Source organism: Arthrobacter sp. TS-15, assembly GCF_006964045.1.
Classification (GTDB): domain Bacteria; phylum Actinomycetota; class Actinomycetes; order Actinomycetales; family Micrococcaceae; genus Arthrobacter.
Window position 1 is genome coordinate 173,015 of the sequence record NZ_SDXQ01000036.1, and the last position, 56,753, is coordinate 229,767.

The 56,753-nt window shown below is 61.0% G+C and carries 52 protein-coding genes (1 of these 52 cut by a window edge); 31 read left to right on the forward strand and 21 right to left on the reverse strand.

The window, feature by feature from the left end; all coding sequences use genetic code 11:
* The 3 genes in view from EU811_RS14745 to EU811_RS14755 are tightly spaced (at most 34 nt apart) and all read right to left on the reverse strand, a layout consistent with a single transcriptional unit that may run on beyond the window.
* Positions 1 to 177, reverse strand: partial view of an alpha/beta fold hydrolase gene (locus EU811_RS14745; RefSeq protein WP_142939093.1) — the beginning only. 768 nt of this gene lie to the left of the window's left edge; the window shows 177 of its 945 coding nt (coding positions 1-177); it begins with the start codon at positions 175 to 177; its stop codon lies beyond the left edge, outside the window.
* Positions 178 to 187: 10 nt separating this feature from the next.
* A complete protein-coding gene (locus EU811_RS14750) occupies positions 188 to 1,084 on the reverse strand; it encodes an aldo/keto reductase (RefSeq protein ID WP_165450193.1) in 897 nt (298 codons plus the stop codon).
* Positions 1,085 to 1,118: 34 nt separating this feature from the next.
* Positions 1,119 to 2,081: a sugar-binding transcriptional regulator gene (locus EU811_RS14755; protein WP_142939095.1), complete on the reverse strand. Its 963-nt coding sequence runs from the start codon at positions 2,079 to 2,081 to the stop codon at positions 1,119 to 1,121.
* 122 nt (positions 2,082 to 2,203) lie between these two features.
* Here EU811_RS14755 and EU811_RS14760 point away from each other — a divergent pair, with 122 nt between their 5' ends.
* From EU811_RS14760 to holA, 8 genes are all read left to right on the forward strand, one after another.
* Positions 2,204 to 3,985 (forward strand): glycerol-3-phosphate dehydrogenase/oxidase, encoded by a 1,782-nt coding sequence (locus EU811_RS14760; protein ID WP_142939096.1) that lies wholly within the window; start codon positions 2,204 to 2,206, stop codon positions 3,983 to 3,985.
* 171 nt (positions 3,986 to 4,156) lie between these two features.
* Positions 4,157 to 4,909, forward strand: coding sequence for an MIP/aquaporin family protein (locus EU811_RS14765; RefSeq protein ID WP_142939097.1), 753 nt, complete (start codon positions 4,157 to 4,159; stop codon positions 4,907 to 4,909).
* An 80-nt stretch (positions 4,910 to 4,989) separates the two neighbouring features.
* A complete protein-coding gene (gene glpK, locus EU811_RS14770; protein ID WP_142939098.1) occupies positions 4,990 to 6,504 on the forward strand; it encodes a glycerol kinase GlpK in 1,515 nt (504 codons plus the stop codon).
* Between the two features lie 301 nt (positions 6,505 to 6,805).
* On the forward strand, positions 6,806 to 9,331 hold the full coding sequence (gene leuS, locus EU811_RS14775; protein ID WP_142939099.1) for a leucine--tRNA ligase: 2,526 nt from the start codon (positions 6,806 to 6,808) through the stop codon (positions 9,329 to 9,331).
* Positions 9,332 to 9,390: 59 nt separating this feature from the next.
* Positions 9,391 to 10,374: a DegV family protein gene (locus EU811_RS14780; protein ID WP_446698053.1), complete on the forward strand. Its 984-nt coding sequence runs from the start codon at positions 9,391 to 9,393 to the stop codon at positions 10,372 to 10,374.
* Positions 10,375 to 10,447: 73 nt separating this feature from the next.
* Complete coding sequence (locus EU811_RS14785; RefSeq protein WP_142939101.1) at positions 10,448 to 11,266, forward strand: helix-hairpin-helix domain-containing protein; 819 nt, start codon at positions 10,448 to 10,450, stop codon at positions 11,264 to 11,266.
* 64 nt (positions 11,267 to 11,330) lie between these two features.
* Positions 11,331 to 13,004 carry a ComEC/Rec2 family competence protein gene (locus tag EU811_RS14790; RefSeq protein WP_223940376.1) on the forward strand — a complete coding sequence of 558 codons (1,674 nt, stop codon included), beginning with the start codon at positions 11,331 to 11,333 and terminating at the stop codon, positions 13,002 to 13,004.
* Entirely contained in the window at positions 12,923 to 13,939 is a 1,017-nt protein-coding gene (gene holA, locus EU811_RS14795) for a DNA polymerase III subunit delta (protein ID WP_142939102.1), read from the forward strand. Before EU811_RS14790 ends, holA begins: the two co-directional genes overlap by 82 nt.
* Before the next feature lie 141 nt (positions 13,940 to 14,080).
* Here holA and rpsT read toward each other — a convergent pair whose 3' ends face one another.
* Both rpsT and EU811_RS14805 read right to left on the reverse strand, forming a co-directional pair.
* Positions 14,081 to 14,341: a 30S ribosomal protein S20 gene (rpsT, locus tag EU811_RS14800; RefSeq protein WP_011774926.1), complete on the reverse strand. Its 261-nt coding sequence runs from the start codon at positions 14,339 to 14,341 to the stop codon at positions 14,081 to 14,083.
* Between the two features lie 178 nt (positions 14,342 to 14,519).
* Entirely contained in the window at positions 14,520 to 15,062 is a 543-nt protein-coding gene (locus EU811_RS14805) for a type II toxin-antitoxin system PemK/MazF family toxin (protein WP_142939103.1), read from the reverse strand.
* Between the two features lie 159 nt (positions 15,063 to 15,221).
* On the opposite strand from EU811_RS14805, the gene lepA reads away from it, so the two are divergent.
* On the forward strand, positions 15,222 to 17,075 hold the full coding sequence (gene lepA / locus EU811_RS14810) for a translation elongation factor 4 (RefSeq protein WP_187697191.1): 1,854 nt from the start codon (positions 15,222 to 15,224) through the stop codon (positions 17,073 to 17,075).
* A complete protein-coding gene (hemW, locus tag EU811_RS14815; protein WP_142939104.1) occupies positions 17,076 to 18,305 on the forward strand; it encodes a radical SAM family heme chaperone HemW in 1,230 nt (409 codons plus the stop codon).
* Positions 18,306 to 18,357: 52 nt separating this feature from the next.
* Here the strand turns inward: hemW and EU811_RS14820 are convergent, their stop codons facing one another.
* Positions 18,358 to 18,771 (reverse strand): DUF4870 domain-containing protein, encoded by a 414-nt coding sequence (locus tag EU811_RS14820; protein ID WP_026005318.1) that lies wholly within the window; start codon positions 18,769 to 18,771, stop codon positions 18,358 to 18,360.
* 122 nt (positions 18,772 to 18,893) lie between these two features.
* The gene (locus EU811_RS14825) at positions 18,894 to 19,745 is read right to left on the reverse strand and encodes a DUF3097 domain-containing protein (RefSeq protein ID WP_142939105.1); all 852 of its coding nucleotides are present in this window, start codon (positions 19,743 to 19,745) and stop codon (positions 18,894 to 18,896) included.
* 191 nt (positions 19,746 to 19,936) lie between these two features.
* Between EU811_RS14825 and hrcA the strand changes: the two genes are divergently transcribed.
* The 3 genes from hrcA to EU811_RS14840 are packed head-to-tail and all read left to right on the forward strand — an operon-like array spanning position 19,937 to position 22,895.
* A complete protein-coding gene (hrcA, locus tag EU811_RS14830) occupies positions 19,937 to 20,944 on the forward strand; it encodes a heat-inducible transcriptional repressor HrcA (protein ID WP_142939106.1) in 1,008 nt (335 codons plus the stop codon).
* A gap of 50 nt (positions 20,945 to 20,994) precedes the next feature.
* Positions 20,995 to 22,119, forward strand: a complete 1,125-nt coding sequence (gene dnaJ, locus EU811_RS14835) for a molecular chaperone DnaJ (protein ID WP_142939107.1) — start codon at positions 20,995 to 20,997, stop codon at positions 22,117 to 22,119.
* Between the two features lie 2 nt (positions 22,120 to 22,121).
* A complete protein-coding gene (locus EU811_RS14840) occupies positions 22,122 to 22,895 on the forward strand; it encodes a 16S rRNA (uracil(1498)-N(3))-methyltransferase (RefSeq protein ID WP_142939108.1) in 774 nt (257 codons plus the stop codon).
* A gap of 27 nt (positions 22,896 to 22,922) precedes the next feature.
* On the opposite strand, the gene EU811_RS14845 is transcribed toward EU811_RS14840, so the two are convergent.
* A complete protein-coding gene (locus tag EU811_RS14845; protein WP_142939142.1) occupies positions 22,923 to 23,795 on the reverse strand; it encodes a GerMN domain-containing protein in 873 nt (290 codons plus the stop codon).
* Positions 23,796 to 24,238: 443 nt separating this feature from the next.
* On the opposite strand from EU811_RS14845, the gene EU811_RS14850 reads away from it, so the two are divergent.
* The 5 genes from EU811_RS14850 to EU811_RS14870 all read left to right on the forward strand — a co-directional run bounded on the left by EU811_RS14850 (position 24,239) and on the right by EU811_RS14870 (position 29,752).
* Complete coding sequence (locus EU811_RS14850) at positions 24,239 to 25,339, forward strand: PhoH family protein (RefSeq protein ID WP_142939109.1); 1,101 nt, start codon at positions 24,239 to 24,241, stop codon at positions 25,337 to 25,339.
* On the forward strand, positions 25,336 to 25,809 hold the full coding sequence (ybeY, locus tag EU811_RS14855; RefSeq protein ID WP_142939110.1) for an rRNA maturation RNase YbeY: 474 nt from the start codon (positions 25,336 to 25,338) through the stop codon (positions 25,807 to 25,809). The genes EU811_RS14850 and ybeY overlap by 4 nt, the downstream gene beginning before the upstream one ends.
* Positions 25,806 to 27,137 carry a hemolysin family protein gene (locus EU811_RS14860; protein ID WP_142939111.1) on the forward strand — a complete coding sequence of 444 codons (1,332 nt, stop codon included), beginning with the start codon at positions 25,806 to 25,808 and terminating at the stop codon, positions 27,135 to 27,137. Before ybeY ends, EU811_RS14860 begins: the two co-directional genes overlap by 4 nt.
* Positions 27,121 to 28,083 (forward strand): GTPase Era, encoded by a 963-nt coding sequence (gene era / locus EU811_RS14865; RefSeq protein WP_374206996.1) that lies wholly within the window; start codon positions 27,121 to 27,123, stop codon positions 28,081 to 28,083. Before EU811_RS14860 ends, era begins: the two co-directional genes overlap by 17 nt.
* A 106-nt stretch (positions 28,084 to 28,189) precedes the next feature.
* Positions 28,190 to 29,752 carry an LCP family protein gene (locus tag EU811_RS14870; protein WP_142939113.1) on the forward strand — a complete coding sequence of 521 codons (1,563 nt, stop codon included), beginning with the start codon at positions 28,190 to 28,192 and terminating at the stop codon, positions 29,750 to 29,752.
* 73 nt (positions 29,753 to 29,825) lie between these two features.
* Here EU811_RS14870 and EU811_RS14875 read toward each other — a convergent pair whose 3' ends face one another.
* Positions 29,826 to 31,778 carry a M13 family metallopeptidase gene (locus EU811_RS14875; RefSeq protein WP_142939114.1) on the reverse strand — a complete coding sequence of 651 codons (1,953 nt, stop codon included), beginning with the start codon at positions 31,776 to 31,778 and terminating at the stop codon, positions 29,826 to 29,828.
* 249 nt (positions 31,779 to 32,027) lie between these two features.
* On the opposite strand from EU811_RS14875, the gene leuA reads away from it, so the two are divergent.
* The 3 genes from leuA (at position 32,028) to EU811_RS14890 (ending at position 35,432) form a co-directional block, all read left to right on the forward strand.
* Positions 32,028 to 33,767: a 2-isopropylmalate synthase gene (gene leuA, locus EU811_RS14880; protein WP_091467727.1), complete on the forward strand. Its 1,740-nt coding sequence runs from the start codon at positions 32,028 to 32,030 to the stop codon at positions 33,765 to 33,767.
* Positions 33,768 to 33,852: 85 nt separating this feature from the next.
* Positions 33,853 to 34,605, forward strand: a complete 753-nt coding sequence (recO, locus tag EU811_RS14885) for a DNA repair protein RecO (RefSeq protein ID WP_142939115.1) — start codon at positions 33,853 to 33,855, stop codon at positions 34,603 to 34,605.
* 2 nt (positions 34,606 to 34,607) lie between these two features.
* Positions 34,608 to 35,432, forward strand: coding sequence for an isoprenyl transferase (locus EU811_RS14890; protein WP_142939143.1), 825 nt, complete (start codon positions 34,608 to 34,610; stop codon positions 35,430 to 35,432).
* A 31-nt stretch (positions 35,433 to 35,463) separates the two neighbouring features.
* On the opposite strand, the gene EU811_RS14895 is transcribed toward EU811_RS14890, so the two are convergent.
* The 3 genes from EU811_RS14895 to EU811_RS14905 are packed head-to-tail and all read right to left on the reverse strand — an operon-like array spanning position 35,464 to position 39,251.
* The gene (locus EU811_RS14895) at positions 35,464 to 36,537 is read right to left on the reverse strand and encodes an alpha/beta hydrolase (protein ID WP_142939116.1); all 1,074 of its coding nucleotides are present in this window, start codon (positions 36,535 to 36,537) and stop codon (positions 35,464 to 35,466) included.
* Positions 36,534 to 37,559, reverse strand: coding sequence for an alpha/beta hydrolase (locus EU811_RS14900; RefSeq protein WP_142939117.1), 1,026 nt, complete (start codon positions 37,557 to 37,559; stop codon positions 36,534 to 36,536). Before EU811_RS14900 ends, EU811_RS14895 begins: the two co-directional genes overlap by 4 nt.
* A gap of 9 nt (positions 37,560 to 37,568) precedes the next feature.
* Positions 37,569 to 39,251, reverse strand: coding sequence for an FAD-binding dehydrogenase (locus EU811_RS14905; RefSeq protein ID WP_142939118.1), 1,683 nt, complete (start codon positions 39,249 to 39,251; stop codon positions 37,569 to 37,571).
* Between the two features lie 68 nt (positions 39,252 to 39,319).
* Here EU811_RS14905 and EU811_RS14910 point away from each other — a divergent pair, with 68 nt between their 5' ends.
* On the forward strand, positions 39,320 to 40,399 hold the full coding sequence (locus tag EU811_RS14910; RefSeq protein WP_142939119.1) for a quinone-dependent dihydroorotate dehydrogenase: 1,080 nt from the start codon (positions 39,320 to 39,322) through the stop codon (positions 40,397 to 40,399).
* 84 nt (positions 40,400 to 40,483) lie between these two features.
* On the opposite strand, the gene EU811_RS14915 is transcribed toward EU811_RS14910, so the two are convergent.
* Positions 40,484 to 41,077 (reverse strand): DUF3043 domain-containing protein, encoded by a 594-nt coding sequence (locus EU811_RS14915; protein ID WP_142939120.1) that lies wholly within the window; start codon positions 41,075 to 41,077, stop codon positions 40,484 to 40,486.
* A gap of 133 nt (positions 41,078 to 41,210) precedes the next feature.
* On the opposite strand from EU811_RS14915, the gene EU811_RS14920 reads away from it, so the two are divergent.
* The 5 genes from EU811_RS14920 to EU811_RS14940 all read left to right on the forward strand — a co-directional run bounded on the left by EU811_RS14920 (position 41,211) and on the right by EU811_RS14940 (position 46,390).
* Positions 41,211 to 42,644, forward strand: a complete 1,434-nt coding sequence (locus EU811_RS14920; RefSeq protein ID WP_142939121.1) for a dipeptidase — start codon at positions 41,211 to 41,213, stop codon at positions 42,642 to 42,644.
* A 164-nt stretch (positions 42,645 to 42,808) separates the two neighbouring features.
* Positions 42,809 to 43,201: a HesB/IscA family protein gene (locus EU811_RS14925; RefSeq protein ID WP_011774901.1), complete on the forward strand. Its 393-nt coding sequence runs from the start codon at positions 42,809 to 42,811 to the stop codon at positions 43,199 to 43,201.
* 183 nt (positions 43,202 to 43,384) lie between these two features.
* Positions 43,385 to 44,257 (forward strand): aa3-type cytochrome oxidase subunit II, encoded by an 873-nt coding sequence (gene ctaC / locus EU811_RS14930; protein ID WP_062069602.1) that lies wholly within the window; start codon positions 43,385 to 43,387, stop codon positions 44,255 to 44,257.
* A gap of 10 nt (positions 44,258 to 44,267) precedes the next feature.
* Positions 44,268 to 45,992, forward strand: coding sequence for an aa3-type cytochrome oxidase subunit I (ctaD, locus tag EU811_RS14935; RefSeq protein WP_011774899.1), 1,725 nt, complete (start codon positions 44,268 to 44,270; stop codon positions 45,990 to 45,992).
* Positions 45,989 to 46,390: a cytochrome c oxidase subunit 4 gene (locus EU811_RS14940; protein WP_142939122.1), complete on the forward strand. Its 402-nt coding sequence runs from the start codon at positions 45,989 to 45,991 to the stop codon at positions 46,388 to 46,390. The genes ctaD and EU811_RS14940 overlap by 4 nt, the downstream gene beginning before the upstream one ends.
* 141 nt (positions 46,391 to 46,531) lie before the next feature.
* Here the strand turns inward: EU811_RS14940 and EU811_RS14945 are convergent, their stop codons facing one another.
* Positions 46,532 to 46,825 (reverse strand): HPr family phosphocarrier protein, encoded by a 294-nt coding sequence (locus EU811_RS14945; RefSeq protein ID WP_165450194.1) that lies wholly within the window; start codon positions 46,823 to 46,825, stop codon positions 46,532 to 46,534.
* A 156-nt stretch (positions 46,826 to 46,981) separates the two neighbouring features.
* Here EU811_RS14945 and EU811_RS14950 point away from each other — a divergent pair, with 156 nt between their 5' ends.
* On the forward strand, positions 46,982 to 47,770 hold the full coding sequence (locus tag EU811_RS14950) for a GntR family transcriptional regulator (RefSeq protein WP_142939124.1): 789 nt from the start codon (positions 46,982 to 46,984) through the stop codon (positions 47,768 to 47,770).
* Between the two features lie 82 nt (positions 47,771 to 47,852).
* On the opposite strand, the gene qcrB is transcribed toward EU811_RS14950, so the two are convergent.
* The 4 genes from qcrB to ctaE form a co-directional block, all read right to left on the reverse strand.
* Complete coding sequence (qcrB, locus tag EU811_RS14955) at positions 47,853 to 49,526, reverse strand: cytochrome bc1 complex cytochrome b subunit (RefSeq protein ID WP_142939125.1); 1,674 nt, start codon at positions 49,524 to 49,526, stop codon at positions 47,853 to 47,855.
* Positions 49,504 to 50,574 carry a cytochrome bc1 complex Rieske iron-sulfur subunit gene (gene qcrA, locus EU811_RS14960; protein WP_142939126.1) on the reverse strand — a complete coding sequence of 357 codons (1,071 nt, stop codon included), beginning with the start codon at positions 50,572 to 50,574 and terminating at the stop codon, positions 49,504 to 49,506. Before qcrA ends, qcrB begins: the two co-directional genes overlap by 23 nt.
* Positions 50,575 to 50,667: 93 nt before the next feature.
* Positions 50,668 to 51,456, reverse strand: a complete 789-nt coding sequence (gene qcrC, locus EU811_RS14965) for a cytochrome bc1 complex diheme cytochrome c subunit (protein ID WP_142939127.1) — start codon at positions 51,454 to 51,456, stop codon at positions 50,668 to 50,670.
* 88 nt (positions 51,457 to 51,544) lie between these two features.
* Complete coding sequence (gene ctaE, locus EU811_RS14970; RefSeq protein ID WP_142939128.1) at positions 51,545 to 52,183, reverse strand: aa3-type cytochrome oxidase subunit III; 639 nt, start codon at positions 52,181 to 52,183, stop codon at positions 51,545 to 51,547.
* A gap of 148 nt (positions 52,184 to 52,331) precedes the next feature.
* Between ctaE and trpD the strand changes: the two genes are divergently transcribed.
* Positions 52,332 to 53,390 carry an anthranilate phosphoribosyltransferase gene (trpD, locus tag EU811_RS14975; RefSeq protein WP_142939129.1) on the forward strand — a complete coding sequence of 353 codons (1,059 nt, stop codon included), beginning with the start codon at positions 52,332 to 52,334 and terminating at the stop codon, positions 53,388 to 53,390.
* An 18-nt stretch (positions 53,391 to 53,408) separates the two neighbouring features.
* Here the strand turns inward: trpD and EU811_RS14980 are convergent, their stop codons facing one another.
* A complete protein-coding gene (locus EU811_RS14980) occupies positions 53,409 to 53,687 on the reverse strand; it encodes an Lrp/AsnC family transcriptional regulator (protein ID WP_017197606.1) in 279 nt (92 codons plus the stop codon).
* A gap of 73 nt (positions 53,688 to 53,760) precedes the next feature.
* The gene (locus EU811_RS14985) at positions 53,761 to 54,150 is read right to left on the reverse strand and encodes a DUF3054 domain-containing protein (protein WP_142939130.1); all 390 of its coding nucleotides are present in this window, start codon (positions 54,148 to 54,150) and stop codon (positions 53,761 to 53,763) included.
* A gap of 159 nt (positions 54,151 to 54,309) precedes the next feature.
* On the opposite strand from EU811_RS14985, the gene EU811_RS14990 reads away from it, so the two are divergent.
* Complete coding sequence (locus EU811_RS14990) at positions 54,310 to 54,732, forward strand: VOC family protein (protein WP_142939131.1); 423 nt, start codon at positions 54,310 to 54,312, stop codon at positions 54,730 to 54,732.
* 21 nt (positions 54,733 to 54,753) lie between these two features.
* Here the strand turns inward: EU811_RS14990 and EU811_RS14995 are convergent, their stop codons facing one another.
* Positions 54,754 to 55,737, reverse strand: a complete 984-nt coding sequence (locus EU811_RS14995) for an Lrp/AsnC family transcriptional regulator (protein ID WP_142939132.1) — start codon at positions 55,735 to 55,737, stop codon at positions 54,754 to 54,756.
* A 102-nt stretch (positions 55,738 to 55,839) separates the two neighbouring features.
* Here EU811_RS14995 and EU811_RS24745 point away from each other — a divergent pair, with 102 nt between their 5' ends.
* The gene (locus EU811_RS24745; protein WP_142939133.1) at positions 55,840 to 56,721 is read left to right on the forward strand and encodes a sigma-70 family RNA polymerase sigma factor; all 882 of its coding nucleotides are present in this window, start codon (positions 55,840 to 55,842) and stop codon (positions 56,719 to 56,721) included.
* Positions 56,722 to 56,753: the final 32 nt, after the last annotated feature.

The window sequence follows — 56,753 nt, forward strand, 5'->3', positions numbered from 1 at the left end:
GACCAGAATGGTGCGTGTCATCGGAGAGACAGTGACCGGCTCGTACGTCCAGTACGCTACTTTACTGCCGTCCACCTCAACGTCCGCGGCACGCGTCCGCCCCGCCAGGGATTTGCTGAAGAATTCACTGGGGGCCTGTGCACTCTGGGGGGAGTGCGCGGTGTCCACATTGTCCATTGCTTGGTTCCTAGTTCACGTTGTCCGGGTGGGACCCGGTCCGATGGTGCCGTTCGAGCGCGGCTATGCCGTCCATGTCCGCGGCGTCCAGTTCAAAATCAAAGACAGCATAGTTTTCCTTGATCCGTCCTGCCGAGCTTGCCTTGGGGATGACCAGGTTCCCCAGTTGCAGATGCCAACGCAAAATGACCTGTGCCGGAGTTCTTCCGTACTTATCGGCGAGCGACACAATGGCAGGGTCAGCCAGGACCTGCCCGCGGCCGAGGGGGCTCCAAGCCTCGGTGGCGATTCCCAACTGATCATGCAAGGTCCGCAGTCTGGTTTGCTGCAGCCAAGGGTGCAGCTCGATCTGGTTGACCGCGGGGACAACTTCTGCCTTCTGCATGAGTTCTTCAAGGTGTCCGGGCTGGAAATTGGAAACACCGATCGCCCGCACTTTGCCCTCCCGGTACAGGGTCTCCAAGGCTTTGTAGGTCTCTGCAAACAGTCCCCGCCCAGCACAGGGCCAGTGGATGAGATAGAGGTCCACAAAGTCCAGCCCGAGGTTGGAGATGGAGGTATCGAATGCGCGGAGCGTGGCATCGTAGCCGTGGTCATCGTTCCATACCTTGGTGGTGACGAAGACGTCTTCGCGCGCAAGTGCGTGCACGGATTCGCCGGAGCCTCCGGTACCTCTGTTCGCTTCAGCGGCGTCTCCGATCGCACCGCCAAGCGCCCGGCCCACCCCCACTTCGTTGCCGTACATCGCTGCTGTATCGAATCTCCGGTAGCCCTCGCCCAAGGCTGTGGCAACCAATGCCTCGGCGTCTGTGGCGGGAACTTTGTAGAGTCCGTATCCCATGCGGTCCATCTGTACGCCGTTGTTGAGTGCCAACTTGTTCGATGTCAGCTTGGTGGGGGATCTCATAGCAACGACTCTACCCATTCCTTGCACGATTGCTTCAGGAATGGCTGTTGAAACTCACCAGGCGTCGGGCTGAGGCTTCGTCCAGAATAAGGTCAGTTGCCAGTCCTGCTGCCAGGGCTCCCTGGAGTCCGTTGATCTTGGAGGCCCCGGAGACCACGCAAATCCGGCGCCTGACTTGGCGCAACTGTTCATGGCTTGGACCGGTTGACCTCGCATTCAAGGTGATGCCGTCCGATGACCCATCGCTCCGGAAGAAGACGGTCGCCACGTCGCCAACGACGTCGTCTGCGGCCAGCATGGTGAGATCGTATTCATCGAGGTAACCACCGGCGTACACGTGGCTGGGGTAGTCCGAATCAACGGATCCGACGCCGAAAATGGCGATGCTCATGCGGGCCTGCAAGTCCAGGATGCGTTGAACGCTGCGCTCATTCCACATGGCGGTCTTGGTGGAGGCATGATCAAAAAAGGCCGGAACAGGGAACTGCTCCACGCGCGCACCGTACGCGCTGCCGAAGCGTCTCATGATGTCGCTGGCATAGGTAATGCCGGTGGTTTGCATGTTTCCGGCGCCGTTGAGTTGAACCACGATGCTGTCATGGGTGACCTTGCGGGTTAGGTGCCGGCTGACCGCGCTCAGTGTTGCGCCCCAGGCCACGCCGATGATGGCATTTGAGTCCACAAGGGGTCCGATTGTTCGTGCAGCCTGCATGGCTACGCGGTCCAGGGTCTCTGCTTCATTGAGAGTGTCCAGCACCGGAACCACGTGGACGTCCACTCCGTATTGGTTCCGGATCTGGCTTTCCAGCTCCGGGCCGGTATCAAAAGGGCTTCGAATCTGGACCTGAACCAAGCCGGTTTCCCGCGCCGAGGACAACAGTCTGGACACTGTGGATCGGGACGTCCGGAGCTCGCGGGCAATCGCATCCATGGTCAGGTCCTGCAGGTAATACATCTGTGCAGCCCGGAGTGCATCCGAGTGACGTGATCGTGCCATCTCATTTCCTTCCTGCACGTTTGTGCAAATAGCTTGACTCCATTTTCCACCTTCGCCAGATTAGTGGTGAACGGTGCAGCAGCGAGTGGCGCGGCGCACGAACCAAGCCCAAGGGAGCAGTTTTGGGACACAACAAGATTTCCGGTACCTCACAGCACACACAGCGCGACTCCGTCGTTGCACTGCAGGAGCGGCCCTCGGCCAAGGTACTCATCATCGGCGGTGGCATCAATGGTGTCGGAACGTTCCGCGATCTTGCCCTTCAAGGCGTCGACGTGGCGCTTGTTGAACGCGGGGATTACTGCCAAGGTGCCAGCGGCGCTTCTTCGCACATGATCCACGGCGGCATCCGCTACCTGGAAAACGGCGAGTTCCGCCTGGTCCAGGAATCAGTGGTTGAGCGCAACCGCCTCCTGCGGATTGCGCCGCACTATGTGAAGCCACTGCAGACCACCATCCCCATCTTCAGCACGTTCTCAGGCATCTTGTCCGCACCCATGCGCTTCCTCACCCACAAACAGGGCAAGCCCAAGGAGCGCGGCGCGTTCCTCATCAAGGTTGGCCTGAGCATGTACGACTTCTTCTCCCGCGACGGCGGAAGCGTACCCCGCCACCAGTTCCGCGGCCGCACCAGGGCCTTGGCCGAGCTTCCCAAGCTTCACTCCGGTATCAAGTACGCGGCTACCTACTTTGATGCCTCGGTTCACAACCCGGAACGCCTCACCCTTGATGTCCTGCAGGACGGAGAAAAGGCAGGCCGCGGCGGGGGCCTGCCGGGAGGAAGCGCCCGCGCCAGCAACTACGTCTCGCTCGTGTCCATGGGCTCGGACGGAGCCCGGCTTCGTGATGAACTGACCGGCAAGGAATTCGACTTCCAGGCTGACGTCATCGTCAACACCACAGGTGCCTGGGTAGACCTCACCAACCAATCCATGGGGGCCGTCAGCAAGTTCATGGGAGGCACCAAGGGATCCCACATCGTCCTGGACCACCCGGAACTGCTCGCAGCATGCAACGGCCGGGAAATCTTCTTCGAGCACACCGACGGCCGCATCGTCCTCATCTACCCCATGGGAGACCGCGTCCTGGTAGGTACCACGGACGTGGACGCTGATATGTCCGAAGACGCAGTGTGCACCGAAGAAGAAATCGACTACTTCTTCGACCTCGTCGGGCACGTGTTCCCCACCATCAAGGTGGAACGCGAACAGATCGTCTACAGCTTCGCTGGCGTCCGCCCGTTGCCTCGCCACGACGAAACCCAGCCGGGATTCGTCTCACGCGACTACCGCATCGAACGCAGCGTACGCACCGGCCGCGACGCCGTCACAACGCCGGGCGGTAAGGCCGCCGTCGTCCTCAGCTTGGTGGGCGGCAAGTGGACCACCTTCCGCGCCCTGGCCGAACACATGACCAACGACGTCCTCCGCGAACTGGGCATGGAACGGAAAGTCTCGACGGCGAAGCTCGCCATCGGCGGCGGCGCCGGCTTCCCGGCCACTGAACAAGGCGAACAGGAATGGATCAAAAAGCACATGGGTCCTGGCCTGGACGCCGACCGCGTAGCTGTCCTGCTGACCCGCTACGGAACCCGGGCAGATGCAGTTATCGAGTACCTGAACGCGGGACAGGACACGCTGCTGCGTGCCACGCGCGAGCTCAGTGTCCGGGAGCTGACTTACATGGCAGAACACGAGCAAATCGGGCACCTGGTGGATGTCCTCATCCGCAGGACCTCGCTGGCATTCCGTGGGCTGGTTACCGGCGAGCTACTCAACGAGATCGCTGCAGCATTGGCCGAGCCGCTCGGTTGGGACGCAGCCACCCGTGAAGCGGAAATCCGCCACGCCCAGGAAGTACTGCAGCGGTTCCACAAGGTTGACGTGCACAGTCTCGTAGCCTGAGCACAAGCAGCGGAAAACAGCTTGACCGTCCCAGCGTGCGGTAGGGACGGAATGGGGTAGGTGGTCCCGCCAGGGGACCACCACACCGGGACGGTTCCGGAGACAACGGAACCGACCCAACAGCCTCTTCACCCGCGAGGAGGCTGACAACAGAAAAATGAGGAGTCAAAGATGTCTCTTGGAATTGTTTTCCTTTCCGAAGTATTCGGAACCATGATGCTGACCCTGCTGGGTTGTGGCGTCGTGGCAAACGTTGCGCTCAAAGGCACCAAGGGCAACAACGGTGGATTCTTGATGGTGACGTGGGGCTGGGGTATTGCGGTCTTCGCGGGCGTTTTCGTGGCTGCAAAGTCCGGTGCGCACCTTAACCCGGCTGTCACCCTGGGCCTGCTGGTCAATCAAAAAGCAGAGTACGCCCCCGGTGTGCCCGTGGATTTCGCGTCCACCCTGACGTACTTCGGTGCTGAACTACTGGGCGCTTTCCTGGGCGCAGTTGTCTGCTGGCTCGCTTACAAGCAGCACTTCGATGAAGAACCCCTCGCTGCGAACAAGCTGGGCACCTTCTCCACCGGTCCGGCCATCCGTTCCACCCCGTGGAACCTCATCACAGAAATCATCGGCACGTTCGTCCTGGTCTTCGTCATCCTGACCTTCGGCGGCACACCCTCCGGCCTCGGCCCGCTTGCCGTTGCACTGCTTGTTGTCGGTATCGGCGTTTCCCTCGGTGGTCCCACCGGCTACGCCATTAACCCTGCACGTGACCTCGGCCCCCGCATCGCCCACGCCCTCCTCCCCATCAAGGGCAAGGGCAGCAGTGACTGGGCCTACTCCTGGATCCCGGTGGTCGGACCGCTGGTTGGTGGCGCCCTCGCAGGGCTCGTGGCCTTGTGGGTTCCCGACATCATGCCTGCACTCGCCGGCTAATACTGCAAACACTCGCAACACCCACCCGCACGTCGTAAATCACCACCTGAGCACCAACAACAAAAGACAAGGACGTCACCATGAATCAATACGTCATCGCCATCGACCAAGGCACCACCAGCTCCCGCGCCATCGTCTTCGACCACACGGGCAACATCGTTTCCACCGGCCAGATGGAGCACGAGCAGATCTTCCCCCAGGCCGGCTGGGTGGAGCACAACCCCGCCGAAATCTGGAACAACACCCGCGAAGTAATTGCTGCCGCCCTGTCCAAGGCGAACCTGACCCGGCACGACATCGCCGCCGTCGGCATCACCAACCAACGCGAAACCGCTGTCGTCTGGGACAAGAACACCGGCGAGGCCGTCTACAACGCCATCGTCTGGCAGGACACCCGCACGCAGCCCATCGTCGACGAACTGGCACAGGACGGGGGAGTGGAACGCTTCAAACAGAAGGTCGGGCTGCCCTTGGCCACCTACTTCTCCGGTACCAAGATCAAGTGGATCCTGGACAACGTGGACGGTGCCCGGGAGCGCGCCGAGGCCGGCGACCTTCTCTTCGGCAACACCGATGCCTGGGTTCTGTGGAACCTGACCGGCGGCGTCGACGGCGGTGTACACGTCACCGATGTCACCAACGCCTCCCGCACCCTGTTCATGGATCTCGAGACCCTGCAATGGGACCAGGAAATCCTGGACATCTTCGGTGTACCCGCGTCCATGATGCCCGCCATCAAGTCCTCCTCCGAGGTCTACGGCCACGTCCACACCTCGCAACTGCTCCGGGAAACGCCTGTAGCAGGCATCCTCGGTGACCAGCAGGCGGCAACTTTTGGCCAGGCCGCGTTCCAGCCCGGCGAAGCCAAAAACACCTACGGCACCGGCTGTTTCCTGATCTTCAACACCGGCGAGGAAATCGTTCACTCCAAGAACGGCCTCCTCACCACCCTCGGATACAAGCTGGGCGACGCCAAGCCGCACTACGCGCTTGAAGGCTCCATCGCCGTCACCGGGTCCCTGATCCAGTGGCTCCGCGACAACCTCGGCATGATCAGCTCCGCCCCTGAGGTGGAGGAACTCGCTGCCGGGGTAAAGGACAACGGCGGCGTTTACATCGTCCCGGCCTTCTCAGGCCTGTTCGCACCCTACTGGCGGGCAGACGCACGCGGCGCCATCGTGGGCCTCACGCGTTTCGCCAACAAGGGCCACATCGCCCGTGCGGCACTGGAGGCCACCGCCTTCCAGACCCGCGAGGTCCTCGACGCCGTCAACGCAGACTCGGGAGTTCCGCTCACCGAGCTGAAGGTCGACGGCGGCATGGTCGCCAACGAGGCACTCATGCAGTTCCAGGCAGACATCCTGGGCGTGCCGGTGGTCCGTCCGAAGGTTGTTGAAACAACGGCCCTCGGTGCTGCGTACGCGGCCGGCCTGGCCGTCGGATTCTGGAAAGACCTGGGCGAGCTCAGCGCCAACTGGAACGAAGACAAGCGCTGGGAGCCGCAGCTGCCGGCAGAAGAGCAGGAGCGTCAGCTGCGGCTCTGGAAGAAGGCCGTGACAAAGTCCATGGACTGGGTCGACGAGGACGTTAAGTAGTCTGACCTGACGTTGACGGCAGCCGCGCCTGCCCCGCCCGCTTCGCGGTGCCCACCACACCCGGGCGAGGCGCGGCTGCCGTCAACTCAACCATCAGCTCTGTAAGCCGCTCGATGCGAACTGGGAGTTTAATCGTGCGCTATTGTAGATCTATGCGTGCGATCCTTCTGCTTAGCTAGCCGCCCGGCAATACATAGCCGTGCGGCCGCCCCTCCATTGTTGAGGGGCTTTTGTGTGTCCGGGACATTCCGGTGCCAGAGCAGGAGTCAGAACCGCCATCGAAGAACAGAAGAGGGCAGCAGTGAGCGTTCAGCCGGAGACAACCGGAACAGCACCAACAGCCGCAGCCGAAGCGCCCGAAGAGGGCGTCTACAGCTTCGCTGCGATGGAAGCCAAATGGCCGCAGGTATGGGAGGACCTCAAAGTCTTCACGCCTGCCGACGACGGTTCGCGGGAACGCCGCTACGTGTTGGACATGTTCCCCTACCCCTCCGGCGACCTCCACATGGGCCACGCCGAAGCGTTCGCAATGGGTGACGTCGTTGCGCGTTACCTGCGCCAGAAGGGCTTCGACGTTCTGCACCCCATCGGATGGGACTCGTTCGGTCTGCCCGCGGAGAACGCTGCGATCAAACGAAACGCCCACCCCAGCGAGTGGACGTACGCCAATATCGATACCCAGGCGGCCTCGTTCAAGCGCTACGCCATCTCTGCCGACTGGTCCCGCCGCATCCACACATCGGACCCCGAGTACTACCGGTGGACGCAGTGGCTGTTCAAGCGCTTCTACGAGCGTGGCCTGGCCTACCGCAAGGACTCGCCCGTCAACTGGTGCCCCAAGGACCTCACCGTCCTGGCTAACGAGCAAGTAGTCAATGGGGCTTGTGAGCGCTGCGGAACTGCTGTCACCAAAAAGTCCCTGAACCAGTGGTACTTCAAGATCACCGACTACGCCGACCGTCTGCTCGAGGACATGGACCAGCTCCAGGGCCACTGGCCCGAGCGCGTTCTGGCCATGCAGCGCAACTGGATCGGCCGCTCAGAGGGCGCCCACGTGCGCTTCGTCATCGAAGCCACGCAAGACCGTGCCGAGCGCGAAGTCACCGTGTTCACCACGCGGCCGGACACCCTCTACGGTGCAACGTTCTTCGTGGTTGCAGCAGATGCACACTTGGCGCTGGACCTGGTAACCCCGGAACAACATGATGAACTCATGGCCTACCGCGAAAAGGTCAAGGCGCTCTCGGAAATCGAGCGCCAGTCCACCGAGCGCGAGAAGACCGGCGTCTTCACCGGCCGCTACGCCATCAACCCCCTCAACGGCGAAAAGCTGCCGGTGTGGGCCGCTGACTACGTCCTGGCGGACTACGGCACTGGTGCCATCATGGCCGTGCCGGCGCACGACCAGCGTGACCTCGACTTTGCCAGGACTTTCGGACTTCCCGTCCGCGCTGTCCTGGACACCGGCGCCGAAGATCCGGCGGAGACGGGCGTTGCCACTGCTGGCGAAGGCACGCTCAAGAACTCCGGCGAACTGGACGGGCTCACCAAGTCTGAAGGCATCCCCGCAGCGATTGAGATCCTTGAGAAGCTTGGAACCGGCGAGAAGTTCGTCAACTTCCGGCTGCGTGACTGGCTGCTGAGCCGTCAACGCTTCTGGGGTACTCCCATCCCCATCATCCACTGCGGTGAATGTGGCGAAGTCCCTGTGCCCGATGACCAGCTCCCAGTCAGGTTGCCGGACAATTTGCGCGGTGAGGCGTTGTCGCCCAAGGGAACTTCGCCGCTGGCCGCCGCCGTCGAGTGGGTCAACGTTGAATGCCCCAACTGCGGACGAGCTGCGCAGCGGGACACCGACACCATGGACACGTTTGTGGACTCGTCCTGGTACTTCCTGCGGTTCGTGTCACCCGACTTCACCGAGGGCCCGTTTGATCCCGAAAAGATCAACAACTGGATGCCGGTAGGACAGTATGTGGGCGGTGTGGAGCACGCCATCCTGCACCTGCTCTACGCGCGCTTCTTCACCAAGGTCATCAAAGACATTGGCCTGATTGAAGCCAACGAACCGTTCTCAGCACTGCTCAACCAGGGGCAGGTACTCAACGGTGGCAAGGCCATGAGCAAATCCCTCGGCAACGGTGTGGATTTGGGCGAGCAGTTGGACAAGTTCGGCGTGGACGCCGTCCGTCTCACCATGGTCTTTGCCTCCCCGCCGGAGGACGACGTCGACTGGGCCGACGTTTCGCCGTCGGGTTCGGCCAAGTTCCTCGCCCGTGCCTGGCGCCTTGGCCAGGACGTCAGCAGCGAACCCGGTGTCGATCCTGCCACCGGTGACCGGGCCCTGCGCACGGTCACGCACAAAACCATCGCCGACGCCGCCGAACTGTTGGACAACAACAAGTTCAATGTGGTGGTTGCCCGCCTGATGGAGTTGGTCAACGCAACCCGTAAAACCATCGACTCGGGTGCAGGTGCCGCTGACCCGGCCGTTCGTGAAGCGGTGGAAGCCGTTGCAGTGATCCTGAGCCTCTTCGCGCCCTACACCGCTGAAGACCTGTGGAACACCCTCGGTCACCCGGCTTCAGTAGCAAATGCAGGCTGGCCGAAGCACGACGACGCACTGCTGGTGCAGGACACCGTCACAGCTGTGGTCCAGGTCCAGGGTAAGGTTCGTGACCGCTTGGACGTTTCGCCGGACATCACCGAGGGCGAACTGCGTGAGCTCGCCCTGGCCTCGGACAACGTCCAGCGCGCCTTGGACGGCCGCGGTATCCGCACCGTCATCGTGCGGGCACCTAAACTGGTGAACATCGTTCCTGCCTAGCAGGGATAGTGCGGCCGCCGGCAGACTGCCGGCGGCCGGCCATCATCTTTGGAGGTCGCGTGCCTGAGCGAGAACCACCCGCATGGATTTGGCTCAAGGAAAGAGTGGCGCGTCTTCGCCAGCCCACGGCGCCGGTTACTGTGGCGGACGTGCCGTTGGCCGCCGTCGTCAAAACCGCAATCGTTACTGATTCCGCGGCTGCCCTGCCGCCGGACTGGGTGTCCGCCTTCACGGCCGATGGGCGCCTCGCCGTTGTTCCCATGCCAGTGATGGTAGGGACCGAAATCTACGGTGAGGGCGAAGACGACATCACCCAAACCCTGTCGCTGGCTCTCGCGTCAGGCGCCTCGGTGAAAACGTCACGGCCATCGCCCGGGCAGTTTGAGCAGGCGTACCTCGCTGCGCAACGCCGGGGTTTCGAATCCGTGGTGTCCATCCATATTTCTTCCGAACTCTCCGGAACCGCCGATGCCGCAAGGCTGGCCGCTGCGAGGGTCACCATTCCGGTCGAAATAGTGGATTCGCGCACGGTGGGAATGGCCCAGGGAATGGGCGTGCAGAGTGCCGTCGTAGCGGCAGCCGATGGTCAGGGGGCGGCCGAAGTCCGCGGTTTCGCGGAAAAGCGCATGGAGCGCACGAAGGTCTATTTTTACGTGCCCAGCCTCGAGCAACTGAGGCGGGGTGGCCGGATCGGTGCGGCAGCATCCCTGTTCGGTACCGTCCTGGCTATAAAGCCCATACTGGCGGTGGACGACGGAAGGATCGTCCCGCTGGAAAAGGTCCGTTCCGCTGTGCGCGCCATAGCTCGCCTTGAGGAGATTGTTGCCGCCGACGTGGCCTCCAGGCCGGCCGGCCAGCAAAGGTTGGCGGTTCACCATTTTGGTAATCAACTGGAAGCCGAAGCTTTGGCGGCCCGCTTGAACGAGAAATGCCCGGAGTGCCCGGCGCCCCAAATCAGCGCTCTCCCGGCCGTGTTGGCAGCACATGCAGGACTGGGCGTGCTCGCGGTCATCGTTGGGGAGAGCAGCACGCCAACGGACTGATCCTTGGGCTCTCTTATCCACATAAGGCACCTCACCCCCATCGTTCCCGCAGTACGAGCCATAGGCTCGAAAGATGCCACGCCGGAACCGGGATGCCTCCCCAGATGCCGCCATGCAGGCAGCCCGTCAGCGTTACGCATCCCGCTTGGGTACGGATACCCAAACCCTTCCGCTGCTGCAGTTGCCCCAAGGCTCCGGGCAGGCCTTTGATGATTCAAACCCTGAAAGCCGCGTGCATCACGCACGCACCCGGTGGCGGACCCCGTGGCCGGTTGCTGTCCTCCTGGCCATCGTAGGAGTTGGCTTTATCGCCTGGCACTTATGGCAGTCTGCTGTGGGACAGTCCAGTTCCGAACCCCTGAGTCCCACGTTTTCTTCCGGACCTGCTGTGCCGGAGTCATCGGAGTCACCGCAAGCGGCTGCCTCCGGGAGCGTGGTCGTACACGTGGCCGGTGCGGTACATAAGCCCGGAATCGTGTCATTGCCGCAAGGCAGCAGGGTCTTTCAGGCAATAGAAGCCGCCGGGGGTGCTGTACCCAACGCGGAACTCAATGGTCTCAACCTTGCTGAGGAGCTAAGTGACGGCGTCAAAGTTCATGTGCCGCTGATCGGCGAGATGCAATCCGCACCTTCTCCACTTGCCGGCGGTTCCCTCAGCCCCGGTGGAACGGCCGCCCCTTCGGCAAAGGGGGCCAAGGTCAACATCAACACTGCATCGTTGGAGGAACTGGGCACCCTACCCAGAGTGGGGCCCGTGACTGCGCAAGGAATCATTGACTGGCGGAAAGAGCATGGCCCCTTCGCTTCTGTAGATGAACTTGACGCCGTTGACGGCATTGGACCCAAACTCATGGAGTCCCTCAAAGAACTTGTGACGGTGCAGGGTGGCTGAGTCAGCGGGGGTGGCCGGGGTCGCCCGGACTCGAGGCGGCTCTGGTTCATCAAAGCGCGCGGATTTGAGACTGGTCCCTGCCGTGCTGGTCACCTGGTCCATCGCTTGCGCAGGATCCCTCATCGCTGCAGCATGGTCCGCAGCACTGGCGGGAGTCTTGGCGCTGGTGGTGGTATTGCTGCTGCTCAGGACATGGCGGCACCGGCGGGCAGTGCCACGGGCAAGAACAATTTCTGCAACCCTGGCCGTGGCATCCGTCCTGGGTGCAGCCGTGGCTGTTAGTTGTGCTGTCACCGCCAACACGCAAGAAGGTGGGCCGTTGGCTAAAGCTGTGGCGGAAGGAAACGGTGTCCTCCTTGAAGTTCGAATCACCGGAGTTCCTGCGGAGGTGTCTGCGCCGGGCCATTCAGGTGGAAACCGGTGGTCGGTGGCCGCGGGTTTGGTCAAGGTCACGTCCAAGGGTTCTGTGACACAAGGCTCTGCGGACGTGATGGTGGTCGGCGGAAGTGGCTGGCAAGACGTACAGCCCGGGCAGATCGTCAGAACCTCAGGAACATTGAAGGCTGTGCGGGAGGGACAAGAGCAGGCGGCCCTCTTGTCCGCATCATCCGCACCCGTTGTCATCGCTTCTGGCTTTGATGTCCGCCAGTCCGCCGCCGAGGCAAGAAGACAATTCGTCGCGGCCTCTGCATGGTTGCCTTCGGACCCGGCCGGTCTGATGCCCGGAATGGTCACCGGGGATACCAGTGCGCTCCCGGAGAGTCTAGAGGCAGATATGAAGACAACAGGAATGACGCACCTCACTGCCGTCAGCGGGGCGAATTGCAGTTTGCTGCTGGGTGGCTTCATCCTGTTGGCTAGATGCCTCAGGGTAAGCCGTCCGGTAGCCGGCGCTATTGCTGTGTGCGGACTGATGGCTTTTGTTGTCCTGGTAGGTCCGGAGCCGAGCGTTCTACGAGCTTCCGTCATGGGGAGCGTAGGCCTGGCAGCCATGGTGGGGGGCTTGAGGGGGCGATCCCTGACCTTCCTTTGCGTGGCCACCATCACCCTGCTGCTGCTGGATCCGAGCATGGCGTTAAACGTCGGGTTCCTGCTCTCTGTTCTGGCAACTCTGGGTATCGTCTTGCTGGCCGCCCGAATTGCCTCGTGGATTCCTTCCGTGGTGCCGCGCTGGCTGGCCGCGGGTATTGCGGTACCGCTCTCCGCGCAAGTGCTGTGCGGTCCGGTCCTCGCGGCCCTCCAGCCGCAGTTCACACCCTATGCCCTGATCACCAACGTAGTGGCTGGTCCGTTGATAGCGCCGGTAACCATCTTTGGAACCATTGCCGTTCCAATTGCCACCCTTTTTCCGTGGTTGGCGGTGGTGCCCGTCGCTGTGGCTGGAGTCTGCGCGGGAGCGGTGGCCGGGATAGCGCGGTTCTTCGCCCATTTGCCCGGGGCGGCACTGCCGTGGGCCGAGGGCCCGGCCGGAGTCATTGCCATGGTGGCTCTTTCAGTTTTATCAGTAGCGGTGTTCTGGATGATGCTGCACCCGACAGGAGTCATGTATCACGTCAGGATGCTGCACCGCGCGGTGATGCTGACGCTGGAGCGCGGTGCCAGGGGTAAACATGGCAGACTTGAATCCTGCAATAAACCGTCCGGAAGGAACTACCAGTGGCTGCTGCCCAAAACACCCGGGCCAAGAGCGTCGCGGCAAACACCGTCAGCTGGCGGGATGCCGCGCCGGCTGCCGTAGTCCTGATCGTGGGCCCGGAAGAGTATCTGGGGATCCGCGCAATGGACGGCATCCGTAGCCACGTGCGAAGTGCTAACCCGGAGGTTGAGCTCAGTCGGCTGAACGCGGGCTCCTACGAGTCCGGATCCTTGGCCATGACCGTGACGCCGTCCCTCTTCGGCGAGGGAAAGCTCATTGAGGTTGAGGGCCTTGAGGCAATGAACGACGCCTTTCTGGCCGACGGATTGGCCTACCTCCGGCATCCGGACCCGGACGTAGTCCTCGTCCTTCGCCACGCCGGGGGAGTCCGGGGCAAGAAGCTCCTCGACGCCGTGAAGTCCGCCGGCTGGCCCGTCATTGACTGTCAACCGCTTAAGAAGGACTCTGACAAGACCGCGTTTGTCGTCTCGGAGTTCAGGGCTGGCGGACGACGCATAGAGGGCGAAGCTGTCCAGGCATTGGTGAACGCGGTGGGTGCCAATCTGTCCGAGCTTGCTGCTGCCTGCAGCCAGCTCATTGCCGATGCCACCACTGCTGTCACGGCCGAAACCGTGGAACGCTACTACGGTGGCAGGGTGGAAGCCACGGCCTTCAAAGTTGCCGATGCCGCCATGGCCGGCAACGGGCCGGTGGCCTTATCCACCCTGCGGCACGCCCTGGCCACCGGTGTTGATCCGGTTCCCTTGGTAGCGGCTCTTGCTGCCAAACTGCGGACCTTGGCCAAAGTTGCCGGCGCCAATGGTTCGCCGGCCACCATTGCCAGGAATCTGGGAATGCAGCCGTGGCTTGTGGAGCAGGCGCAGCGGGATGTCAGGCGCTGGACCCCTGAAGGCTTGATCCGCTCCATCCAAGTCATTGCAGAAGCCGATGCCCAAGTGAAAGGCGAGTCACGGGACCCTGTCTACGCAGTTGAGCACGCGGTCACGGTAATTGCCACCTCGGCCAATCGCCGCTGATGTCGGCCGCGGCCTGTGCGCGTCGGTGCTGACTGGTCTGCATAACTCAAAGGCCGGTTAAACCCAAAGGGCGGTTAAACCCAAAGGCCGGCACCCACTGGGCGCCGGCCTTTTGATCAGCTCAGTCGAACTGGAAAAACCTTAGAGTGCGTTGACCTTCTTGGAGATCGCCGACTTGCGGTTTGCAGCGTTGTTCTTGTGAATAACGCCCTTGCTGACAGCCTTGTCCAGCTTGCGGCTGGCAGCAACAAGTGCAGTTCCAGCAGCATCCTTGTCAGCAGACTCAACGGCGGTGTTGACGGCGCGGATGGCCGTCTTCAGCTCAGACTTGACGGCGTTGTTACGCAGGCGAGCCTTCTCGTTGGTGAGGATGCGCTTCTTCTGGGACTTGATATTAGCCACGTATGAACTCTCTTTTTAATGCGGAAATGGTCTAGAGGGTTTTCAGGTTGGCCATCGACTGAGCGGCGTGGGGATGCCTATGGCAGCCAACCATGTGTGGCCGTCGACCTGCACGGACACACAGCTATAAAGGATAGCAGAAAGTCGGGACTCGCGCCGACTCCTGGTCTCAGTGCAGCTAATGCCGCTCTTGAAGGGCGCGGACTACCTCTTGGAATTGAGCTCTTTCCAGGACGGCGCCTTCGCGCCGGATGGCCTCAGGATCCAGGCGAACGATGCGGCCCACGTTGATCTCACTTGGCCTGCCTTGCCGATCCCAGGAACCTGCACCGATATCAACGTAGTTTCCGGCCCTGTTGCCGTTGTCGTGGTCCTTGGAGGTCAGCATGAGCCCTAGAAGCCACTGCCCGTCCCGCCCAATGAGGAGTACGGGGCGGTCTTTTCCTTTAGTGTGGTCTTCTTCGTACGGGACCCAGCTCCACACGATCTCACCAGGATCCGGTTGGCCATCGGGCTTGGGGGAGTAGCTGACCCTGACCGAACCGCGAAAGTCGCCGGGGTAGGGACCCGGTTGACGCTCGACGGCGGTCCGCCGGCTTCGCTGGCTGGAGGGACCTTGACCGGTGACGCCGGAGGGGGTGCCGGCTTTGGTGGTGCTGCCTCCCAGAGCCTTGAGTGATCGCAGCAGGAGTTTGCCCAAGGGGCGCAAGTCGAAAGCCATGTGACAACGCTACAACCGTCTACGGCTGAAGCCGGGCACGCAATGTACGGCGAAGCGCCGGTTCATGGGAGACTAGAGGATCAGATGCGCGGCGTGTTCCGGCTGGCCTTTGCCCAGTTGCAGGAATTGCCGTGCGAGTGTCGACAGTAAGGATCCTGCGTGTCTCCCATGGCCCGCACCGCACCGGTGCCCGCCGCAACAGATCCGGCCATCATCCGGAACTTCTGCATTATTGCCCACATCGACCACGGTAAGTCCACCCTGGCCGACCGCATGCTGCAGTACACCGGCGTCGTTCAGCAACGCGACATGAAGGCCCAGTATCTGGACCGTATGGATATCGAACGTGAGCGCGGCATCACCATCAAGTCCCAGGCTGTCCGCATGCCGTGGGAACTCGATGGCCAGAGCTATGCGCTCAACATGATCGATACACCCGGCCACGTTGACTTCACCTACGAGGTCTCCCGCTCCTTGGCGGCCTGTGAAGGTGCAGTGCTGCTGGTGGATGCTGCCCAAGGTATCGAGGCTCAGACTCTTGCCAACCTTTACTTGGCGATGGAAAACAACCTCACCATCATTCCCGTGCTGAACAAGATCGACCTCCCGGCCGCCCAGCCTGAGAAGTACGCGGCGGAGCTTGCCAACCTCATCGGTGGTGACCCTGAGGACGTCCTCAAGGTTTCCGGCAAAACCGGCGTAGGCGTAGAGGCGCTGCTGGATAAAATCGTCCGCGACCTCCCCGGCCCCGTGGGCGATCCCAATGCTCCGGCCCGTGCCATGATCTTCGATTCTGTGTATGACACTTACCGCGGCGTCATTACCTACGTCCGAGTGGTGGACGGCATGCTGCATCCCCGCGAACGCATCCAGATGATGTCCACCCGGGCTACTCACGAACTCCTGGAAATTGGTGTCAGCTCCCCGGAGCCCACACCTTCCAAAGGCCTGGGTGTGGGGGAAGTGGGATACCTGATTACCGGTGTAAAGGACGTCCGTCAGTCCAAGGTGGGCGATACTGTCACCAACCTCGCCAAGCCCGCGTCGGAGTCGCTGAGCGGTTACGCTGACGCCAAGCCGATGGTCTTCTCCGGTCTTTACCCCTTGGACGGTACGGACTACCCGGTCCTGCGTGACGCTCTTGAAAAGCTGATGCTTAACGACGCTGCGCTTGTCTATGAGCCTGAGACGTCCGCTGCACTGGGCTTCGGCTTCCGCGTTGGATTCCTGGGCCTTCTGCACCTCGAAATCACGCGTGATCGACTCGAACGCGAGTACAACCTGGACCTTATCTCCACTGCACCCAACGTGGAGTATGAGGTAACGCTTGAGGACAAGAAGGTCATCCACGTCACCAACCCGAGCGAATACCCCACCGGTAAGATCTCCGAGGTCCGGGAGCCCATGGTGTCCGCCACCATCCTCGCTCCTAACGAGTTTGTCGGTTCCATCATGGAACTGTGCCAAAGCCGCCGTGGCCAGATGCGAGGCATGGACTATTTGTCCGAGGACCGCGTTGAACTCCGCTACTGGATCCCGCTGGCGGAGATCGTCTTCGACTTCTTCGACCTCCTGAAGTCCAAGACGCGCGGTTACGCCTCACTGGACTGGAAGGCTGACGGCGAGCAGGTGGCCGATCTGGTCAAGGTCGACATCCTGCTGCAGGGTGAACAAGTTGATGCCTTCAGCGCCATCACCCACCGCGATAAGGCCTACGCCTACGGCGTGATGATGACCGGCAAGCTCCGTGAGCTGATTCCCCGGCAGCAATTCGAAGTGCCCATCCAGGCCGCCATCGGATCCCGCATCATTGCCCGCGAGAGCATCCGGGCCATCCGTAAGGACGTTCTTGCCAAGTGCTACGGCGGTGACATCACCCGTAAGCGCAAGCTGCTCGAGAAGCAGAAAGAGGGCAAGAAGCGCATGAAGATGGTCGGTCGCGTGGAGGTGCCCCAGGAGGCATTCATCGCAGCCCTGACCACCGATGAGTCCAAGGACAAGGCCAAGAAGTAAATGCCCAGCGTCCTCCCTTTGGGTGACCCGGCACCTGCGGATGGCATCTTGCCTCCGCAGGTGTTGGCCGGCGTCGAGCACCGCAAGTTCGGGCTCTATGTCCACATACCGTTCTGCGCCGTGCGCTGTGGCTACTGTGATTTCAACACTTACACTGCCACCGAACTCGGTGGCGGCGCCTCCCAGGACGCGTACGCCGCTACGGCGGTCTCTGAACTGGACTTCGCCTCTCTGGCACTGGACGCCTCGGGGTTACCCCGTCGTCCCCTCAGTACTGTTTTCTTTGGGGGTGGCACGCCCACCCTTCTCCCGGCAGAGGACCTGGCCCGGATCCTTAGGGCCGCCATCGGCCATTGGGGGCTGGAACCCGGCGCCGAGGTAACTACCGAAGCCAACCCGGATTCAGTAACTCCTGAATCCCTGAAGCTTCTGGCCGACGCAGGCTTCACCAGGGTCTCCTTCGGCATGCAGTCAGCCGTACCCCACGTGCTGAAGGTCCTGGACCGCACCCACACACCGAGCCGGGTGCCTCTTGTTGTGCAGTGGGCGCGGGAAGCCGGCCTCTCCGTGAGCCTGGACCTTATCTACGGCACCCCTGGAGAGTCCATGGGTGACTGGCAGCTGTCACTCGAAACCGCTTTGTCGTACCAGCCGGACCACATCAGTGCCTACGCTCTGATCGTTGAGGATGGCACTAAGCTGGCCGCCCAGATACGCCGGGGCGAGGTGCCCGGGATTGATGACGACGACCACGCCTCCAAATACGAGCTTGCCGACAAAATGATCTCCGAAGCGGGCTTGCACTGGTACGAGGTCAGCAACTGGTCGCGGACGCCGGACCAGGCTTGCCGGCACAATCTTGCCTACTGGCGGGGAGATGACTGGTGGGGTATCGGTCCAGGCGCCCACTCCCACGTGGGGGGTGTCCGGTGGTGGAACGTCAAGCACCCCACGGCGTACGCCTCGAGGCTCGGGAGCGCTAGCTCTCCGGCTGCCGGGCGGGAAACCCTCGATGCCGATACCCGGGAAGTCGAACGCATTATGCTGGAGGCACGGCTCGGCACAGGGTTGTCCGTAGATGCCTTGGACGCGATCGGACGGCACGCGATGGCCGGGCTTATTGCCGACGAATTGGTGGACCCTGTTCAGGCGTTCAAGGGCCGTTTGGTCCTTACGCTGAAGGGTCGTCTCCTGGCTGACGCCGTAGTTCGAAGGATCCTGCCCGACTGACCCGCGGGCTCATGCCCGTCGGAGCAAGCAGTCCTGGACGAGCGGAGGTGAGCTACTTAATCCAGCGCAGGTTGACCTTGTAACGGTGAGGCTGCCCGTGGTTTACCCTGATGCCCGCCGAGACGGAGAAACACGTCAGGGCAACCCAGATCGCGGTGGCGATGACGGCGAAGATGTTGCCGACCACAGGAAGCAGGACCAAAATGTTGGCCAGAACTGCTGCGATGGTGGGAGGCAGCGTGAAGTTCAGCGCTTCTTTGGATTCCTGTGCGGTGAACGGTCCACGATCCCGGAAAATCAGGTAAATCAGAAGGGACGGCAGGCATCCCAGGATGCCGCCAAAGTGGGCCAGAGTAGCCCATTGCCTGTCCTCGCTGGCTGTCAACGGGAGTGCGTTGGCAGGCGCGCCATGGTACTGGGGCCGGCCTGCGGCGCTGCCCGGTTCTTCAGGAGCGTTATCTGCCACGTTGTCTTCCCTTTGCTTTAAAGATGCTGCGGTGTTGCTGTCCCAGAATACCGGCACCGACGCACCTGCCGGGACCAACGCCCCGTTGACACGGTAGTTGCTGATACCTGAAGGACTCCACCTCAAGGAACCGTCAAAAAATCGATGACTTCTTCCACCCGTCCCAAGAGCGATGGCTCAAGGTCGGCATAGGTGCGGACTGCGCCCAGAAGGCGTTGCCAGCCCAAGCCTATGTCCTCAGGGGTCTCATGGGGCCAGCCGAACGCGCTGAGGATTCCGGTCTTCCAATCGATCCCGCGGGGTACGGCGGGCCAGGCCTCAATGCCCAGGACCTTGGGCCTGATCGCCTGCCAGACATCCACGTAGGGGTGTCCAACAATGAGGACGTTTCCCGCAGCCCCCGGGACCGTCATGGCCTCGGCGGCAATTCGGGACTCTTTGGACCCGGGCACAAGGTGGTCCACGAGGATTCCAAGCCGGCGGCCTGAGCCGGGATTGAAGTCGGCGATGGCGGACTTCAGGTCATCAACGCCGTGCAATGGCTCCACCACGATGCCTTCCACCCGGAGATCATCACCCCATACCTTCTCCACCAGTTCGGCGTCGTGCTTTCCTTCCACCCAAATGCGGCTGGCCTTGGCTACCTGTGCCCGTTGCCCCTGGACCCTGACGGAACCCGAGGCCGTCCGGCCGGACGGAACCCCGGATGCAGCGGTGCGGGGGGCGGGAGGCATCAAGCGGATAGCCTGACCTTCGAGCAGGAAGCCAAAGCCCAGCTGGAACGATTTGGTCTTTCCACGCCGGTCTTCCAAGGAGACCACGTGCATTCCGCCCGACTTCTCAACGCGGGTTACTTCACCCACCCAGCCCGACTGCACGTCCTCGAGGACCATTCCCCGCTGCACGGCTACTTCCGGCAGCTTCTGTTTGGCCGGAGCGGACAGATCCTGCGGGCCCCAATTGTTCAAAGCCAAGGGATTCCTACCTTTGTGCTGGTTTACGGTGCGGGCCGAAGCCGCCCGCGGCAGGTTTCAATGCTAACAACGGGGTGGCTCATACTAGACTTGTTAGCACTTGGGCATGTTGAGTGCTAAGTGTGGAGGTCTGAGCGGGATCCCGCGTTGACCGGTCGGAAGAACCATGGCAGTCGTCAGGAGGTGGAGCATTGAGTGAGCCGCGCAAGCTCGAAGTGCTGCGTGCCATCGTTGAGGATTACGTGCATTCCAGGGAACCTGTCGGGTCCAAGGCCCTCGTGGAGCGGCATCATCTTGGCGTTTCCAGCGCTACCATCAGGAATGACATGGCGGTTTTGGAAGAGGAAGGCCTGATTGCGGCGCCTCACACCAGTGCCGGTCGAATCCCCACTGACAAGGGCTATCGCCTTTTCGTTGACCGCATTTCGCAGGTCAAACCGCTCTCAGCGGCCGAGCGCAGGGCCATCCATTCTTTGCTCGAGGGCCCCGATGATGTCGACGACATCTTGGAGCGCACCGTAAGGCTTCTGTCACAGCTGACCAACCAGGTGGCCGTTGTGCAGTACCCGCATTCGAACCGCGCGCTTGTTCGCCACGTGGAATTCGTCCTCTTGGCCCCTCAACAGGTCCTCGTGGTCCTAATTGCGGACACCGGCAGCGTGGGGCAGAAGGTCATCGACGCTGGGTCCGATGTGAGCAATGAGGCCCTGATGCTCCTGAGGTCCCGGTTCCTGGGCAACATTGCCGGCACACAGCTGGCGCTTTTGCCTCAAGTGCTTCCTTCTGTCGTTGCGCTGTGTCCGCCGGAACTGCGCAGTCTGGCGAAGACGTTGGCCCAGGGGCTTCAATCGTTGAGCGACACCAGCCGCGAAGAGCGCATCCTGATGGCTGGAACGGCAAACCTGGCCCGCTCCAACGTTGACTTCCCCCTGAGCATAGGCCCTGTGCTGGAGGCACTCGAGGAACAAGTTGTCATGCTCCGGTTGTTATCTGACATGGGGGATGATCCCCGCGGCGTTACCGTGAGCATTGGACGCGAGAATCCCTACGATGGCTTGGCGGAGGCCTCCGTCGTAGCTACGGGCTATGGCTCCGGTGCCAAGGTGGGGATTCTTGGTCCCACACGCATGGACTATCCCACCACCATGGCAGCAGTACGAGCCGTGGCCCGTTACCTTTCCCGCATTCTCGGCGGCTAAACACCGGTCCGAGGAAACATCCGTAGTACAACAAGGAAGAGATACCGACTTTGAGCAGCCACTATGACGTTTTGGGAGTCTCGCCGGAAGCCACCGGGGAAGAGATCAAAAAGGCGTACCGCAAGTTGGCGCGGAAACTGCACCCCGACGTAAACCCCGGTGAAGATGTCGCGGAACAGTTCAAGGCCGTGACCCACGCCTACGAGGTGTTGTCCGATCCCCAAAAGCGCCGGGTCTATGATGCCACGGGCAATGAAAACGGCACTGACAACGGTTTCGGTGGCGGCTACGCCGGCCAGGGTTTTGCCTTCCAGGACATCTTCGACACCTTCTTTGGTGGCGGCGGTCAGGGCGGACCGGCCTCCCGGGTCCGGCGGGGCCAGGACGCGCTCATCAGCGTCCGCATCGATTTGAAGGACGCCGTCTTCGGCGTCAACAAGAAGCTTGAAGTGGATACAGCCGTGATCTGCCCCACGTGCGATGGCAGTTGCTGCCGCCCGGGCACCCACCCGGAACGCTGCGACATCTGCGGTGGCAGCGGCCAGGTCCAACGGGCAGTCCGTTCCATCCTGGGCCAGGTCATGACTGCCGCCCCTTGCGGTTCGTGTGAAGGCTTCGGCACAGTCATTAAGGACCCCTGCAACGAGTGCAATGGACAGGGCCGCATCCGCAGTCGTCGTTCCCTCACCATCAAGGTTCCGGCCGGTGTCGCCACTGGTACACGCATCCAGCTGTCCGGGCAGGGTGAAGCGGGCCCCGCTGGAGGCCCCGCCGGCGATCTCTATGTGGAGATCCGGGTCAACAACGACTCCATGTTCATGCGTGAAGGCGACGACCTCCACGCAACACTAAGTGTGCCCATGACCGCTGCGGCACTTGGCACCGAACTGCAGCTGGACACCTTCGACGGCGCGCAGGACATCGACGTCAAGGCCGGTACCCAATCCGGCGAAGTCATTACCCTGCGCGGCTTGGGTGTTACGCACCTCCGGGGTTACGGACGCGGCGACCTCAAGGTGCACTTGCACGTGGAGACCCCGACCAAGCTCGACCCCGCCCAGGAGGAACTCCTGCAGCAGCTCGCCAAGCTGCGCGGCGAGCAGTTTACCGAGGGAAAGCTGGTGGCAAGCGGCGGAATGTTCGCGAAGCTTCGGGACAAGCTCGGTAACCTGTAGCGGTGAGCAATCCGGTTTTCTTTACACCGGCGGGAAGCCTTAACCAGCTGATCCCCGGGTCGACATTTGTGTTGGAAGGTGCTGAGGCGCGCCATGCCGTCACCGTCAAGCGACTGGCCGTGGGTGAGCCCGTGGACATAGCCGACGGTTCGGGCATGCGGTTGACTGGCGCCGTGGTTGACGCCGGTTCCAGCACCCTCACAGTGAAGGCATCCGAGGTAGTCCTCGAGGACCAGCCGGCGGTCCGGCTGGTGCTGGTTCAGGCACTTGCCAAGGGCGATCGGGACGAACTCGCCATCGAGACTGCCACGGAACTCGGAATAGACGCCGTCATTCCGTGGCAGTCCGAGCGGGCAATCGTGCGTTGGAAAGGCGAACGGGCCGCCAAAGCGCACGCGAAATGGCAGTCGGTGGTCACTGCGGCAGCCAAGCAGGCCAGGCGTGCTTGGATTCCTGAGGTACGGTCCATGATGGACACAGCCGCTTTGGCGAAGGCCGTCGCGGCCGCTGATGTGGCCATCATCCTCCATGAAGACGCCAAGAACCCCCTGCGGACCGTCCTTGAAGAGTCGGTCGCGGTCCGGACTGGAGATGATGGGACCCCTCGCGAGGTCCTCTTGATTGTCGGACCGGAGGGTGGCATCTCACCAAGAGAGGTAACGCGGCTCAGTGACGCCGGTGCCGTCACGGCACTTCTGGGTCACCACGTGTTGAGGTCCTCGACGGCGGGACCCGCCGCCGTCGTTCTTGCAAGTGACGTCCTGGGCCGCTGGTAGCCGCCCCGCAGCTCGTCGAACCCGCAGCTAACCGACGTTGAACAGGCGGGTGTCGGTGCTCGTTTCGATGGTTGCGCCGGCCTCATCCACTTGTGAAACCCGCAGCTCATATTTGCCGGCCTTCAGTGTGGCACTGAAGGTGAAGGCTCCGTATTGACCAGGCGCACCGGTTGCTTGCGTTCTCCCGGTGAGCAGGCTGCTCTTTTCGCCCTTGCCATTCTCCTGCAGAATCTGCCAGCTGACCGGCTTTGAACTGTCGGTGCTGCGGCCATTGAACTTGACTACACCGGCAGGCAGAGTTGTTTCCTCTTGCGGATCGATGATCCACAGAGGTGCCACCAAGGATGCGTTCCGTTCCATGGGTTGGCCGAGCTTTACCTGCCCAAACGCCATGTAGTCCGTGTGTCCGTCAACCAGGATGACAACCTGGATCTGCTGGCCGGAGTTGATGAGCCCCGAGGACGAGGCTGCCGCCGTCGCCGTGTAGACCAATTGCTGGACAGCGCGCTGCGCCATTCCGGCGTCGAGGTTTGAGTTGAAGGCATCCCGCGAAATATCAACGGTGATGACGTTCTTGCCGGAGATGGAGGTGGCCAGGCTTTCGGGGGCCTGCCAGGGGGTGAAGAAGTCGTGGTCCAGGGGTTTTTCGGACATCATGATCCGGAGTGCGGTGGTCACGGGGTTTCCGTCGCTGGAGATATCCCTGAACTCACGGTAGAGATAAACCTGTTCCTTGCTGCGTCCAATCCAGTAAACCGGGATCTTCGTGGAAGCCTGCGTAGTTTCCAGCGGTGCCTGGCTGGCTGGCGCGTCGTTAACGCTGACGGATGGCGAACTCGTGCCGGTTTGGGAATCGCCGCCGTTGGCTATGCAACCAGTGAGCAACAGGACAGCAAGCATCGCCGGCACAGCGATAACGGATTTTGTCCGTCTGCGCGCGCCATCTCCAATGCTTCCTGGCTCCGAAATGGGTGTCCTGCCTAACCTTGTGTCTCATGGCGGCCCCAGCCGCCGATTCCCAGCCAACGGAGCCGGGCCGCAGGATGCTTGGATGCCACCCGCTATGCCAGCTTGGCACATCGTCGACGGCGGTCGGCCGGGATTGCGCGGATCAGCGCCAACTGAAACATGATTGATACCCGCTTGATGCCGAGTTGAGACAAAATGTACGCCATGACGGCAGGCGCCGGATGATGCCGGTGGTTTCGGTTCATCGCAGGCCGGGCTGGCGTAGGATTGAAGACATTCCGGCATCCGGACGTGCCCCATACAGCGGCCACGAATGCCGAATCGATGGCAGGTAGCACGACCAACCGGAGGAGAAAAGGCCTAAGGCCAACACTATGAGTGAATCTTTGAACGGGCGGCTTAGGACCGGAAACGGCAACCAGCCGCCCACCGAGTTCCCGCACACACTACCGGGTACGCGCACGGAAGTTGTCACGTTCGACAACTCCGACCAGATGGTTCACTCGTTGGGCAGCCACGACGAAGCCTTGCGGTACATCGAGGAACAGTTCCAGGACGTCAGTTTCCATGTCCGTGGCAACGAGCTCTCCATGACAGGCCCTTCCACCGTCATTCCACGCGTTATGCGTCTGTTGGAGGAAGTCCGTGGGCTCGTGGCGAAGGGGACCGTGGTGACTCCGGACATCCTTCAGCAGCTCGTGTCCCTTCTGAGGGCCCAGTCCGTGCAGAATCCTGCCGATGTGCTGACCCACAACATCCTCTCAAGCCGCGGTAAGACTATCCGGCCCAAGACGCTGAATCAGAAGAATTACGTTGACGCCATTGATGAGAACACCGTCATCTTTGGAATCGGCCCGGCAGGTACCGGCAAGACCTATCTTGCAATGGCCAAAGCGGTGCAAGCCTTGCAAACGAAGGAAGTCAGCCGGATCATCCTGACCCGGCCAGCCGTGGAAGCGGGGGAACGGCTGGGCTTCCTCCCCGGCACGCTGAGCGACAAGATCGACCCCTATCTTCGCCCACTATATGACGCCTTGCACGACATGATGGATCCCGAGTCCATTCCCCGCCTGATGGCTGCAGGAACCATCGAGGTAGCCCCGTTGGCCTATATGCGCGGACGCACGCTGAACGACGCCTTCATCATCCTGGACGAAGCCCAAAACACCACACCGGAGCAGATGAAGATGTTCCTTACACGTCTGGGTTTCGGTTCAAAAATGGTGGTTACCGGTGATGTCACGCAGATCGACCTGCCGTCCGGATCGACGTCCGGCCTGCGAATCGTCAGGGAAATCCTGAAGGGAATCGACGACGTCAATTTCTCGATCCTGGAAGCGGCTGACGTCGTGCGGCACCGTTTGGTTGCCGACATCGTTTCCGCCTACAGCGCATGGGATGACGCACATAGCAGCGACGTCGCGAGCACACAATATAAACCCGGAGCGCACTACAAACGTGGAGAACGTCAATGAGCATTGAAGTAAACAACGAGTCCGGTGTAGCGGTGGACGAGGCCCAACTGGTGACGTTGTCCCGCTTCATCTTCGAGCGTTTGTACATCCATCCCCAGGCAGAACTGTCCATCCTCCTTGTCGATGAACCGGCCATGGAGAAACTGCACATCGAACTGATGGACGAGCCCGGGGCTACGGACGTTTTGTCCGTACCCATGGACGAATTGACGCCGGGCACCCCGGACAAGCCCACGCCACAAGGCATGCTGGGTGACATCGCCATCTGCCCGCAGGTGGCAGAGGTGCAGGCAGCAAACGCAGGCCACGCGACGCAGGATGAGATGCTGCTCCTGACCACCCACGGAATTCTGCATCTGCTTGGCTTTGACCATGCAGAGCCGGAGGAAAAAGAAGAGATGTTCGGTTTGCAGCGGGAACTGCTGTCTGAATTCCTGGGCAAGGATGCCCCCATGGAGACCATGCAGTGACCTCGATCATCCTGGTCGGCATGGCGCTGGTGTTCCTCAGCTTCGTTGCACTGCTGACTGCAGCCGAGGCTGCATTGAACTTCCTGCCCCGGCATGAGGCCGAACAATCCATAGTGCGGAGCAAGGGCAAGGCCCTGGGCGGTATCCTCAAGAACCCGATCGCCCATATGCGCGCTCTGCGTTTTTGGCGGGTCTGGTTTGAAATGGCGGCAGCAGTCGCCGTCGCCGTGGTCCTCCACAGTTTGCTGGACAACGTCTGGCTCGCCGGACTTGCAGCTACGGGGATCATGGCGGTGATCGGGTTTGTACTGGTCGGCGTTTCGCCCCGGCAGTTGGGCCGGGCGCACTCCGGACCCGTCGTTCGTTTCACCGCCCCGCTCATCAGGTTCCTCTGCTGGATACTAGGGCCCATCCCCGGCTGGTTGGTGGCGCTGGGACAGGCAGTCGCCCCCGGCGCCCCAAGTGGCGACGACGCTTTCGTCAGCGAGGAAGAGTTTCGCGAATTCGTCGATCGTGCCGCCGAGTCGGACATGATCGAAGACAATGAGGCAGAACTCATTCATTCGGTCTTTGATTTTGGTGATACTTTGGTGCGTTCCGTCATGGTACCCCGCACCGATATTGTGAGCATCGGTACGGGCTCGAATCTCGAAACGGCAATGGGCCTTTTCCTGCGGTCCGGTTACTCAAGGATCCCCGTCATCGGGGAGAACACCGATCAGATCCGTGGGATTTTGTACCTCAAGGATGTGGCTGCGGCCATGCATCGGAGGGAACCAGGACTGCAAGTTCACGATGTTGATTCACTCGCCCGGGACGTGCGGTATGTCCCGGAATCGAAACCCGTGAGCGACCTCCTCAGGGAACTCCAGAAAGAGTCCACACACGTAGCGATCGTCATCGACGAGTACGGCGGCACCGCCGGGTTGGTCACCCTCGAGGATCTTATCGAGGAAATTGTTGGCGAGATCGTGGATGAGTACGACGCCGCCGCCGAAGAGGCCGTTCACCTCGATGATGGTACATATCGAGTAAGCGCCCGCATGAGCATCGATGACTTGGGTGAACTTTTCGACATCGATCTGGACGACGACGAGGTGGATACAGTAGGCGGTCTGCTCGCAAAGGCCCTTGGGCAGGTTCCCATTGTGGGGAGCGCCGTTGAAGTGAACGGAATATCGCTCCGGGCAGATAGGCTGGAGGGTCGCCGAAACAGAGTCAGCCACATCATTGCGGCAGCCATGCCAAAGGAAGACACTGACTTTGAAGACCTACTCGATGACGCCGACTCAACGCAACAGGGAGTTCCACGTGAGCAAGCAAAATAACAAATTTGACGCCGATGCAGACTTCGGTGGCTTCCACGCTGGCTTCTCGGTGCTGGTGGGCCGGCCCAACGCGGGTAAGTCGACGCTGACCAACGCGTTGGTTGGCCAGAAAGTGGCCATCACCTCGGCCAAACCGCAAACTACACGGCACACCATTCGCGGTATCGTCCACCGCGATGATGCCCAATTGATCCTTGTGGACACTCCCGGCCTTCACCGCCCACGTACCCTGCTGGGGAAGCGGCTCAACGAACTTGTTGCAGACACCCTGGCGGAAGTCGATGCAATCGGTTTCTGTCTGCCGGCCAACGAAAAAATCGGCCCCGGCGACAAATACATCGCCGCTCAGCTGGCCGCCGTCGGACGCAAGCCCATCGTGGCACTGGTGACCAAAACCGACCTGGTGGATCGTCAGGCGTTGACGGAGCAATTGCTCGCCGTCGCCGCGTTGGGCCGCGAGGTTCTTGGCGAGCAGGGCTGGGCCGACATCGTCCCTGTCTCTGCCGCCGACGGTTTTCAGGTCTCCACTGTTGCAGACGTCCTGATCAGCCACATGCCGTCCTCACCTCCGCTGTATCCTGACGGCGAGCTGACTGACGAGCCTGAGGCCGTCATGATCGCAGAGCTGATTCGCGAAGCGGCCCTTGAGGGCGTCCGCGATGAACTTCCCCACTCGCTCGCTGTGGTGGTGGAGGAAATCGTTCCCCGCGAAGGCCGGACCGAGGACAACCCGCTGTTGGATGTTCGCGTGAACCTTTACGTTGAGCGGCCTTCCCAGAAGGCCATCATCATCGGCAAGGGCGGAAGCCGTTTGCGAGAGGTGGGAACCAACGCCCGAAAGGGTATTGAGACTCTGCTCGGCACCCGCATCTACCTCGATCTTCACGTCAAGGTGGCCAAGGATTGGCAGCGCGATCCCAAGCAATTGGTCAAACTCGGCTTCTGATTCGCGTCGCTGGATCCGGCGTGGCTTGAGGCCCGATAAGGAACTTCCCAGAAACGGCAACTATGATTGCGGGGATCCAGCTGTTTGATGAAAGGTAAACCGAATAGTGCGACGTCGTGACGCCCGCCCGCAGGGCACCGGCACCGCTGGCCCCGCGGGGGCACGCCATGGTGAGGATGCCGACGGCACCCCTCGCCATATGAGGGTGCCCAAGGGGCTGCCACTTTGGTTGAAGATTGTCACCGGCGTAGTCTCCGTTGCCCTGGTTGCCGGCGTTGCCTTTGCTGCTTTTTGGTTTATCCGGCTGCAGAACAACATCACGAAGGCGCCCTTGAGCGCCGGGGAAACCCGTAATGCCGGTGACCCGCTGGTGGATGACAAAACGGATCGACTGCAGATCCTGATCCTTGGCTCCGATACCCGTGACGGAAAGAACGCCGAATACGGTAGCACCGAGGACTCCACCGGCTATGGCCATTCCGATGTCATGATGCTGTTGGACATCTCCGCGGATAACAAACGCGTCAATGTGCTGAGTTTCCCGCGAGACCTGTTGGTGGATGTGCCGCAGTGCACCGACCGCACCAACAACCAGACATTCCCTGCCCGCAGCGGCGTGATGATCAACGAGGCCATGGCTGAAGCTGGAATCGGTTGCGCCGTGGATACGGTCAACAAGCTCACCGGTTTGGAAATCGACCACTTCATGATGGCCGATTTCAACGCAGTCAAGGAGCTTTCGCATGCTGTGGGTGGCGTGAACGTTTGCGTCAGTGATCCGGTCTTTGACCCGGATTCCCGGCTCCGCCTCGCCAAGGGGGATTCCTTGGTGGAAGGCGAACAGGCTTTGGCATTCCTCCGGACCAGGCATGCTTTCGGCGATGGAGGTGACCTTGGCCGCATCAAGGGTCAGCAAGCGTTCCTTTCATCCCTCACCCGGAAACTTAAGGATGAGGGGACTCTGGGTAACCCGCAGAGGCTGCTGCAGATCGCAGATGTGGTCACGCAGAACCTGACCGTGGACGAGGGCCTGGCGTCAGTTCCTTCACTGTTGACCATTGGCGGGCGACTCAAGGACATTGATGTTTCCAAGGTGGCGTTCGTAGCGGTGCCCACGCAGCAGGCAGCGGTGGACCTTAACAGGTTGGAGCTCGTCGAGCCCCAAGCGTCACAGCTGTTCGCGGCGCTTCGTGCAGATCTTGACCTCACAACGCCTGGTGCGACGTCCACCCCTGTACCGAGCGAAAGCCCGGCCCCACAGCCCACGGCTACTACGCCTGCCGCACCTGCGTATGACAAAGCGATTCAGCCGGTGGCCGTCGCCAACGGCAGCGGCGTTCCAACCAGGGCGCAGGAGCTCATGACCGTGCTCACTGGCAACGGCTTCGCCCAGACGGTGTCCTACTTGGCTAATCCGGTGGATCAGACGGTGCTTTATTACGGACCGGGCTTTGCGGACGTTGCTGCTGACGTAGCTACACTTTTCGGCATCCCTGCCGCTCAGGTTCAGGAGTCCCCGGGTGTGGCGGGAGTGCAGCTTTACGTGGGTACTGACTTCGGCACGGGGACCGCTTACGGTGCGGCTTCGGTGCCGTCCGATGTAGTCAACCAAACAGCTAGCGATGCCGTGTGCCAACAGGTGAATCCCCTGTACATCGATCAGCAATAGGTTCCATGCATTAGGAGCAAACAACAACGGCCGGCCAGTTTTTGAACTGGCCGGCCGTTGTGTCATGCGGGTACTACCAGATGCTGACGCGTTCCCCGGGTTCCATCCACATGCCGTCGGTTTCCGTCACGGCGAATGCTGCATGGAATGCGTCGAGGTTACGGGCAATGGCGTTGGTGCGGAACTCGTTGGGGGAGTGGGGGTCGGTAGCCAGTCTCCGGATGGCCTCTTCAGTGCGGATCACTTGGCGCCAGCCGGCAGCCCACGACATAAAGAATCGTTGGAATCCCGTGAAGCCGTCAATGACCTCCGGCTCGGCTCCGTTCAGGCTCAGGAGGTAGGCCTTGTAGGCAATCGTCAGGCCTCCGAGGTCGCCGATGTTCTCGCCCAGGGTCAGCTTGCCGTTGACCTTATGCTCCGGCGCAGCATAGGGGGACAAAGCGTCGTATTGGGAAACCAACTTCGCCGTCAGGGCTTCGAAGGCTGTCCGGTCGTCCTCGGTCCACCAATTGCGGAGCGCGCCGCTGCCATCGAATTGGGATCCTTGGTCGTCGAAACCATGGCCGATTTCGTGACCGATCACCGCGCCGATGCCGCCATAGTTCACTGCGTCGTCTGCATCCGCAGTGAAGAACGGGGGCTGAAGGATAGCTGCAGGGAAGACGATCTCATTGAGCATTGGATGATAGTAGGCGTTGACCGTCTGGGGTGTCATGAGCCACTTTGTCAGATCGACCGGCTTGCCGATTTCATCCAAGTGCCGGTTCACGTCCGCATCATGGGCACGCTCGACGTTGCCAAGAAGATCCGTGGGGTCGATCTCGACGGCAGAGTAGTCGATCCATTTTTCCGGGAAGCCGATTTTTGGACGGAATGCGTCCAGCTTTTTCAGGGCTTCCTTCTTGGTTTCCGCACCCATCCACGCCAGGGAGGAGATGCTCTCCCGGTAGGCTTCGATCAGGTTTGAGACCAGCGTCTCCATCCTTGCCTTGTGTCCCGCAGGGAAGTGCCGATCAACATAGATCTGGCCCACGGCCTCGCCGAGGGCTGCTTCGACCACTGCCACCCCGCGCTTCCACCGCTCTTTGTTCTGTGGCGTACCGCTGAGCGTGGTGCCGTAGAAGTCGAAGTTCGTGGAGACGAACCCTGATGACAGGTACGGGGCGGCCGAGCTGAGAACCCGGAGTGTCAGCCATTCCTTCCATGCTTCCAGCGACTCGGATTCCAGCAAAGCCGCAGCGCCTGCAAAGAAGTCCGGAGTGCTCACCACTATTTCACTCCGCTTTGCTGCGTCTACCCGCGCTGCCTGGAACCACGTGTCGAGCAGGGGGAAGATTGCCACTGCTTCATCTGCGGTCTTGAGGTTGTAGGTCTTTTGGGGGTCGCGCAGGGTGACGTTGTCCCAGTGGTGGGACGCCAGGGCGGTTTCCAGTGCGACGATGCGCTGTGCGGAAGCTTGCGCGTCCGCGATACCCGCGAGATTGAAAAGCTTTGAAATGTATTCACCGTAGGCAGCCACGATGCCCGCGAACTTTTCTTCGCGGTAGTAGGACTCGTCCGGCAAGCCCAGGCCCCCTTGCCCGATATACAGGAGGATGCGTTCGGGGTTGCCGGCGTCCGGAGCAGGATAGATGGAGAAGAGCCCGGAGACGTCTGAGCGGAACAGGCGTCCCATCAGGGCAGCCAGTTCCTCCACAGAGCCCACCGCCTGCACCTCATCAAGGCGGCTTCGCACGGGGTCCATACCTTTCGCTTCGACTACTTCTTCGTCCATGAAGCTGGCGTAGAGACCGCCGACTTTCTGTTCGATGCCGGTGGCTGACTCTCCCTTGGCGGCCGCTTCTTCGATGATCGCCTTGACGGCCAATTCGGCGCCATCCCGCAAGGCGGTGAAGGTACCTTCCAGCGGCCTGTCGTCGGGGATTGTTGTGCTGTTGAGCCACGCACCGTTGACGTGCTGATAAAGGTCGTCCTGGGGCCGGACGCTGTGATCGATATTCGAAAGAGAGATCCCCGATTGTGGCACTGTGGCTCCTTGTGTGGACACTGCAGCCGGCGTTGCCACCGTCGCGGCGTCTGCATAGTGGACGTTGCATGAGGTGTTGCACTGTCATCATACGCATCGTGTTACTGTGAATTTGTGCGTACGGCGATGCTTCTTCTTAGCTGCCGCGGCGAGGCCTGAAAGCTATCTGAAGCTGGGCCATCCTCGCCGCGGAGTTCCGTTGTGTCCGGCTAAGCTTTCACTTAGTTCTTAGAGAAAAGGCCACACGTCATGCGTAATGCACAAAAGCCCTCCGGTATGCCGATTCACCGCTACCTGCCGTTCCAGGACCAGATTTCCGTTGAGGTTCCGGACCGTACTTGGCCCGACAAAGTCATCACCAAGGCTCCGCGCTGGTGCGCAGTTGACCTGCGGGACGGCAACCAGGCGCTGATTGATCCCATGAGCCCGGCTCGCAAGCTGAAGATGTTCCAGCTGCTCGTCAAGATGGGCTACAAGGAGATCGAGGTTGGTTTCCCGTCAGCGTCGCAGACCGACTTCGACTTTGTTCGCCAACTCATTGAGGGTGGCCATATTCCGGATGATGTCAGCATCCAGGTTCTGACGCAGGCACGTGAGCATCTGATTGAGCGCACCTACGAGTCTTTGGTTGGCGCCAAGCAGGCAATTGTTCACCTGTATAACTCCACGTCCGTTCTGCAGCGTCGCGTGGTGTTCAACCAGGACGAGGACGGCATTTTGGACATTGCGCTTCAGGGTGCGCGCTTGTGCAAGAAGTACGAAGAGACCCTGACGGATACGCACATTACGTATGAGTACTCGCCTGAGTCCTTCACCGGAACCGAGCTCGAGTACGCCGCTCGCGTGTGCAACGCCATTGCCGACGTCTTCGAGGCATCGGCTGACAAGCAGGTCATCATCAACCTGCCGGCCACTGTCGAAATGGCAACGCCCAACGTCTACGCCGACTCCATCGAGTGGATGCACCGAAACTTGCACCCTCGCGAGGGAATCATCATTTCCCTCCACCCGCACAATGACCGCGGCACCGGCGTCGCTGCTGCTGAACTCGGATATCTGGCCGGTGCCGATCGCATCGAAGGCTGCTTGTTTGGCAACGGCGAACGAACCGGCAACGTGGACTTGGTAACGCTGGGCTTGAACATGTTCGTCCAGGGTGTGGACCCCATGATCGATTTCTCCGATATTGATGAAATCCGCCGCACCGTGGAGTACTGCAACCAGTTGCCCGTTCCGGAGCGTTCACCCTACGGTGGCGACCTCGTCTTCACCGCCTTTTCCGGTTCACACCAGGACGCCATCAAGAAGGGCTTCGAGGCGCTGGAGAAAGACGCTGCTGCCGCCGGAAAATCGGTTGATGACTTCACCTGGCAGGTGCCGTACCTGCCCATCGATCCCAAGGATCTGGGCCGCAGCTACGAAGCTGTGATCCGCGTCAACTCGCAGTCCGGCAAGGGCGGCGTGGCTTATCTGCTGAAGAACGAGCACAACCTCGATCTGCCCAGGCGGGCCCAGATCGAGTTCTCCGGAGTTATCCAGCGTCGTACGGACGCCGTGGGTGGCGAGGTCAGCGGTGCCCAACTGTGGCAAATCTTCCAGGACGAATACCTGCCCTCTGAAGAAGAGCAAGCACAGTGGGGCCGCTATGGACTGGGCAGTGTAAGCACTGAGACTGACGAGTCGGGTGCTATGACCATGAACGCAAACCTGCGCATCGACGGCGTCGAAGTCCGCCGGACCGGCCACGGCAATGGTCCCATAGCGGCATTGTTGGACATCCTGCACCACGACGGCGTTGACGTGCGGGTGCTGGACTACAGCGAGCATGCCCTGTCCGAGGGCGGCAGCGCAAGTGCGGCGGCGTACGTCGAATGTGCTGTTGGAGAGCGCGTTTTGTGGGGCGTTGGAATTGACCCCAGCACCACCACGTCTTCCCTCAAGGCGCTGATTTCGGCCGTAAACCGGGCTGTCCGCGACGCTCAGGCTTAAGCACATGCCGTGTGGTGACGGGAAATACCGTCACCACACGGTCCGGCGAACACTGCCGGACCCCGGCAAAGTGCGAAGATTAGTTGTGGCCAATCCGTCGTTTGCAGCACGGTCCTATCGGGACGATGCCGTGGTGCTCCGCACCCACAAGTTGGGCGAGGCGGATCGCATCATTACGTTACTGACCAAGCACCACGGCCAGGTTCGTGCCGTGGCCAAGGGCGTCCGCAGGACCAGCAGCCGGTTCGGGGCGCGGCTTGAGCCTTTCATGGTGGCTGACCTGCAGCTTGTTCAAGGCCGGACCTTGGACATTGTCACGCAGGCCGTAGCGAAGGGTGCGTACGGAAGCAGCATCGCCGCCGATTACGGACGTTTCACAGTGGCTGCAGCCATGACAGAGACTGCTGAGAAGCTCACTGATGTCGACACCGAATCAGGGACTGCGCACTACAATCTGCTGGTGGGTGCTTTGGCTGCCTTGAGCCGATCGGACCATCCGCCGGAACTGATTCTCGATTCCTATCTTTTACGGGCGTTGGCCACAGGTGGCTGGGCACCGAGCTTCACCGATTGCGCACGTTGTGGCCGCCCCGGCCCTCATACAGCATTTGCAGCTCCCGTGGGAGGCATGGTCTGCAGCGACTGCAGGCCCCCGGGTTCGCCGGCCCCCGCGCCGGAGACTGTGGTGCTGCTTGGTGCCTTGCTGACTGGCACGTGGAGCGTCGCTGATGCGTCGGACCCGCGGCACAGACGGGAGGCGGCGGGCTTAGTGGCAAGCTACCTCCAATGGCACTTGGAACGGGCCTTGAAATCACTCAAACACGTGGAGCGAAGCTGACAGTGGCACTTGGTAAGAAGAATAAAGCAACCATGGCTAGGACGGCTCCGGTAGTCGCCCCTTACAGGCACCCTTCCGGGGCGGTACCGCCAAGCATTCCAAGTGAGCTCATCCCGCAGCATGTGGCGATAGTCATGGACGGCAACGGGCGGTGGGCCAATCAGCGGGGCCTGCCGCGGATAGAGGGGCACAAGGCGGGGGAGCCGGCCCTCCTGGACGTCATGGCAGGAGCCATCGAACTCGGAATCAAGTACGTCAGTGTCTATGCGTTCTCCACAGAGAACTGGCGCCGATCACCCGAGGAAGTCCGTTTCCTCATGGGATTTAACAAGGATGTACTACGCCGCCAGCGCAACCAGCTGGACGAGTGGGGTGTGCGGATCCGCTGGGCCGGTCGCCGACCCCGCTTGTGGGGTTCGGTGATCAAGGAGTTGGAAGAGGCCGAGGACTACACTCGCGCCAATGACACCTGCACCCTGACCATGTGTGTTAATTACGGCGGCCGCGCAGAAATTGCCGACGCCGTCTCAGCCATCGCGCACGACGTCGCCGCCGGCCGTCTGAAGCCGGGATCGGTGTCGGAGAAGACGATTCAGAAGTACTTGGATGAACCGGACCTTCCTGACGTGGATCTTTTTCTCCGCAGCTCCGGGGAGCAGAGGCTGTCCAACTTCCTCCTGTGGCAATCCGCTTATGCGGAGTTCGTCTTCATGGACACCTTGTGGCCGGACGTCGACCGGCGGACGTTGTGGGACGCCGTCGAAATTTATGCAAAACGGGACCGTCGCTATGGTGGGGCCGTGGACGCTGCGACGGCCGTGAAGTAGCACGCCAGCGAAGTAGCATGCACTTGCTAAATCAGTACGGATAAGCAGCCAGCCACACCGCCACGTCCCGGTAAGCCTGTTGGCGGACGGTCCGCCGTGAGAGAAAGACGTCGTGCAGGGCTCCGGGATAGCGGAACACAGCAGTCCGCCGGGCAAGGCCCAGGGCCCTCCGTGAGGTCTCCTCGACGTCGATGACCGCATCGGCGCGCATTAGGTCCGCAGTCCATTCGGCTTGGATCCGTGTCCGCCCGGACAGAAGAACCAACACGGGCGCGTCGATGTTGAGCTTGCGCTCTACGGCTGCGTGGCCTGCCAGCACCGCTTTTGTCCATCCAGCCCGGATGGGAAACGAAGCCCGCGGCCGCCACACCGGATCCAGGATCCACTCACCATGTCCCTCGTTGCTGACGCTTTCCCAGTACGCAGGCATTTCCGGAAATCTGTAAGGACGCTTGGGATCGGTCCGGGCGAATGGTTCAACCAGATGCATGGCGATGCTGCGGACCAAGCTACTTCCCTGGAGTTCGAGCCACGGCGAGTTCAGGACGAGTGTACCCACCCGGCCGGGATGGCGGTCCGCCCAGAGGGCAGCGATCAACCCGCCCAAGGAGTGGGCGAGCATGTGGATGGTAGGCGACGTGGAACTACCCGTCCTTCGCGCGACATCCCGTTCGATCTCGCGTAAGGCTGCTGCGAGGTCTTCGTCGTAGACGCCGAGGTCCGAGGTGTAGCCAGGTGTCTGCCCTGGCAGCAGGCTGCGGCCGAACTTCCGCAGGTCCAGGGCATAGAAATGAAAGCCGGATGCCGTCAGGTACTCGGCAAGTTCGGTTTGCAGGAAATAGTCAGCCCACCCGTGCAAATAGAGAACTACTCTGGGTGCTCCGCCGGGATCAGCTGGTGCGGGGCGTCGTTTGCGCTTCGTAAAGGAGGCCAGGAAGTCAAGCATCCCTGGCGGGGACGGCTGGGTTGCCGGCGGTGCGTACCTGACGAGCGTGGCCGTGACCGGCCCTTCTTCATCGGCTTTCATAGGCAAGCGCATGCACTCGTATCCGTGGCCAAGAATGTCCGGTTGCCACAGCGAAACCGACTCCTCCGTGGTGGTCATGTGTCTCCTCCCCGCCGATGCTCCGGCTCCTTGTTGTCCATGAATCCGTTGACCCACCGGGCAAGCCGTGCATAGGCGTCTTTCCGCACGGCCGGGGCAGAGAGAAAGACATCGTGGAGGGCTCCATCGATGCGTTCCAGGGTAACTGTCCGCCCCAAAGCCATGGCCCGCAAAGCGATGACACCCACGTCGAGCACGGCATCGGAACGGCGCATCGATTCCTGCCACACCATACCGTTGGCGCTGGTGGTGGACGTCAGCACGAGGACCGGCATCTCCAGCATCAAGCCGCGGGCCACTTGTGCATGGCCGGCAAACACAGCACTCAGCCAGCCGGCTCGGACCGGAAACGCAAGCGGAGGCCGGTAGTTTTCATCCAGGGTCCATTCCCCTTCAGCGGTACTGCTGATGCTCCGGAAGTAGAAGCCGCGCTCAGGCAGCCTCAAGATGGTCTCGGGGCGGATCCTAGCAAGCGGAGACACCATGGCTTGCGCGGCGCGTCGCACCAGTGAACTGCCGTGCATCTCCAGCCATGGGCTGTCGAGGACCAGGTACTGGACCCTATCGGGATGGCGGCTGGCCCACAGCGCTGCCACCAAACCCCCGGTTGAATGGCCCATCAGTGTCAGGCTTCCGGTTGGGGAAACACCGCGATCCGCATGAATGGTGGTGATGGCTTCTTCAATCTCGGCGTCGTAGTCGGTCAGGTTGGCAACATAGCCGCCCGGCATGTCGGCACGGAGGCTCCGGCCATGGTTGTGCATGTCCAGCGCGTAAAAATCATAGCCTTGGTCGGCCCAGAAGCCCGCCAGCTCCGTATTGAAGAAGTAGTCACTCCAACCGTGCAGGAAAAGTATGGCGCCGTAGCGCTTTGCCGGTGGCTGGGGGTCGTCGCTGGCCTGAATTCCTGGCTGGGCCCTGTACCGGATCAGCGTGGCATGCCGGATGACGCCATCCGGGCCCGCGGCCTCAAGGCCGCAGGATTGGAAGTCGGTTCCCAATATGTCAGCGGTCCACTCCATGGCTCCAGCTTAGACACTGGCAGCGGCGTGCCGGCCGGCAGCCCTCCCGGTGAAGAGGCAACCTCCCAGGAATGTTCCTTCCAAGGCCCGGTAACCGTGGATACCACCGCCTCCAAAGCCGGCCGCTTCGCCGGCAGCATAGAGGCCGGGGATGGCCATACCGTCTCCGTCAAGCACCCGGGAGTGCAGATCAGTGGTGATTCCGCCCAGGCTTTTCCGCGTTACCACAGAAAGGCGGATGGCAATCAGGGGACCGTGTTGGGGATCTGTCAGTCGGTGCGGGGGAGCAACCCGCATGAGTTTGTCGGTAGCGAATCGGCGCGCCGCCCTGATGGCGGCCAGCTGGGGGTCTTTGCCCAAGCCGCTGCTCACCTGGTCATCCCGTGCACGGATCACTGCCCCAAGTTCAGCAGCGTCAATCAAGAAGGCTCCTGAGAGCTGGTTCATACGTTCGGCAAGACCCGCAGGAGATGAGGCCTGAAGAAAGTCAGCGCCCCGGTCCAAGAAGCGTTGAATGGGCGCGTCCGTCGTGGGTCGCAGACGGGATGCGAGCAGCCGTACGTCCTTATTCGTGAGGTCAGGATTCTGCTCGGACCCGGACAGTGCCAGTTCTTTGAGGGCGATGGTGCGGTTCAGGACAAACCAAGAGTATCCATGTCCCGTTCCCACAATGTGTCGAAGTGCTCCCTGTGAGTCGAAGCCCGGGAACAATGGCGCGGGCAGCTGATGGCCTTCTGCATCCAGCCATAGGGAGGAAGGCCCGGGCAGAATCCGGATTCCATGATTGGGCCACACGGGGTGGTAGTTGTGAATTCCTTCAGGGTAATGCCACATTCTGTCGCCGTTGATCAAGGAACCGCCGGCGGATTCAACCGCGGACAGGAAGTCGCCGTCAACGGACGCCGGTACTCCGCTGAGCATGTCATCCGGTGCAGTGTTGCCCGGCCATTGCCGGCGGACTGCTGCGTGGTTACCTCCGATGCCTCCGGTCGTCACCACCACGGCGCCTGCCTTTGCCTCAAAGCTCCCTGCGACCCTGCGTCCGGACTGCTGGCCTCGCGCCGCCGTCGACCCCTCCAGTACGTCTCCGGAAACGCCGGTGACCCTGCCCGCTGCCCTGGTCAGCGACGCTGCGCGGTGCCTGAAGTGGAGACTTATTCTGCGGTTATCAACGCCCTCGCGCACCTTGGCGAGGAACGGCTCTACCAGCGCGGGTCCGGTTCCCCACGTGACGTGGAACCGGGGGACTGTGTTGCCGTGGCCCCGCGGCCCGTAGCCGCCACGCTCCGCCCATTGCACCAGCGGAAAAATGCCAACACCGAGGCTCCGCAGCCATCGACGTTTCTCGCCTGACGCGAAGTCGACATATGCTTCGGCCCATTTCCTTGCGTTGCCGTCTTGGATCCGATCAAATGCTGCCGACGCAAGCCAATCTGATAGGGCGAGTTCAGCGTTGTCCTTCACTCCCAACCGCCGCTGCTCCGGCGTGTTGACCATGAAGAGTCCGCCAAATGACCAGTGCGCCTGGCCGCCGACGGATGCCTCCGGTTCCTGGTCCAGGACTGCCACGGTCTTGCCGGCTGCATACGCCGTGGCAGCGGCAACCAGCCCGGCTAAGCCCGCGCCTATCACCACAATGTCTGCACTGACCTTTTGGGTTCCATGATCTGCATCACGATTATCCAGCGGCATGCCTACATGCTAGCGCCAGGGCAGGTCACGGGTTTGGTGAGTGGTGGGTAAGCGGGAAAACTAGGATCATGCGTGTTTACCCCACATTCTTTAAGTTGGCCTTCTCCTGGATGGATGCCGAGAAGGCCCACAAGATCGGCTTCCAAGGAATCCGTGCGGCCCACCGTTCCGGTGTTGGGAGGATCCTTGCCAAAATGACAACTCCTGATCCTTCCCTCCGCACGGAGGCGCTGGGGCTTACCTTTCCCTCCCCGTTCGGCCTGGCGGCAGGATTCGACAAGGAGGGCCACGGCATCGAAGCCTTGTCCGAGCTTGGATTCGGACATGTAGAAGTGGGGACCATTACGGGCCAGGCACAGCCCGGTAATGAAAAGCCGCGCCTCTTCCGCTTGATAGAGGACAAAGCGGTCATCAACCGGATGGGGTTCAATAACGACGGCGCCGCCGCAGTCGCGCCCAGACTCAAGGCAGCACGGGCTGCTCTGCAGCGGCTGCACCCGGACGTCCGGCCGATTATCGGGGTCAATATCGGCAAGACCAAGCTGGTTGAGCTCGAGGACGCTACCGAGGACTACCTGGTCAGTGCCCGGAGCCTGGCGCCCGCGGCAGATTACCTGGTGGTGAATGTAAGCTCTCCCAACACTCCGGGGCTGCGTCTGCTGCAGAACGTGGAAAGCCTGCGGCCCCTTCTCCGCGCTGTTGGCGACGCCGCCGACGAAGCGGCCGGGCGGCACGTTCCCCTGTTGGTCAAGATTGCGCCGGACCTCTCCAATGAAGATATCGACGACGTCGCGCGGCTTGCCCTGGACCTGAAACTTGACGGAATCATAGCCACCAACACCACCATTTCCCGCGACGGGCTCGTCTCCGACGCTGCGAAGGTGGAGTCTCTTGGCGCGGGCGGCTTGTCGGGTGCGCCCCTCAAGCAGCGATCCCTCGAGGTGTTGCGCAGGCTCAAGAACTCGGTAGGGGATCAGCTTGTCCTCATTGCAGTTGGTGGCGTTGCCACCCCGCAGGATGTTCAGGACCGGCTCGATGCCGGGGCCACGTTGGTGCAGGGCTACACTGCTTTCCTTTACGAAGGTCCTTTCTGGGCTTCGAGAATCAACAAAGGTCTTGTGAAACTTCGCCGACGGGCGGCCGCATAATCGTGGCAACCTAACCTGGAAGCATACAAAGAGACCCCGGACCAATGGTCCGGGGTCTCTTTATTTGCTTGAGGGTTGTGGCGCCTAGGCGGGGTACTGTCCGCGCTTCACCTGAGGTTTCGGAAGACGTAGCTTGCGGAACTGAAGGGCGCGCATGCAGCCGTACCAGATGCAACCACGTTCCACTTCACCGAACTTCTCCGTAAGGCGCTTGCGAAGTTTGCGGGAGAGGATGAAGACGTCCACAAAGACTGCAAGGAACATGATCCAGAAGCCAATAAGGACGTAGCTGATGCCGGCGCTGGTGGGCGGGATGATCAGGGAGATCACTACGAACAGCAAAGCGCCGAACATGAGGTACTCACCCAGGCTGAAGCGTGCGTCAACGTAGTCACGTGTGTACCGCTTCTGGGGGCCCTTGTCCCGATAGGGGAGAAATTTCTCGTCTCCCGTATCAAGGGCCTGCCGCATTTTCTGCCGCTGGTCCTGGATGGCCACCCTTTCCGCTGCCTTGGAGGCCTTACGATCGGTGGGAACCAAAGGGCGCTTGCGGGCCGCTTCCTGGTCCTTCCGCTTGGGCGTAGGGGCGCCCTTTCCAGCACCGGGCTCCGGTGCGGTGGCGTAGGCCTGATCTACTACTGATTGAGCGCTGGGCTCTTCCTTTTTGCGTCCGAACACCCATACAGAATACCCCTCGGGAAGGTGGTGCAGGTTACGTGTCCCATAGCCCGGACCCTCTGGCTTATGTGCAGCCTTGTGGTTCGGGCCGTGCTTGCCTCGGGGGAGAATCCCCGACGGTAAAGTGTGGCCCATGACTTCAGCACATGCGGACATCCCGCAGAACAAGCAAGGGCTCTCCGGCTCCACTCCTGTCGAGGCACTGACCACGGCTGTCAACGAATCCTTTGACGCTACTGTCGCATCGTTGGAAGACCTGGTGGCTATTCCCGGTATTGCGTGGCCGAGTTTTGATCCCAAGGAACTTGACCGGAGCGCTGACGCCGTCGCCTCCCTGGTCAAGGAATCCGGTATGGAGGACGTCCGTATCCTTCGATGCAACAAGGCTGACGGTACGCCCGGTGGTCCTGCCGTCGTCGCGCGCCGACCTGCCGCCGCAGGCAAGCCGACCATCCTGCTGTACGCCCACCACGACGTCCAGCCTCCGGGTGACAGCAGCCTCTGGAACTCCGAGCCCTTTGTCGCTCAAGAGCGGAATGGCCGCTTGTATGGTCGGGGTGCCGCCGACGACAAAGCAGGCATCATGGCGCACCTTGCCGCCTACAGTGCCGTGACAAAAGTCCTGGGGGACGACTTCGGGCTCGGCGTGACCTTCTTCTTTGAAGGCGAAGAAGAAGCCGGATCACCTACCTTCCGCACTTTCCTTGAGGAGCACCAGGAACTTCTCCGGGCCGATGTGATCGTCGTTGCCGACTCCAGCAACTGGAAGGTGGGCGTGCCTGCCCTCACTACCAGCCTTCGCGGCCTGGTTGACGGAACTTTCGAAGTGCGCGTCTTGGAGCACGCGGTCCATTCAGGCATGTTCGGCGGCCCCGTGCTCGATGCCCCTACTCTTTTGTCGCGGCTCATAGCCACCCTTCACGACGACGCCGGGAATGTCGCAGTGGCCGGCCTCGTCGGCCGGGACGAGGTGGCAGTTGATCTCACCGAAGCTGACTACCGGGCCGATGCATCCGTGCTCGACGGCGTGAGGCTCGCCGGAAGTGGAACCATCGCCTCGCGTTTGTGGACCAAGCCGGCATTGTCCATCATTGGCATGGACGTCCCGGCCGTAGATGTTGCATCCAACACCCTCATACCGTCGGCGCGGGCAAAGTTCAGCATGCGGTTGGCGCCGGGGCAGGACCCGGAAGCCGCCATGACGGCGCTCAAGCAGCACGTCGAATCCCATGCCCCGTTCGGCGCCAGGGTGACGTTCACGCCGGGGGAGAGGGGCAATGCCTTTTCCACCGATACGACGTCCGCTGCAGCGCGGGTGGCTTTGTGGGCGCTGGGGGAATCGTGGGGAGTCCAGCCGGTGGAAATGGGGATCGGAGGCTCCATCCCGTTCATCGCCGATCTCCTGGAGATGTATCCGGATGTCCAGATCCTGGTCACCGGCGTCGAGGACCCTGATTCCCGTGCGCATAGTGCCAACGAATCATTGCATATAGGAGACTTCCGGCATGCAGTGTTGGCGGAGGCCTTGATGTTGGCCCGGCTGAACGCCGAAGGCCTGGCCGGGTAGGCTCCTGCGGCGCGCGGGGAACAACCACTTGCAGTCTGTGGTTACGTCAAGAGTTATAGCTAAGGGCCTGCGCGACGTAGCATTAGCTATAACCCGTACGTAATTGGGTAAGGGCAGGCAGCGTTCCGGCGCCGCCGCCAAGAGCTTCATAAGAAGGTAGGCCAATGAGCACTGCAACCAACGAAAACAGCACCGGAGCACAGCTCGTCACCAACGACGACGAACTGGCCACGCACGAGGTCAATCTGACCGACGTCGCCGCGGGCAAGGTCCGCAGCCTCCTCGAGCAGGAAGGGCGCACAGACCTCCGACTGCGCGTTGCAGTCCAGCCTGGCGGATGCTCGGGCCTGATCTACCAGCTCTACTTCGATGAGCGCTTGCTCGACGGAGATGCTGTGCGCGATTACGACGGCGTTGAGGTGGTAGTGGACAAGATGAGCGTTCCTTACCTCAGTGGTGCCAGCATCGACTTCGAAGACACCATTTCGAAGCAAGGATTCACCATCGATAACCCGAACGCCGGCGGGTCTTGCGCCTGCGGCGATTCGTTCCACTGATGTGAGCCATCGCCGCATGTCGGCGCCCCTTCGAGCGAGTTTGAATTCGTTCGGAGCCACGGCGCTGACATGTGCGCGAAAACCGCGTGATAGCGGTAAGCTCTACATCGGGTAGTAAAACTTTTAGTGTGCCCGGTGAGCCTTCGGCCTGCCGGGAGACAGCAACAAGAGGAAGGGCCGTCTGTGAGTTCGCAGAACCGAACCGGCAGCCGACGCATAAAGATCACATCGATCACTGGCTTGGCACTAGCCGGCGCGTTGGTTTTGACCGGATGTTCACCAGAGGTAGAGAAGGGTTGGCTGCCTACAGAGCGCGGCACGACCAACCACACTGACCGGATCATGGACCTCTGGGTCAACTCATGGATCGCCGCCTTGGCAGTCGGTATCATCACGTGGGGCCTCCTGGTCTGGTGCATCATCGCTTACCGTCGCCGCAAGGGCACCACGGGTTTCCCCAAGCAGCTCAGCTACAACCTGCCGCTCGAGGTCTTCTACTTGACCATCCCGCTCTTCATGGTGCTGGTGTTCTTCTACTTCACCGACCAGGACCAGCGTGCGATCGATGACCGCTCCCAGCCTGCCGACGTCGTTGTTGACGTCCGCGGCAAGCAGTGGGCATGGGACTTTAACTACAAGCAAGGTGAGGTCATCAATGAAGACCTCCACGAGGCGGGCGTTCAGGCCCACCTGACCGGCAATGAAGTCGACAAGGAACTGCTCCCCACCCTGTACTTGCCCGTAGGCAAGTCTGTGGACCTGGAGCTCAACTCCCGCGACGTCATCCACTCATTCTGGGTACCCGCCTTCCTTCAGAAGCGCGACATGATCCCGGGCAAGACGAACTACATCAGGTTCACCCCCACCAAGGAGGGCACCTTCGATGGCAAGTGTGCCGAACTCTGCGGTGAATACCACTCCGAAATGCTCTTCCGCGTCAAGGTTGTCTCCGAGTCTGAATTCCAGGCTCACATGGACAAGCTTCGCCAGGAAGGCAACACGGGCCTCCTCGGTGCGGAATATGACCGCAACCCGAACCTGAACGAATCCAAGTAAGGGAAGCGACGTGGCTACGTACACTCAATCCGCACCGGGGGTTCTCGAAGCTCCGGTAGTTCCTAAGTCCAAGGGGCGCATCGTCGTCAACTGGATCACCTCCACCGACCACAAGACCATCGGGTACATGTACCTGATCGCGTCCTTCGTGTTCTTCTGCCTCGGTGGCGTCATGGCGCTGTTGATCCGCGCTGAACTGTTCGAACCCGGCATGCAGATCCTGCAGACCAAAGAGCAGTACAACCAGATGTTCACCATGCACGGCACCGTCATGCTCCTGATGTTCGCAACGCCGCTGTTCGCCGGCTTCGCCAACGTCATTATGCCGTTGCAGATCGGCGCCCCCGACGTCGCCTTTCCCCGTCTGAATGCTCTGGCGTTCTGGTTCTTCCTTTTCGGTTCCACCATCGCCGTGTCCGGCTTCATCACCCCGCAGGGTGCTGCATCCTTTGGCTGGTTCGCTTACGCGCCGTTGTCCAACACGACGTTCAGCCCCGGCGTAGGTGGTGACCTCTGGGTCTTTGGCCTGGCGCTGTCCGGGTTCGGAACCATCCTTGGTGCCGTCAACTTCATCACCACCATCATCTGCATGCGTGCACCGGGCATGACCATGTGGCGTATGCCGATCTTCACCTGGAACACGCTTGTTACGGCGATCCTGGTTCTGATGGCCTTCCCGCCGCTTGCAGCTGCCCTGTTCGCGCTCGGTGCCGACCGCCGCTTTGGAGCGCACATCTTCGATCCCGAGAACGGCGGTGCAGTCCTTTGGCAGCACCTGTTCTGGTTCTTCGGACACCCCGAGGTGTACATCATCGCGCTGCCGTTCTTCGGTATTGTCTCGGAGATCTTCCCGGTCTTCAGCCGGAAGCCGATCTTTGGCTACAAGGGTCTTGTTTACGCAACTATCGCCATCGCCGCTCTGTCCGTTACCGTGTGGGCTCACCACATGTACGTGACCGGATCCGTGCTGTTGCCGTTCTTCGCGTTCATGACCATGCTCATCGCTGTTCCAACAGGTGTGAAGTTCTTCAACTGGATCGGTACTCTCTGGCAGGGCTCCATAACGTTCGAAACTCCCATGCTGTGGAGCATCGGCTTCCTGGTGACATTCCTCTTCGGCGGTCTGACCGGCATCATCCTGGCGTCGCCGCCACTGGACTTCCACGTCTCCGACTCCTACTTCGTGGTGGCTCACTTCCACTACGTCGTCTTCGGTACCGTCGTGTTCGCGATGTTCGCAGGCTTCTACTTCTGGTGGCCCAAGTGGACGGGCAAGATGCTCAACGAGCGCCTTGGCAAGATTCACTTCTGGCTCCTGTTCCTGGGCTTCCACGGCACCTTCCTGATCCAGCACTGGCTCGGTGTTGAAGGCATGCCGCGTCGATACGCCGATTACATGCCGCAGGACAACTTCACGTGGATGAACCAGTTCTCCACCATCTCCTCCTTCGTCCTGGGTGCTTCGCTCCTGCCGTTCTTCTGGAACGTCTACATCACGTGGCGAAGCAACAAGAAGGTTGAAGTGGATGATCCTTGGGGCTTCGGCGCTTCGCTTGAATGGGCAACATCCTGCCCGCCGCCGCGCCACAACTTCACCTCCTTGCCCCGTATCCGCTCCGAGCGCCCGGCCTTGGACCTTCACCACCCGGAGTTGGCCCAGGTTCACACCGCCGAAGCCCCGTCACCCGCAGCAGCTGTTTTGGGTAACGCAGACCAGAGGGACGTCAGCAAATGAAAATCGAATCGTGGCTCTTTGGGGCCGGAGTCTTCTTCTTCATCCCCGTAACCATCGTTTACGGTTTCTTGACGGAATGGACTGAATGGGTCGGCGTACTGGGAATCCTCCTGGTGGGTGGTCTGGCCGGCATGATCGGCGCCTACCTCGGGTTCACCGGTAAGCGCATTGGTCTTCGGCCCGAGGACCGCCCCGACGCTGAGATTCATGAGGGCGCCGGTGAGCAGGGCCACTTCAGCCCCTGGAGCTGGTGGCCGCTGGTTCTGGGCCTGGCATGTGCCGGTGGCTTCCTCGGATTGGCAGTGGGTTTCTGGATCACCTACGTGGCTGGTGGCCTCGCCATCATCGCCCTGGTTGGTTGGGTCTTCGAATACAGCCGTGGAGACCACGCCCACTAAGTAATTGGTGACACAAAGATGGGCCCCACCTTGTGGTGGGGCCCATCTTCTTTAACTTCATCCCGTAGGTCAGTTGCCCACAGGGCCGAGCGCGTCCGCCCAAGGGGCCAGAGGCGTCTCGCGAGGTCGCCGAGATGGCTCTTAGCGGGCCTGTGTGCCCTCCAGGACGGCTGAAAGAGCGAGGAGCGCCCTCTCCGCCATCGGGATAGTCTGATCGCCGCTGAGATCCTCAGGAGCGATGTTTAGGTAGACTTCGCAACCTTGGTCGAAGTCCTCGGTCATTACTTCAAGAAGAGAACGGGCATCAACGGGTGCTCCGTTGTGCTTGCGGATGGTCACCGGCAGCCCGGTTTCCGTCACAGCACGAACAAATACCGCGGCCGCCCGTGCATGCAAGCCAATCTCGGCGGCCACGAAGGTTTTCTGCTCCGGCAACCCGGCTCCTTTGATACGCGACGGACTCCGTCTGAAAAATGTTCCACACAAGCCTAGCCGCCGGGGTGGTGGTCTTCCACCGCGGACTTCGGTGGTATAGACCTGCGGTCCTGCTGAATTATCCTTGGAACATGACTCAATTGCTGGACATCTGCCGTGGCTGAGGCAGCAAGCATAGCCGGTGAGATCGACCGCGCCAGCGGCACCCCCATCTATGTTCAGCTCCGCGAGATCCTCAGGACGTTCATTGTCCAGTCCTGCCCGCCCGGGTCCGCGCTTCCATCCGAGCGGGACCTGTCGGAACGGTTCGGGTTGGCGCGAATGACTGTCCGGCAGGCAATTGACGCCCTCGTAGGCGAAGAGGTCATTGAGCGGGTGGTCGGCCTCGGAACGTTTGTCAGGAAGCCAAAGCTGGATCTGCAGGTGAAGTTGACCTCCTACAGCGAGGAGATGCAGCGTCGCGGGATGGTGCCCGCCGCCAAGGTCCTGAGCTTCGAACAGATTGCTGCCAGCGCTTTCCTGGCCAGGGAACTTCAACTGGACGAGGGCACTCCACTGGTGCGGTTCAGGCGTTTACTGCTTGCCGATAACGAGCCTATGAGCGTAGACGAGAACTTCATACCTGCCCATCGAGTGCCTGGCTTGCTCGACGAGGCACCTCCAACCTCGCTATATAACGTTCTGAGCGAACGATTCGGCTTGGTTATGGAGTGGGGCGAAGACATGATTGAGGCCACTGCGGCTTCTCCGTCCACTGCCAGGCTTCTGAATGTTGACGTCGGAGCACCGCTGCTCAAAATACAACGTCACGCGTTTGTAGCCCGTGCGATGGTGGACTATTCGGTTTCCTACTACCGGGCTGACCGATACAAGCTCTGGGTGCCCTTGCAGCGGCCTGGCATCCGTCCCACACGGAACTATTCCTCGGGGTACCGCACTCAATAACCCCGGCAGTACCTGTAGCGGCACAAACGAAGGGCCCGGTCCATGTGGACCGGGCCCTTCGTTTGGTTTGAGTAATGAACCGCTAGTGGCTCAGACTCTTCTGCTCTTCTCCAGCTGCTATGGCCTCGTGGTGGCCATGAGCGTGGGCTGCTTCGAGTTCCGCAGGCGTTGCAGGGGCAACACGGTCTTCGAAGAACCAGCGGGAGAGTGCCGCACGGCGCTTCTCCTTACGGGTAACAACGCCATGCTCGTTCGGCTGGGCCGGGATGGGAGCCGGTGACTCGAACCCGACAAGCTTGTAGCGCTTGTATTCATCCAGCGGGGCGTGGACCTCGATGAACTCACCGTGGGGGAGCCGCACGATACGGCCTGTTTCGCGGCCATGAAGTGCGATTTCGCGGTCCTTGCGCTGAAGGGCAAGTGCGATTCGCTTGGTCACGATGAAGGCGATGATGGGGCCAATAAAGAACAGGGTCCGAAGCCAGTACGTCACATCATTCAACGACACGTGGAAGTGCGTGGCAATGAGGTCCGAACCGGCAGCTGCCCACATCACGCAGTACCAGGTGAATCCGGCAACACCGATAGCAGTGCGGGTAGGGGCGTTGCGCGGACGGTCCAGGACGTGGTGCTCGCGGTTGTCCTTGGTAACCCAGCGCTCGATCCACGGGTACATGAACAGCACAGTGAAGATGATTCCGGCCGGTACAAGAGCGGGAAGCAGGACGTTCAATGTGAGGGTGCGACCGAAGATGACCCATTCGAAGTGGAAGTCATTGATGACACCGGGCATGAGGCGCAGGGCACCATCAACGAACCCGATGTACCAGTCAGGCTGGGTACCGGCCGAAACCGGGGAGGGATCGTACGGGCCGTAGTTCCAGATCGGGTTGATCGTGAATGCAGCAGCCATGAGTGCCAGGACACCGAAGACGATGAAGAAGAATCCGCCGGCCTTGGCAGCGTACACCGGTCCGAGGGGGTAGCCGACGACGTTTCCGTCATTGCGTCCTGGGCCGGGGTACTGGGTGTGCTTGTGAACAACCACCATGAATAGGTGGATGACAATCATCAGGAGGATGAGGGCCGGTACCAACAGGATGTGCAGAACGTAAAGACGGCCGATGATGGCCGTGCCCGGGAACTCTCCACCGAAGAGGAAGAAGGACGTGTACGTTCCGATGACCGGGATGGACTTGATAACACCATCAATGATGCGCAGGCCGTTGCCGGACAGAAGGTCATCGGGGAGGGAGTAGCCGGTGAAGCCGGCAGCCATTGCGAGGATGAGCAGCACGCCGCCCACAACCCAGTTCATTTCACGGGGCTTACGGAACGCGCCGGTGAAGAAGACACGCAGCATGTGAACACCGAGGGAGGCCACGAACAACAGTGCTGCCCAGTGGTGAACCTGGCGCATGAACAGGCCGCCGCGAACGTCGAACGAGATGTTCAGCGACGAGCTGTAAGCAACGGACATTTCGACGTTGTACAGCGGCGTGTACGAACCCTGGTAGTGGGTTTCCGCCATGGACGGGTCGAAGAAAAAGGTCAGGAAGGTACCTGACATCAGCAAGATGACGAAGGAGTACAGCGCCACCTCACCGAACATGAACGACCAGTGGTCAGGGAAGACCTTCCGGCCGAACTCGCGCAGGATGCCGGAACCGCCAACACGCTCGTCCACGAAGTTGGTGAAACTACCAACTTTGGTCTTCGGAACGAAGGGGGCTTCAGCTGTTGATGAGGCGCTCATGCTCGTCACGCTCCCAGTAACTCGGTCCTACAGGTTCTCTGAAGTCGCTGGTAGCGACGAGGTAGCCCTCTGCGTCAACTGCGATGGGCAGCTGCGGGAGCGGACGGCTTGCCGGTCCAAAGATGACCTTGCATTCTTGCGTCAGGTCGAATGTGGACTGGTGGCAGGGGCACAGAAGGTGGTGCGTCTGCTGCTCGTAAAGAGCAACCGGGCAACCGACGTGCGTGCAGATCTTGGAGTAAGCAACGATGCCGTTGTAGCTCCAGTTTTCACGACCCTCTGAGGGGTTCAAGGAGTCCGGGTCCAGGCGCATCAACAGAACGACAGCTTTAGCCTTCTCGTTCAGTTTGCCTTCGTGGAGTTCATTGAGACCTTCGGGGATCACGTGGAACGCAGAACCAATGGTGACGTCCGAGGCCTTGATGGGGGTGCCATCAGGATCACGGGTCAGGCGCTTGAGTTTGTCGCCCTCAGGCGCCCACATTGTGTGTGCCAAAGCGTCGTCCGGCCGCGGACCCAGATCGCCGAAGATAGCGAGGGCAGGCAGGGGAGCGAGGGCAACGGCACCAAGAAGGGTATTGCGGATCAGCGGGCGACGCTTAATGCCGGTCTCGTCCACGATGTCGTCAACGATTCGCACAGCAGCCTGGCGATCTTCTTCAGTACGGATAGCGTGGCGCTCTTCCGACACTTCGTGATCGGGCATCAGGGCCTTGGCCCAGTGCACGATTCCAGTGCCAATACCCAGCATTGCGAACGCAGTGCCCAGACCCAGAAGGAGGTTCTGGGTGCGGATGGTCGCAATCGAGGTATCGTCGCCCAAATCGATGGCAAAGTATGCCACCAGGAACACCAGCGTACCGATGACGGAGGTGCCAAACAGAATGGCTACCTGACGCTCGGCGCGCTTTGCGGCTACCGGGTCCGTGTCAGCCAGGCGCAAACGATGCGGAGGAAGTCCAGGATCCTGGAACTTCTCCACCTCATTCTGACCAGCCGTAGCTACGGTGCCCGAGTGGTTCGGACTGCCGTCACTATGGTTGCCCATAATTCGCCTCATCCTTCTCTCGTTGTCTCGGCCGGGGCCGAGTTATTTTCAGTTTCAAACTGCTGACCGTGCAGCAGAAGTTTCGTGTCCGGATTAGGACGTGCGGGACGTCAACCAGATGGTGAATGCGATGATGACGCCCAACCCGGCGACCCAGACAAACAGACCTTCGGATACCGGACCGAGTGCGCCAAGATCAGCGCCGCCGGGAGAACCGTTGGATTCAATGGTCTTCAGGAAGGTGATGATGTCGCGCTTGTCTTCAGGCGTGACGTTGGAGTCGCTGAAGACGGGCATGTTCTGCGGACCGGTAACCATGGCCTCATAAATGTGTTCAGCACTCACGCCTGCCAACGCGGGGGCAAACTTGCCCCGGGTCAGGGCACCACCGGCAGCTGCGGCATTGTGGCACATGGCGCAGTTGACGCGGAAGAGTTCGCCACCGTTGGCTGCGTCTCCCTTTCCGTCGAGGAGGTTTGCCTCGGGAATGGCCGGACCTGCGCCGAGGGATGCAACATAAGCAGCAAGTTGCTTGGTCTGCTCCGCGTTGAACTGCGCGGGCTTCTTCTGGGCCTGCGGGCCACTCATCTGCATGGGCATACGGCCGGTGCCAACCTGGAAGTCAACTGCAGCAGCACCCACGCCGACCAGCGAGGGGCCGTCCTGGGTTCCGCTGGCACCCATGCCGTGGCAGGTGGCGCAGTTGGCGGCAAAAAGCTTGCCGCCTTCTTCTACGTCACTCGCGCTGAAGCTTGTGGTGTCGGCCTTGGCCTGGTTGACAGTTGTGGCAACGGCGTACAGCCCACCAGTGAGGAGGAGGCCCATCAGCAACAGCGCAATGGCTGCCAGTGGGTGACGTCGCTTCTGCGATAGTGCCTTCACGTGGTGGTTCCTTTTTTCGATCCTGCGTCGGCTCCGCGAGCCGCTTCTTGAAATTCTGCCTCTTGTAGAAAAAGAGTCAAGGCCGGGCTTACTTGAGTACGTAGATGACCAGGAAGAGGCCGATCCACACAACGTCGACGAAGTGCCAGTAGTACGAGGTGACGATCGCCGATGTTGCTTCAAAGTGGCCGAACTTCTTGGCTGCAAAGGCTCGACCCATGATGAACAGGAACGCGATCAGTCCGCCAATGACGTGCAGGCCGTGGAAGCCGGTAGTCATGTAGAAGGCAGAGCCATAGGCGTTGGACGACAGGGACACGTGCTCTGAGACGAGCATGGCGTATTCCGTGGTCTGGCCGGCCACGAAGAAAGCTCCCATGATGAACGTCAGGGCAAACCATTCGGTCATTCCCCACCGTGTGAACTGCAGGAGCCCGCCGGTACGGCGTGGCTCGAGTCGCTCGGCGGCAAAGACGCCCATCTGGCAAGTAAAGGAACTTGCCACAAGGACGATGGTGTTGACGAGCGCAAACGGGAAGTTGAGCTTGGCCGTCTCCTCGGCCCACATCAATCCGGATGTGGAGCGCAGGGTGAAGTACATGGCAAAGAGGCCGGCGAAGAACATCAACTCACTGGACAGCCAAACAACGGTTCCAACAGAAACCAAGTTGGGGCGGTTCAGCGTCGGGTGCGCCGGGGTACTGGGGGCATGGGTCGCAGATGTCACAAGGACATTATGTCTGTAAAAGTCCAGACTTCCCAATGCAAACCACCGATTCAGGAGACTTTTTCTACAAAGACGCGAATTCGCGCGGAAAAGTTCCCGGTCGCGTTCACATTGGTCATCGGCGTGGCTGGGTCGATAGCATCAGGGAGTGACTTCTCCGGCAACGGCACCTGCAGCCAGCAATACCTGGCCAGGGCTCATCTCAGCACTGATCAACGGCGACAACCTTGCAGTGGGCAACACAGAGTGGGCCATGAACACCATCATGTCCGGAGAGGCGACGCCGGCTCAGATTGCGGGGTTCCTTGTTGCGCTCCGTGCCAAGGGCGAGACGGTCGAAGAGCTGGCCGGTCTTGTTGAGGCCATGGTCCAGCATGCCAACCCCATCAATATTTCCGGTGAGAAGCTGGACATTGTCGGAACCGGTGGAGACCGCCTGAACACGGTAAATATCTCCACCATGGCTGCCCTTGTTGCTGCCGGCGCGGGGGCCAAAGTGGTAAAGCACGGCAACCGGGCTGCATCTTCCACTTCCGGGTCGGCCGACGTTCTAGAGGCGCTGGGCGTTCGTTTGGATCTGTCAATCGAGCAGGTGGCCCGGAACGCAGAGGAGGCGGGAATCACTTTCTGCTTCGCGCAGGTCTTCCACCCCTCATTCCGGCATACCGCTGTTCCGCGCCGTGAACTGGCTGTTCCCACGGCTTTCAATTTCCTTGGGCCGATGACCAATCCCGCGCACGTTCAAGCTTCGGCTGTGGGTGTTGCCAACGCCCGCATGGCGCCGTTGGTGGCAGGAGTCCTGGCCCGCCGCGGCAGCCGGGGGCTGGTATTCCGAGGAGACGACGGCCTCGATGAGTTGACCCCCACAGGGTCATCGACGGTCTGGGAAATCAGGAACGGAACCGTCAGGGAGCAAATCTTCTCGCCTCAGGTCCTCGGTATTCGTCCTTCGACGGTTGCTGACCTTCGCGGAGGGGACGCCGCTGCCAATGCGGCCGTAGTGCGCGATATCCTCGACGGCAAACAGGGGCCTGTACGCGACGCCGTACTACTGAATGCGGCTGCTGGATTGGTGTCAATCGATCTGGACGCCGAAGGGAGCCTTGAGGACCGGATGCGGACCGCTTTTGCCCGGGCGGCGGAATCCGTGGATTCAGGCAAGGCTGCCGGAGTGCTCGCCAAGTGGACTGCTCTTAGCCAAAGCTGAAGACCAGCCGTCCCGCTGCTACTCGAAGCCGAGTGCGAAGGCTGCGTCGAGGTCGTGCTGGGAATAGGCGCGGAAGGCAATGTGTGTGGTGGTGTGGACCACCGAGGCAACCTTTGACAGGCGGTCCGCGATCACATCGGCAAGCTCGTCGTGTTTAGTCACCCTGGCCACCGCAATGAGGTCCCACTCTCCGGTGACGGAGTACACCTCGCTGATGCCCTGAATGGCCGAAATCTGCTCGGCGGTCTCCGGTATGCGTGAGGCATCGGTTTTGATCAGGACGAAAGCGGTGATCACGTGGGGCCTTTCCGAAAATGCATCGTTGCGGACGTTTTCCAGCCTAGTGCATTCCCTCGTACAGGGGGATTGATCAGACCCGGCGTTGCCGTCGGCGCGATACCCTCATGAGCGATGAAGTGATAAGCCGGTATCCGAGCAGGAAAATGCCAAGGGTGACCAAAGCCACCAGGACAAAAGGCAGCACGACGGTTTGGCTTGTAACAGCCCGCAGCAGCATTCCCACAGCGACTGCGCCGAGCCATATGAAAACTCCGGACGGCCATGCAGCCATGGGCGCCCGCCAAGCACGTGCAACCACCCAGGCGATCGCTGCCCCGGCCAGGAACGGCCACGCTGTGGCAAAAGCTCCCGAGATGATGTCACCGCGGGCGTGCGCGTCCCGTCCAACGGCGGCGAAGGCAAGAATCAAGAAAAGATCGGCAAGGGCTGCGGGTATCCACAGTCGTGAGGGTGAAGACATACTCCCGACACTATCCGGGGCATCCCTCCCACGCGAAAGTTACCTCCAGGTGCTGCTGCGGTGATCAGGGGAATTCGCGTCGGCCGTTGTGTGGGCGATGTCACGGTATTAGCCTCTGACGGGGGACCAAGGAGTCTCAACAAGAAGGAGAGCCGACCAATGACAACCCGCCTCAATCCGTACATTTCATTCCGGGACAATGCTCGGGACGCCATAACGTTTTACGAGTCCGTCTTTGGCGGTGAACTGAACATCAGCACTTTCGGCGACTACCAAGCCAGTGACGATCCAGCAGAGGCCGGCAAAGTCATGCACGCCATGTTGGAAACTCCCGGCGGATTGACGTTGATGGCTGCCGACACCCCGAATGGCATGGAGTACAACCCCGGCGACAATATCTCCGTCTCCTTGAGCGGAGAGTCGTCGGATGAAGCCGAGCTCCGCGGTTACTGGGACAAACTCGTCGACGGCGGTACGGTCACCGTGCCGCTCGAGATGGCCCCTTGGGGTGACACCTTTGGAATGTGCGTCGACAGATTCGGGATCGGCTGGTTGGTCAACATTGCAGGGGCCCAGGAGTAGTAGCTGGGCGCTGTGATCACCCTAGGTGATGCGCCTTCCGTCAGAGGTGAGCCTGTTGCCCATGTGTTTGGGAGTTCGCAGCACTATGCATCTGTCGAGGATCTCTGCGAACGGAAGCCTCTCGCCCAGCTGCCTCTCCAGGGGTGTCATGTCTTCAACCCGCCGAAGCCATACCAGCATCAGGATTGAGTAGAGCCCGCCGGTGGTGGCGACCAGACGGACCTCGTGCAGGCCGACGAGCTTTTCTGCAACGGATTCCACCATCGTGGCCGGAACGCGCAGGAAGTACCAAACGGCGACTGGCCAGGGGGAGTAGGGTCGCGCCACCTCCAAGCGCAACACCATGCGCTTCTCGGCAAGGATGGTGGACAGCGCGTTTCTTGCCCGCGTGGTGCTGATCCCAAGCGTTTCGGAAATCTCCGCCACGGAGGCTCGGCCGTTGGAACGCAGAATGCCGGCAAGTTGGTCTTCGATCTCTGCGGAGATGCCTCTTGGGGCGGCTGCAGGCTGTGGAATACTCGATTCCAGTTGGCGCGCCTCGTGGTCCTGGAGCGAGCGCAGCCGCCAGAGCTGCGCATCGGCGAGGAGCCGGATACCACGGTGTGTACGGGTGCCGATCACGCCTGTCACGTTTGTAAGCCGGTCCAGCACAAACCCTGCCAAGTCGGCGTCAGTCCGGCACAGTAACGTCACCACCAGATCCCGGCCGCCGATGGTTTGGTCAATGGAAAGTACTTCGTCGTCGCGGGCGAGATCCTCTGTTGCCTCGGCAATGCGTGAAGGTGTGCATTCCACCTCAATGATTGCGCCCACATATTTCGCTCCGGGTCCCCGGTAGCTTGCCAACCAGGCCAGCCCCTGATCCTGAAGAGCGCTCCAGCGCCTGGCGAGGGTAACAGCGTCTGCCCCGACGATGGGCGCGAGTGTGGCCCAAGGTGCTCGCGGACGAATCTGCAGGGCATGAAGAAGCCTCAGGTCACGGCTGTCCAAGTCGTAATCCTGCATTGAACACCCACTTCCCCTCAATTCGCTGCGTTTTCCGTGGCGTTTTGATCGTGCTGCCTAGATTCTAGGGTCCGCGAAGAACTCTGACGACCAAGAGGGGCCATGTGCGCTGCGAACCTGATCTACCCGCAGTTAGCCGCGGATCCAAAGCCATGCTCCTGCGGAGGGACATTGTGCGGCCAGCGGCGGGGGAGTGGGGCGACCGTGCCGAACCCCGGCCTGCAGGCGGTCGAGGGTCTGGAGAGGGCCGAGCCGCTTGGGTGGTGTGACGTGTCTTTGGTTTCCGCGGTGCGGGCTGGGCAGTTTTCTGCCTTTGCCGAACTTTTTGGTAGGTACAAAAAACTCGCCGCGTACGTGGCCCGGGTGGAGACCGACAATCTGTCGGACGTGGACGATGTTGTGGGAGAGGCAATTGCGTCTGTGTTTCAGGCTCTGGCTAGTGGCAGGGGACCGGCGGACTCTTTCAGGGCCTATCTGGTGACCACTGTGCGAAGAACGGCACATCGTCGCAACGTACAGGCGAGGCGCGCTGGCTTCTTGAGCGACCTCCTGAATGGGGATGGCGACACCGGATATGAGGATCCCTATCTCCGTTCCTTGGAGACGTCCTCGCTCATTGAAGCATTCCGGTCCCTGCCGATGCGTTGGCAGGCTGTGCTTTGGTACAGCGAGGTGGAAACCATGAAACCGGCAGCGGTGGCGCCGATCATGGGATTGACGCCGAACGGTGTATCGGCGTTGCTCATACGCGCGCGGAAAGGACTTCGGCAGGCATATTTCCAGGATCACGTTCTCGTAAAGGCAACGGACTCTTGTGCTGACGTGTCGCAGCATTTCGGGAAATTCGTCCTCAACGACGGACGAATGCCAGGCAGCGCCAGGATTCGACGGCATGTGGATGAGTGCCCGAAGTGCGAGGCGGGCCTAGCTACTCTGCACCAGATGCGCAGCGCAATAAAGGGTTCAGGAAAATCGACGGGGTAGGGTCACTTTCAGACTAGTGGCGCAATGCTTTA

Coding starts and splice junctions, on each gene's coding strand:
- EU811_RS14750 (WP_165450193.1), bottom strand. CDS start 1,084: ATGAGATCCCCCACCAAGCTGACATCGAACAAGTTGGCACTCAACAAC.
- EU811_RS14990 (WP_142939131.1), top strand. CDS start 54,310: ATGACAACCCGCCTCAATCCGTACATTTCATTCCGGGACAATGCTCGG.
- EU811_RS14925 (WP_011774901.1), top strand. CDS start 42,809: ATGAGCACTGCAACCAACGAAAACAGCACCGGAGCACAGCTCGTCACC.
- EU811_RS14845 (WP_142939142.1), bottom strand. CDS start 23,795: ATGCTTGCTGTCCTGTTGCTCACTGGTTGCATAGCCAACGGCGGCGAT.
- EU811_RS14765 (WP_142939097.1), top strand. CDS start 4,157: ATGTCTCTTGGAATTGTTTTCCTTTCCGAAGTATTCGGAACCATGATG.
- ybeY (WP_142939110.1), top strand. CDS start 25,336: ATGAGCATTGAAGTAAACAACGAGTCCGGTGTAGCGGTGGACGAGGCC.
- glpK (WP_142939098.1), top strand. CDS start 4,990: ATGAATCAATACGTCATCGCCATCGACCAAGGCACCACCAGCTCCCGC.
- EU811_RS14850 (WP_142939109.1), top strand. CDS start 24,239: ATGAGTGAATCTTTGAACGGGCGGCTTAGGACCGGAAACGGCAACCAG.
- hemW (WP_142939104.1), top strand. CDS start 17,076: ATGCCCAGCGTCCTCCCTTTGGGTGACCCGGCACCTGCGGATGGCATC.
- EU811_RS14905 (WP_142939118.1), bottom strand. CDS start 39,251: ATGCCGCTGGATAATCGTGATGCAGATCATGGAACCCAAAAGGTCAGT.
- EU811_RS24745 (WP_142939133.1), top strand. CDS start 55,840: ATGTGCGCTGCGAACCTGATCTACCCGCAGTTAGCCGCGGATCCAAAG.
- EU811_RS14895 (WP_142939116.1), bottom strand. CDS start 36,537: ATGACCACCACGGAGGAGTCGGTTTCGCTGTGGCAACCGGACATTCTT.
- EU811_RS14940 (WP_142939122.1), top strand. CDS start 45,989: ATGAAAATCGAATCGTGGCTCTTTGGGGCCGGAGTCTTCTTCTTCATC.
- EU811_RS14985 (WP_142939130.1), bottom strand. CDS start 54,150: ATGTCTTCACCCTCACGACTGTGGATACCCGCAGCCCTTGCCGATCTT.
- qcrA (WP_142939126.1), bottom strand. CDS start 50,574: ATGGGCAACCATAGTGACGGCAGTCCGAACCACTCGGGCACCGTAGCT.
- EU811_RS14805 (WP_142939103.1), bottom strand. CDS start 15,062: ATGGCTTTCGACTTGCGCCCCTTGGGCAAACTCCTGCTGCGATCACTC.
- EU811_RS14785 (WP_142939101.1), top strand. CDS start 10,448: ATGCCACGCCGGAACCGGGATGCCTCCCCAGATGCCGCCATGCAGGCA.
- qcrB (WP_142939125.1), bottom strand. CDS start 49,526: ATGAGCGCCTCATCAACAGCTGAAGCCCCCTTCGTTCCGAAGACCAAA.
- EU811_RS14920 (WP_142939121.1), top strand. CDS start 41,211: ATGACTTCAGCACATGCGGACATCCCGCAGAACAAGCAAGGGCTCTCC.
- EU811_RS14910 (WP_142939119.1), top strand. CDS start 39,320: ATGCGTGTTTACCCCACATTCTTTAAGTTGGCCTTCTCCTGGATGGAT.
- leuA (WP_091467727.1), top strand. CDS start 32,028: ATGCGTAATGCACAAAAGCCCTCCGGTATGCCGATTCACCGCTACCTG.
- EU811_RS14995 (WP_142939132.1), bottom strand. CDS start 55,737: ATGCAGGATTACGACTTGGACAGCCGTGACCTGAGGCTTCTTCATGCC.
- EU811_RS14900 (WP_142939117.1), bottom strand. CDS start 37,559: ATGGAGTGGACCGCTGACATATTGGGAACCGACTTCCAATCCTGCGGC.
- EU811_RS14755 (WP_142939095.1), bottom strand. CDS start 2,081: ATGGCACGATCACGTCACTCGGATGCACTCCGGGCTGCACAGATGTAT.